The following is a 53,554-nucleotide window of genomic DNA, read 5'->3' as shown; positions in this document are numbered from 1 at the left end:
TTATTGTTCCTGATATGGCAATCAAGACAATCGCGGACCCGCTAACTGGAACAATGTTGCGATATTTTGATGCAAATGATGAAGTGTACCAGGCATTTCAGTTAGGTGATAACACAAATCAGATACAAGACATTTCAGTTGAGTTGCGAGTAGAAGAACATGCAGCTGCTATTAATGCATTATTAAACTACCTGTCCTCCCAAGTCGGGCTTTCAGCAGGAACATTTAGCTTTGATGGACAAGGAGTTAAGACTGCTACTGAAGTTGTCAGTGAAAACTCTAAGACATTCAGAACTAAGCAGTCGCACGAAACTGTTATAGAAGATGGTATTCGTGATTTAGTAGATATCATTATCGAAATCGCCGCTCTATATGATGAATTCGAGAGTACAGATAAATATGAGGTTACTGTTACCTTCGACGATTCTATAGCAGAAGATCAGACAGCAGAAATCAATAAGCAAGTTACGCTTGTTATGAATGGTTTAACAACTAAGAAGTTAGCCATTATGAAGATTCATGGTGTTTCTGAAGAAGAAGCAGAGAGAATCGTAGAAGAAATACAAAACGAAAATAAAATGGTTATGCCTGAAGGAGTGGATTTCTTCGGTATGAACAATAAAAAACAGAATAATAGTCCAGGAGATGAAGGGTAATGGCACTCCCTCCTGAGAAATTGCAGCAACTTTCCATGTTTGTAGTAGATATCTACAACGCTATTGAAGAAGAGTTGCTTTTAAACATGGCCAGAATGCTCAAGTATGATAGGGAATTGCTACTTACTGCTGAGAACTTCGAACAATACCAACATTGGCGCATAGTTCAGTTAAATAAGTTAGGTAAGTTGAATCAACAACAAATGAATACAATCTCCCGTCATAGCGGTAAAACGGCTGAAGAAGTACGGAAGATGCTAGAAGGCGCTGGATTTACGGCAGCGGAACAACATGAACCGTTATATCAGGAAGCAGTACAAGCAGGGAGTTTAGCTGCTGCTCCTGCAATTCATACGAGTGCCGCACTAATTGGCATTCTTGACTCTTATGAGCAACAGGCACTAGATACACTTAATCTTGTAAATACAACAATGTTGAAGCAGTCGCAACAGGTTTATCTGGATGTTTTAAACAAGACAGTAGGTAAACTACTGGGCGGTGTCATAACGCCACAACAAGCGCTTAGACAGACTGTTTCTGAGTGGGCGCAACGTGGAATCCCTGCTTTGATTGATAAGGCTGGTAAACGTTGGAGTACTGAAGCGTACGTGAACATGATTACTCGTTCTGTAAGTCAGAATGTAGCGAATGAAATGCAAATGACCCGCATGGATGAGTATGATGTGGATTTAATCGAAACAAGCTCACATCTTGGGGCAAGACCACGCTGTGCTCCGTATCAAGGGCGTATCTACTCTAAAAGCGGAAAGAGCAAGCGATACCCTCCGTTCTCCAGTACATCGTATGGTGAAGCGGCAGGATTACTCGGTAAATATTAATGCCGAGTCTAAACATTGTGAACCTCATTACCCAAGGGTGTTTTAATACATATAGGTATCAATTGTCGTCATGAAATGGTATAATATGTATTAAAGCTAACGGTGAAACCCTAACGTTAAGTCGAGGGCAATACCGTGCCAAGATTAATTTTGGGGGTAATAAGATGATAGGCATATATAAGATAACAAACAAATCCAACGGGAAGTTTTATATTGGGCAATCAACAAACATTAAACAAAGATTCAAAAATCATAAAGAGGCGATCAATAGAAAGCCTGATGACAAAAGAGGACATGGTCCTTTATATGATGATATGAGAGAGTTTGGTTTAGACTGCTTTTCTTTTGAGGTATTAGAACTGTGCGATGTAGAAGCGTTGGACGAGAAAGAGGAGTATTATATAAATCTTTACGATGCTGTAAATCAAGGATATAACAGAAGTAAAACAGCTATCGCTACAAATGATGAAGATGTTATGAAAAAAATTATTACTCCTGCTTTCATCGATAAACAAAGGAAACGTTTCAGCGAAATGAACAACAAAAATTGGAAAGACCCTGAATACAGGGAGAAAATGTCGAAAAAGTCTAGCGAATTACAGAAAAAGCGATTAGAAAATCCAGAGTATTTAGCGGAAAAAAGCGCAGTTTTAAAGAAAGCTACTGACAAAATGAAAAAACGTGTTGCCCAATACACGTTAGACGGTGAATTAGTAGCGATACATGAGGGATTACGTGTTGCTGAACGTGCGACAGGTATCCGAAGTATTGATAAGCATTTAAAACATCCCGATAAACGAAAACAAGCAGGTGGATTTGTTTGGAAGTATGTCGACCAAAATTAATAAGGTGTAGAGACTAGGTGAAAACCGTAGGGCAGAAGATGGGTTTCTGTTCGAAGCGCAATGTACACATTATGTGTAAAGATATAGTCCGATCCTTGTGGAAACACAAGAGTTAATCGATTAATTGCCGGCATGTAATCTATCCGTACATTCAAGGGAAATCAACGAAGCGTTATGAACCGTATGACACTGATGAGAACTCTAAAGCATATAAGGAAAGTCAACAGCAAAGAAGCCTAGAACGGCAAATCAGGAAAGCGAAGAAAGAAGTGAAGGTTATGGAAGCGTTAGACGATGCAGAGGGCGTGAAGGAAGCGAAGAATAAGGTGTCGCAACGCCAATCTAATATGAAAGAGTTCATCAATCAAACGAAGCGTAAGCGCCAATATAACCGAGAACAAATTGTATAGGAGGAAAAAAATAGTGAAAAACACGATTACTCAAGATGATATTAATGACATCTTAGAAAGAACGAATTGGGCAGTGGAAGGGTTTCATGGTAAATGCACAGTAGTGGTCGCTAAATTACCGAACGGATTCATTCTAACTGAATCAAGTGCATGTGTAGATCCTGCTAATTATGATGTGAATATTGGCATTCAATGTTGCAAAGAGCGAATCGTTAATAAGATTTGGGAACTAGAAGGATATCGTTTGCAATGTGAACTTACAGAGAAAGGGGCTCTTTAATATGTTAAAACCATATAGATTACGATTAAACGAAATGCAATTCTTCTCTGAAGGGGGAGATAATCCACCAGTTGCACCGGAAGGAGGTGAGCCGAATGTAGCGACACCAGAACCTACGCCGCCAGCGAATCCAGAACCGCCTGTTACCTTTACACAGGAGCAGATGGACGCTGCTAAAAAGGATAATGAAGCAGCTCTATTTAAGAAGCTTGGTGTAGAAAATGCAGACCAGCTTAAAAATGCGTTAAAAGGATGGAAAGAACATCAAGATTCTCTCAAAACAGAACAAGAAAAAACAAATGAAAAGTTAACGACCTTTGAGACTCAGTTAAAAGAAAAAGATGAGTCTCTTTTTAATTTGCAAGCAGAAAATGCTGCGATTAAATCAGGAATTACAGAAGAAAAAAACTTAAATGCAGTTATTACTCTGGCAAAAACAAAGGTTAGTGATGATATAGACATTACTAAAGCTATCGAAATGGTAGTTGAAGAGTTTCCTCATTTTAAAGATGTAGTGGAAGAACCACAAGGAACACCAAAGCCTACATTTACAACTGGTCAGCATCAAAAGAAAACACTGACTGAAGCAGAACAGTGGAATACAGCATTTGGAATTAAACAGCAATAAGTTTTAACGAGTCATCTTTATAGATGGCTATTTGTTTTGCAAAAAATCATTTAAAACAAGGAGAGATTTATTAATGGCTAACTTAAATTACGCTACACAGTATCAAAAAGTACTTGTTCAAAAATTCGCGCAAGGTTTATCTTTCGGAGCGCTATACAACACTCCTAATAACGCGATTGTAAAATGGACTGGAGCAAAAACAATCCAAATCCCACGTATTAAAGTAGGTGGCTACACTGACGTTAACCGTGATGTTGTTGGTAACACTACTCGTCGTGTCGATAACTCATTCGAACCAAAAACTTTAGGTCATGACCGCGAATTCCGTACTTTAGTTGATCCGGTTGATGTTGACGAAACGAACATGGCTTTAACGATTGCTAACATTACACGCGTCTTCAACGACGAAGAAGCAACACCGGAGCATGACAAGTATATGGCTTCTAAATTATATGCCGAATTCACTGGAGCGGGCAAAACAGCTGATGTAACCGTCCTTGACCCTACAAGTTTCCTTGGTGTATTCGACCAGATGATGTTAGAAATGGATGAAGCAGAAGTTCCACAAACTGGACGTATTCTTTATATTACGCCAGCAGTTAAAAAGATTGTTAAAGCTGCTAAAGATTTACAACGTCAACTTGATGTTTCTGGAACGGGAGAAAAAGCAATTAATCGTGGCGTGTACTCTTTAGATGATGTTGAAATCGTGACTGTTCCATCTACACGCATGAAAACTGCTTATAACTTTACAAATGGAGCTGTACCTGATGCAACTGCAAAACAAATCAATATGATCTTAATTCATCCGCTTTCTATGGTATCTCCACAACAATATGAATTTGTAAGCTTAGATCAACCAAGCGCGACAACAGGTGGAAAATACCTTTACTACGAGCGCAAGTACTGGGATGTATTTATCTTAGGTGCTAAAGTAGACGGCGTTAAATTCAATATCACTTCTGCATAAGAGGGGCTTTTAAAGCCTCTCTTTTTATTAGGAAAGGAATGGTGTTTACATGAGTAACACAGTAAAAGTAAAACGATTGAATAAAGTCCTTAATATCGAAAAAGATTTTTTAGCAACCTATCTTAATGACGGTTACGACCAAATTAATGATGAAGGTAAAATTATCAAACGCGCTACTGGGGGACGTAACATTTCTGTAGCAGAGCACAACAAAGCGCTCGACAAAATCGAAGAACTAGAGGCAGAATTAGCTGATTTAAAAGCACCGAAAAAGTCTGCTGCTAAGTAGGTGATCGTATGGCATATATAGATGCTGATTACTATACGAACATTTACAAAGGAATGCCTGTAGAGGACCCTGATATGTTAAATCGTATGATTGCGAGGGCTTCAGATGTGATTGATCAGATTATCAATTACAAATTAAGTGGTGTTGATTTTGATAAATTAGCACCCTTTATAAAGGAGCAGATAATGAAAGCTACTGCTGCTCAAACAGAGTACATCGCCTTATATGGTGAAACCTCTGCAAATACCATGATTGATACACCTGTTATGCAGGTTGGTAAGTTCCGTTATGGATTATTACGAGGTGGTAAGTCTGAAGGGCCAGGAAAAGATGCTCGAATAGCACAAGGGACAATAGCCTTCCTTCGTCCTACAGGATTATTGAATTCTTCTATTGATATTCTTTGTTAAAAATAAGTATACTGATATATACAGGGGTTTTAAGTATATGGAGGTGTACCTAATTGGTGAAATTAAGCGATTTAACAGGAATGAGATTTGGAAGATTGACTGTTTTAAGACAAACGGAAAGCGATAAAAAAGGAAACGCACGTTGGTTGTGTAAATGTGATTGCGGCCAAGAAAAAATAGTTCTTGGTTATAGTCTTAAATCTAGAACGAGAAGCTGCGGATGTATACAAAAAGAAGTAACAAGCAAACGTGCCAAAAAGCATGGATTATACGATACTCACATTTATAACACCTGGCGGCGGATGAAAGAGCGATGTAAAAATCCTAACAATAAATCTTTTAAAGATTATGGTGGCAGAGGAATCATGATTCATCCTGATTGGGAAGAGTTCTTGTGTTTTTACGATTGGTCTAATGAAAATGGATATAAAGAAGGCTTATCTATCGAAAGAATTAATGTAAATGGTAATTATGAACCATCAAATTGCAAATGGATTCCTCTCGATCAACAACGTGATAATAAACGTGACACTGTATATATAGAGATTAATGGAGAGACAAGGATAATTAAAGAGTGGGCGCAACTTTCCGGTGTTAAAGAATCTACTATACGTTGGAGATACAGTAACGGGATTAGAGGTGGTAATTTGTTGATTAAAGGTAGATTACCATATAGAAAAAAGGAGTGAAGGTGCATGATTAATGTCATTCCTATTCCATTGCATATGCTCATCCATACAGTTGAGTATCATGAGTACATTGGTGAAGACGATACATGGGGAGGTTCCTCTTCTACATTCGCTCCGCCGGTCGTACTGAAAAGGGTGCGGGTGCAACCTAATGAAAAGTTATATAACACTACATCAGGCGATAGTGTAACGTTTCAAGCGATACTCTTTCACGATTCGGTTAACTCTTCTCCTGCTAATCAAGTATTTAAAGAGAAATCTAAGATTTTGTGGGGGGGTAAAGAGATGTTCATTATAGAGGTTGAACCACTTTATACAACAAATCCTAACAAGCCGCACCATACGGAGATATATCTACAATGATTAGTATTAACATACGAGTAGATACCGCTGAAATGGAAGCTAGAGCAGAAGAAGCTATCAATAAAGCTCAATTCGAGTTAGATCAGCAAGTATTGAAGGATAGCAACTTCTATATCCCAAAAGATACTGGTGAATTAGAACGCTCTTCAATACGTTTCAGTAGACCGGGAGAAGGTCATATTGAATGGAACACTCCATACGCTAGACGCTTGTACTACAATCCGCAGTACAACTTTTCAAAGGATGTTAATCCTAATGCTAGGGGACTTTGGTTTGAAGAGGCTAAAGCGCGTCACGTAAGCGATTGGGCTAGATTAGTAGAAAACGAAATACGACGGAATTTATAGGAGGACAAATATGATATGGCTAATCGAATCGGTTAAGAAGCATTTAATTGCTACTTTGCCACAAGGTATCTTATTTGCTCCTATAAAAGCTGATTTGTTGGATATAGGGGTAAATGATGCGCCACGAAAAAGTATTGCTATCCGAATGGTTCCATCAGCACCAGGTGAGCAATATTACGATGGTGAAATTATCAATAAGCAAATTCAAATACTTGCCAAAAGCAGCAACCAATTAGAAGTAAACAATACAATGGAATTTATCACAAGAGAACTAAATAACGTTCATAGGCGCGTTTTTCATGCTCTGGATAATTCATACAAATTGATTAGACTCAATGTGTATGTAGAACCGAATTTCGTTGAGAAGACAACCGCTAATGAATATATAATGACCGCTTTATTTAGTGTTGAATTATGTTATAATTAAAGAAACGCTTTCAAAAGGTGGTTCTTTAATTATGAAGGATTTAACAGGACTTAAGTTCGGAAGGTTAGTTGTTATTGATTTTAGTCATCGTGATGAGCGAAATTATTATTGGAATTGTAAATGCGATTGTGGTAATGAAAGAAAAGTAAGAGCACAAATGTTGAATAGCGGAAGAACTCAATCGTGCGGTTGTCTAAGGACAGAAAGACGGATAGAAAAAATAACTAAGCATAATAATTCAAAAAAAGGTGATAAAACTCCTGAATATATAGCTTGGTCAGAAATTAAAAGAAGATGTTACAATCAAAATTTTAAACAATTTCCGGATTATGGCGGAAGGGGAGTTATTGTCTGTGACAGGTGGAAAGATAGTTTTGAGAATTTCTTAAAAGATATGGGCGAAAAACCTACTCCTGATCATTCAATAGACCGAATAGATGTAAACGGAAATTACGAACCAACAAATTGCAGATGGGCTGATAGAATATCGCAACAAAGAAACAGACGCGTAAGAAAAGAGAGTTTAACTGGTCACAAAGGCGTAAATTTAATAAAACGATCAGGTAAATATAATGTCAGAATAAGTGTCAATAAAGAGTTAATAATTATCGGCAACTTCGACACTTTAGAAGAAGCTATTGAAGCTAGAAAAAAAGCAGAAAGAAAGTATTGGAAGTCCTCATAATGAGGGCTTTTTGTTTTCATAAAAAAATCATTGTTGAATTAGGAGGTTAATATATGTCATTTTTACTGAACTATGGTTATAAATTTGAAATCGACGTAACGCCAGGCGGGCAAACACCTACCAAGGCTGTCATTGCAAAAGGTATCACGTCAGTTGATCCTGATAATAACGAAGAAACAGAAGAGACATATTACTATGATGGTGGCGGTTCTGCAGAACGTGATGTTACAGGCGGTATGCTCGGTTATGGTTTCGAAGGCCATCGTTTCTATGGAGATGCAGCGCAAGATTATATCTTTAGTTTACTGAATAAATTTGGTCCTGCTCGTAAAACGACATTTACAGTAACAGAGCCAAACGGTGATAAGTGGGAAGGTAAAGCGACAATTTCCGAAATTAAAGCGCCAGGTGGAGACGCGAATGCTAAAGGTGAAATTGAATTTACTATCTCATTCGATGGAACGCCAACATTTACAGAAGCACCTGTAACACCTTAATGAAGAGTCGTTAATACGGCTCTTTTTTCTATTAACTTAAAAGGAGATATGGATATGACACAATTTAAATTTGAATTTGAAAAGACTTATAAGGAAGTTGATGTAGCTGGGAAGCTTTATAAAATCGAGTTTAATGACGATGCAATCGCTAAGTATCAAAAAGAATTGAAAACATTTGATAAAGATTCTAAGGAATTAGCAGCATTAATTACAGATTACGAGAAAGCTACTGACGAAGAAATCGATGCGGTAATGAACAAACAAAAAGAAATGACTAAGCATGTTGTTGAAACTTTCTTAGGTGAAGGCACATTTGAGGAACTGTATGAAAAAGCAGGTAAATCAGTAACGAACCTTATGGGACTTGTGAATTATCTATCTGATCTTTATGTAGAAGAAGCTAAAGGGAAAACGGAGCAAGCGCAAGCTAAGTACTTAAAAAACGTTAAAAAGTAAGGTGAACATTAGTGTTTAAACTTACTGATAGAAATAGAGACATATATGAATGGTCAGGTGTTTCGATTGAACTCAACTTGTCATTTGATAATATTTTGAAGCTTACTGAACTGTTTGATGATCAAGACATCCCAAAGCAGATTAAACCTGTAATAGCTTTGAACATGCTTATTGTCGATAACATGTTACTCACTCATTTAGATGAGAATCAAAAGGAACAATTATTTTTGAATGTATTTAAAGATAAGTTAGGAATCGACTTTTCATCTACTGATAAAAAGAACGAAACATTAAAAGTTAATAATGGTAATGAAAAGAGTTTGCCGGATATACCAGTATTCAACTTCACCATTGATGCAGAGCGAATCTATGCTTCTTTCTTATTCGATTATGGAATTAATCTTTTCGAGCAACAAGGAAAGATGCAGTGGGATGAATTTAAAGCGTTGTTTGATAATTTATCTGAGAAGTCGCCTATGAAAACTGCTATTCATTATAGGACTTGCGAGATCCCTAAGAAAGATAAGAATAACGCAGAAGAAAGAAAACGCATCAAAAAAATGAAAGAACTATACGAATTACCTGAAGCTAAAGCGATTAGAGAAGAGATGGAGTTAGCGGCCTTTCAGAAACGCATGGAAGCACAAAAGAAGCAGGTTGAAAGGCAGGTGAGGTAGATGGCTGATGGACGGGTTGAGATAGACGCGCGGATTAATAACAATAACGTTAGACGAGATGTGCAAAATATCAACCGAGAGTTAAACCGAATCGGCGAAGGTATGCCCAACGTAGCTAGGGATATTGCCGATGAGACAACTGCTCGTTTCGATAGTATGGGAAGACGTATACGTTATGCGTATCGAGGTACTTCTGATGAGGCAAGAAGGATGTATAGAGAGATGGCCAGTGCTCATCGTCAACAATCTATAGCTATGCGCGGGTTAAAAGACGATATGATTGGTGTTGAGTATCAATACTTTCAACTTGCTCGTTCTTCTCAAACATATACAGGAACAACTGCTCAATTTATGAACCAAGTAAGACAATTAGGAGCAGAGCAAAAACGAGTTGCTGATGCGATGATAAATGCCAATAGACTGCAAATGATATCGATGCTACAAACTGCAGGAATGATGGCGAACATGACCACACAAGCTCAAAGGATTAGTCAAAACTATCAACGTATGGCTAATCCTCTTTACAATGTCAATAGGGCAGGGCTTGCGGTTGCTGGTACATTAAACCGCATTGCTAATAATGGTAACGCTGCAGCTTTATCATTACGTTTATTGGGTCCTACAGCTAGCATGAAAGAACTTCTAGATATGCAAATGATGATAAATCAAGGTCTTATGCGATTCCAGATGGTAGCGCTAGGAGCAGCAGTTACCTCTTATTTCCTCTACGGCGCGCTACACAAGGCTAATATGGAAATGAATCCGAAATATGCCGAAGCGTATAACAACATGATAGAGAAACTAACAAAAGCTTTAAAACCAATGCGTGATGCGTTTGCTGCCGTCATGATCCCGATATATAATTTCGTCTCAGCAATGGCTGATTTGATTATTAAATTCAATGAAGCGCATCCGGTTCTAGCTCGATTTATACAAGGGATGATAATGTTAGTTCCACTACTGACTCTGATTTTATCACCACTCGCCATCGGTATCGGGTTATGGGCTGGGATGCAAGCAGCTTGGTCAGCAATTTGGATGTTAATTGGCCCGTTAGTAACAGGTCTAGCCGCAATGAGTGGAACTGTTTGGTTAGTTGCAGCAGCATTAGCTGGTGTATCTGTAGGATTTTCATATGCATATAAACATGTAGAACCATTTCGAAAAGCAATTGATAATTTAGGGAAAACTATAAAAGGTTTTTGGAATTTGGTATTCGGTAACCCGTTAAAAGGACAAGAATTGCTAAAAGCAGTTGGTATTTCAGATGACGTTATACAGGCTGTTAACAAAAATGTAGACAGACTTAAATTTTACCTTAACGGGACTAAAATGTTGATTCAAGCGTTCTCTAAAGAGTTAATGAAAAGAGGGAGTGCTGATAAGGATCTGCTAAGAGCGGCAGGATTATCCGACTCAGCTATTAATGCATTTACAACTGCAGGAGCTAAAATTGGGCATGCTTTAAATTCGATTCGCATGCTAATCGGCGCGTTCACTAAGGAATTATTCAAAGATGGTGGAGCTAAAATCAATTTACTACAAGCTGCAGGTATTTCGGATTCCTCTATTAATATGGTACTGGCTTTTGCGGATAAGATTAGAAATGCTTTTGCTACATTAAGACAGGCGATAGTTAGTGCATTCCAGGGTGATTTTACTCAGCTAACTCAAATATTCGTTAATTTAATCCCGACGATTATTGGAATTATTGTTGGTGGGGTTCCCGGTCTTGTAATAGCAGTTTCAAGATGGTTTATTGCGATGTCTGATGGATTAGCAGGTGGAAGTGCAGGGTTTATATCTAAATTTCAAACGATTTTACAAACTGCGGTTACTCAGATTGTTTCGTTTTTAACAACGCAACTACCTCAGTTTGTTCAAAAGGGTGTTGAAATTCTAACAAGTATTATAAATGGGGTAGTTCAGTCGTTACCGCAACTTGTAACAGCTATAACTACTATCATACAGACACTAGTTAATGGTTTTGCAGTATTACTACCGACGATCCTACAAATTGGCATACAAATCATTCAAGCTCTAATTACTGGGATAGTTCAAATCCTACCTGCTTTAGTGACTTCTGCTGCGCAAATCATTACAACATTAGTAAATGGGATTATTCTTGTACTGCCTACAATAATCCAAACAGGCATTCAGATTTTACAAACTCTTATTCAATCAATAGTTACATTGCTACCTACATTAATAGAGTTGGGTATGAATTTACTAATGACACTGGTAACTGCAATTATTCAAAACTTACCTTTAATCATAGACGCAGGTATGCAAATTATAACGACATTAATGAATGCGATTGTTACGTTACTCCCTCAGATCATTGAAGCGGGAATACAAATATTAATTTCGTTACTGAATGGAATAATGCAAGCTTTACCACAGTTAATAGATGCAGCATTGCAAATCATAACTCAATTCCTTGAAGTGTTAACACAAAACTTACCACAAATCATAGCGATGGGTATGGATATGCTTGTTAAATTAGTTGAGGGTGTAATACAAATGCTTCCTCAAATCGTAGATGCGTGTATACAGATAATCACCAAATTCACGGAAATAATCGTACAAAATCTACCGCAGATTATTGATGCAGGGGTTAAGATTTTAACCGCTTTAATCGATGGTATCATTAAAATTCTTCCGCAATTAGTGGATGCAGCAATTAAATTAATGACCGAATTGTTAAAAGTTCTAATCGATCATTTACCTCAGTTACTTGAGGCGGGTGTACAATTAATCGGCGCTTTAATCGATGGTATTTTGAGTTTGCTTGGCGAAGTGTTCAGTTCAGGAGTGGAAATCGGTGGTGAATTATTAGATTCATTAGGTGATGTAGATTTATTCGAAATCGGTGTAAATATCGTTGAAGGTTTAATAGATGGTATTGGTTCGATGATTGGTTCTGCTGTATCCGCAGCGAAAGATCTCGGTAGTAGTATTTCCGGAGCCGTAAAAGGAATTCTGGACATTCACTCTCCATCCCGTGTAATGAAGGATTTAGGTATTTATACAGGGCAAGGACTTGTAAAAGGTATTCAATCTATGGGGAGTTCGGTATATGGCGCTGCTGGAAAAATGGCTAATACTGTTATGAGTGCATTCGATTCACTTTCTGAAGGAATTGACGTAGGAAGTGTTTCAATCGGAACAGCTACCACAAGTAATAATTCGCTTTTAGGTCAAATAGATAATTTGGCTAGTTTAATCATGCCTAGTATTCGTTCTTCAAATGCTGCGGTTACTTCGAATTCAGGTTCAAACAATAGCGCTGCTCCTTTAAGTGGAGGTAACACGTATAATTTTGAAAGAATGCTTGAAGGTGCTACGTTTATCGTTCGTGAAGAAGCAGATATCAAGAAGCTAGCAGTAGAACTAGGAAAATACGTGAAAGCATCAAGCAGAAGGGTGGGAGAATTGTGAGTTTAACAATAGACGGAAAACATATTAGCGAACTCAATTTACAACTTTTAAGAAATCACCAGAACCCGGCTGCTCCCTCTACCCGTGATAGCATCATGGCTATACCAGGGATGCATGGAGCTTATGATTTTGGCGCTTCATTAGGGGTAAGAGAATTCCGCTTACCTGTCCACTTAAAGGTGAAAAATGAATACGAAACATTATCTTCAGCCATCAGAAAAGTGATGGCTGTTTTTGTTGATCCGTACGGTAAACCGAAGACAGTAAAGTTGATATTTGATTATGAACCGGATAAATACTACATGGTTCGGTATAGCGGTAATATACCGATTAATCGACTCTTTAGTATGGGTAAGTTTGAATTACCTTTAACAGCTTACGATCCACACGCTTACTCAGTTTTAGAGAGTACTAATGACATAAGATGGCAAGATATGATTCCTTGGATGTCTGATATCCCTATGAGTTATAAAAAGGCATCTTATACAGTTAATAACGCTCAAACTTTGACTTTAGATAATTATGGTCTTCAAATTGTACGCCCTGTTATAGAGATTAGTGGTAGTGCTAATGATTTAACGTTCACCTTAAATGGTGAACGTTTTTCTTTGGGGTCTTTTACAAATTCAACATTTTTACTTGATGCAGAGCGATACGCAGTATTGAAAGATGGACAGAATTTCTTATTTCAATTACAAGGAAACTTAGAAAAATTAGAGTTAATGCCAGGCGCTAATGCAATACCAATAGGCGGGTCAAACCTAAATATCAACATTGCATTCAAATACCGCGCTAAATATATATAAGGTGGTGACATTATGGCTGATGCGCCTAAGTTAATAGGTACAGAAATGCTTGGTGAGAGTTATTACAAGATTAATATGGGGATTGATAACGCAAATGAAGCATTAAAGAAATCATTTAAGGCCGAATCAATTAGTAACGTTGCAACAAATACAGCCACTAATGCTGTTAATAAAGCAGATAATGTACAAAAACAATTAGATACACTTGTTGTAAATGGGGACTCTTCTGTTGAGGCTGCACAAGCTAGGGTAGACGTTCTCGGAATTTCTTCTAACAACCTTAAAGAACGACTAGATAAAGCGCAAGTTGATTTTTTTAAAAGTGCTACTCAATTAAAATCTTTGAGAGGGTTAAAAAAATTCTTTGATAAATTAAACGCAGGTCTTCCGGCTACACTCGTTTTCTTAGGGGATAGCACGACAGAGAAAAATAGTTATGCAACCGTAAATCATGTTGATCGATTAACTACCATGTTAAAAGAAAGATATGGCGATTTAGTTACCGTTATCAATAAAGGGGTTGGCGGTAATACAGCTTTAGATATGTGGGAACGTGTTTATAAAGATGTAGCGAGTAATAAGCCAGATGCAATTGTTATATGTTCTGGAATTAACGATTCATCCAAAAGTGTACCACTCTCAGATTCAATGAATGCATACAGAAATATAATAGGTGGTTTGTTCGCAACTTGTGGTGAAGATACAGATATTCTCTGCCGAACGATGAACATGCAACGTAATATAAATCATGAGTTACATCCAACATTTATCGCATTTAATAACGAATTAAAAAAACTATGTGATGAGTTTGGTGTTGTGTTCGCCGATTATTTCTCTTATCAAAAGTCGCTTAATATGACCCAAGAAGAAGCGATGAACTATTATTATGATGCGATTCACCCTAACGATGCAGGTCACGAATTAATCTATAACTTTTTAAAAGAATTTTTTGTTCCAGGCTCTTTAAACTACAATCGAATCACCACTTTAAAAGGATTAAATGTTAATCATACAAATGTTGTTACTGATTTTAATTATGGTGATACAAGTGTAGATGCGAATGCAATTAACTTTCCTGGTGGAAGGTATTTAAATAATCGTGCAGGAGTAGGGAAGAAAATTACAGTCAAGTTTTACGGTACCGGAATTTCATTCCATCACACTGTAGCAAATAGTCATGGGATAATTCAAATAAAGATAGACGGAACAGTAATCGAATCAAGTTATGACTTGTATTCTACAAAAGTGTTATGGAATAACGTATACACAAAAAATGGGTTAACGATAGGAGATCACGTGTTAGAAATTGAAGTGCTTCCACAAAAAAATCCTAGCTCCACAAATTACAATGTTTATATTGGAGCGTTTAGAATACTAGGGTCCGCAAGTATTGATATGAAGATTGGTCAACACATGCTCATGTTTGGTTCCAACGTTACAACAACACGCAATAATTCAGGTTTCACTATGCGAGATAAACAAACTGGATTTACAATACAGGGCGGCTTTGCATCTTGTGATAAAGGCGGATATGTCCCTCTAATTGTTCCTTTTGTGAGTGGTTATCATGTCACTCTTACTCAAAGTGGTGGGGGTGGTATATCAAATCCAGCTTACGAACCAATATATTTCATGTCATCCGCAGACTATCAATCAGATAAATTCAAGCCGAATTGGTCTTCTGCGGATGCTAAAAAAGGATTAAATTGGATGGCATTCGGAATAACTAATTAGTGCGCTTTTTTATTTGAATTGAGGTGATACAATGTTAAAACTATACAACAAACAAATGCAGTTAAAAGCTTATTTAGAAAATGCTTTTAAAATTAGTTATGAGCAGCAGTTCAATTCAATATGGACAGCTGCTTTTTCATTACCTTTAGATGATCCGAAAAATGATGAAATCATTGCACTGGATTTCTTAGAAATCTTTGACCAGGATAAACGAATAGGAATGTTTCGTATTATTCCTAAACAGACTGTGAAAAACGAAAACAATCGAACAATCACATATAAATGCGAGCACGTCCTAGCTACTCTGCTAAGTGACGTGCTTTTTCGTTATCATCAATTATCAAATTACACAACGAAAGAAGTACTTGAATATCTATTGAGTCAGCAAGAAATTAAACATTGGAGACTAGGTAAGTGTGACTTTGTTAGATACTTTCATTACAGTTGGGAGCACGAAAATACAATATTAGGTCCAATCTTTAGTGTTCCAAAACCATTTGATGAACAACATGCATGGACATGGGATGATTCAATAGAAAACTATCCCTGGACATTAAATTTAGAAAGAGCAAGTACTGAGATTACTGGTGAACTTCGTCATCGCAAAAATTTAAAAGGGATTACAAGGGTAGATGATCCATTAGGTATTATTACTCGTATTTATCCTATGGGTTATGGTGAAGGGGTTAACCAATTAGACATTACTAAAGTTAATCCAACAGGGAAGCCGTATATAGAAGCGCCCGCACATATTATCGAAAAATATGGCATCGAAAAAGAAATTTGGGTTGATAGACGTTTTGAAAATCCAGAGGTTTTATTTAATTCAGCACAAGCCGATTTAAACAAAAAATGCAGACCAAAGGTTACATATTCTGTGGATGCTATCGATTATGAATTAATAGATCCATACAAACTAGAGAAATATGAGTCTGGCAAATTGGTGCGTATTCATGATGAGGAATTAGGAATTGTGGATGTTCGTTTAATGAAGAAAGGTAAGTCTAATACTACAGGAAATCCACTTGATATGAGCTTAGAAATTGGAGACCCTATTGAAGATTTAGGTACAACACAAGCTGATTTAGAGCGTAGGCAAAAGATTAATGAGACGTATTCACAAGGTGCAACTAACATCGATTCGCACGATTATAACGATAATTGCGACCCTGAGAACCCAGCTGTAATTAAATTCTTTCTACCAGAAGACTTGGTGAATATAAATTCTCTAATACTGACATATGAAACAGAAGAATTCAGGTCATATGGTAAGGCAACAAAAGGCGGTGGAGCTACAGTACAATCGACTGGCGGAGGCGGAGCTATTATAGCATCGACCGGAGCAGGTGGCGGAACCGTGCAATCGACCGGTGGAGGCGGAGGTACAGTACAATCGACCGGTGGAGGCGGAGCTCAAGTTAGTACAAGTACTTCTGGAGGTGGGGTATCGAAATCCACTGAGAGCGGTGGCGGTTCAACCCAGACAAGTGGTGCAGGCGGAGGGATATCAACAACTTCTGATCATAAAACTTTTCTTGAGCTTTCTATAATGTCAGGAGTACCAGAGAACAGTATAGGTAGTGAAAATTGGGGAAATCATCTGCATGAAATTAAAATACCAGGTGATTATTTTACACATAATCATGCGATAAATTTACCAAATCACTATCATTCTGTACTGATTCAACCGCACAGTCATAATTTTTCTGTGCCATCTCACAGCCACCAAATAACATTAAATGATCACGTGCATCAGATAATCCTAAATGATCACACTCATCAAATAGTACTAAATGATCATGTACACCAGATAGAGATTAAAGATCATATACATGAAATTCAATTGCCCGACCATGTACACGATATTGCGCATGGTATTTATAAGCTATCAGAAAAACCAAGTAAAGTATCAATTAAAGTTGATGGAAATATAGTACCGGTTAATTCGATATCAGCTGAAAATATTAATCTTATTCCTTATCTTTCTAAAGATGGCGGAGGGAAAATAGAACGTAACAAGTGGCACGTTATCACTATCACACCCGATAAATTAGGAAGAGTAAATGCTAACATTATTTCACGTCTTTTTATTCAGAGCCGTGTAGGAGGGACTTTTTAAAATGAAAAATTTAAGAGAGTGGTTAATTAAGAGATTGGTTGGAAATAAACCAATTATCATGAATGTTACTCTGGTTGTGGACGAACCAATTAAAGGCTCAAGTACAGCAGGAATGTATGATAAGTGCAGCATTAGTTACAGTGAAAAATTACAAAAGGAGATGGGTTTACATGAAAACAATTGAGGTATATACAAATGCAACTGAAAAATTGGTAGTGCAAACAGATGATTATAATCCAGTATTACTTAATCAGCAATTGAACAATGGAGAGGTTACTACTGTTTTAATTGGTGATAACATTTTTGCTCGTTTTGATATTAAAAGGGTGGTTGTCCCTATAGATTCCACGGATAATTCTTCAAAGAAAGTAAAGGTACTATTAAAAAATGGACAATCAGTTGAAATTCCTGTAGAAAAAGATTTTGATATTAAATTCTTAAATACACAATTAAACAGTTCTGCTGTAACCACAGTAATAATTGGTTTGAATATTTATCAAAAATTTGAGGTTTCGCAGGTTTCTCTAATTAAAGAAGAAGTTACAGAACCAGAGCAACCAACAGTTCCAGTTGAACCGCCAACAACTGAAGAACCACCAGGAGGAAATGGTGAACAAACGGAAACTACAGATCCAGTTACACCGCCAATAGATGAATCGGAGGAAAAAATTGATTAAACATCTTTTAATAGGTTAATATTTGTATATAGATTTATTTTAGGAGGAAAATATGAATAAGTTTAGTGCAATATTAATTACAGTTGTGTTTCTAGCAACAATTATAGTGAGTAAAATTTATTATGACGGTAAAGTCAAAGCTGATGTTCAAGCAGCGAAAAGTAGTATTCAAGTTGAAGAGAAAGAGAAAAAAGATGAAATAAAAGAAAAAATCAATGCATCTAAAAAAGAAATTTCAGAGCGAATATCTCCTGAAATAAGAACCGAACTAAATTTGATACCGTTTAAAACAAAGTCTATAGAAAAACTAGATAAAGGAGAAAAAGCAACTATAGTCTTCCTGGGTGATTCGACAACAGAACAGAATTCCCAAACAAACGGGAAGCCTGGTCACGTATCGATCATAAATGACTTTTTGAAAAACACTTATGGTTCGGATGTAGTTAATGTTGTTAATGCAGGAGTTGGTGGTAATACAATTATTGATATGTCTGCACGAATTGATAAGATTATTAGTATCAATCCGGATTTAGTTGTTATAAATTCCGGATTAAATGACGTAGGTAGAAAAATATCTAGTGAAGAATTCGAAACAAAATACAAGTGGACAATCGAACAGATACAACAGAAAACTAATGCTCAAATATTATTAAGAACTTCTAATAAAGTAATGGAGTCTGATTCAGTTAATAAACGATTAGAAAACGATATAAATCCAATTGTGAAAAAATTATCCGTTGAAAATAAGACAGGATTTGTAGATTTGTATAGTTATTATAGTTATCACATAACAAATTTGGGTGTTGCATTTAATAGTATTAACAACGATAATTTTCATCCGAACGAAAAAGGACAACAAATAATTGCTGATTTATTACTGTATACATTACTCGGCGATAAATAAGAGAGTAATTTTTAAAACAAAATATGACTTATATAAAAAAAGAAGCGTGCTTATAGCATGCTTTTTATTTTGAATAAAGGAGTGGGAAAATGGCTGAATTAAAACACGATGATATGAAAGAACTACTTGTTGGATTGACCAGAGTAGAAACAAAGCTTGATACACTCGGTAATGTCAAAGAAGTAGCAATTGAAGCGCAACAGTCAGCAAAAAGCGCTCATATGCGTGTGGATAGATTAGATAAATTAGTTTTTTGGTTAGGTACGACAGTTGTTGGAGCAGTTATTGTTGGGTCCATTACAGCGTTATTCAAGTTCGCAGGAAAGTAGGGATAATGATGAAAGAAAAACTAAAAAATCGTGGCTTATGGGTAGCTCTATTTGCTTTGTTAGGGATGGTATTAATGGATACTATCCCTCATTTTAATCTGGGACGATATCAGGAATATGTAGATGTAATCTTGTTCATTTTAGCTGCTGCGGGTGTTATTTCAAATCCTGCTGCGGGTAAATGGTTTGCTGATAATCAAAACGAAGGAGATGATAAATAATGGGTTACACTGTAGATATTTCAAAATGGAACGGTAATATTAATTGGCTTGTAGCAAAACAACACATTGATTTTATTATTGCTCGTGTACAAGATGGCTCAAATTATGTGGATCCTTTATACAAAGGTTACGTACAAGCTATGAAACAACATAGTATCCCTTTTGGTAACTATGCTTTCTGCCGATTTGTATCGATTAATGATGCAAAGAAAGAAGCACAGGACTTCTGGAATCGCGGTGACAAGAGCGCAACAGTTTGGGTGGCAGATGTAGAAGTAAAAACAATGGAGGACATGAGAGCTGGTACACAAGCGTTTATTGATGAACTACGCCGATTAGGTGCTCAAAAAGTCGGTTTGTATGTTGGCCATCATATGTATGCTCCATTCGGAATGGCAAATGTAAAGAGTGACTTTGTATGGATCCCTCGCTATGGAGGAAAGAAACCAGCTTATCCATGCGATATCTGGCAATATACTGAAACAGGAAATGTACCTGGTATTGGTAAGTGCGATTTGAATGAGTTAATTGGAAGCAAACCTTTATCTTGGTTTACAGAAATGAATCAACCGGAACAAAACGTTTCTAATGGTGGATATCAATATGTTAAATCTGGTGGATTTGGCGTCTCATTGGTTCCTGAAGTATTAAATGCTATGGCTGAGCGTGGAACTAAAGGACAAGTTATTTCCGATCCATTAACTGGTACAGCATATTTGCAAACAGAAGTGTTACCAAATGCTGAATTAGATAAAATTACTTGGTGGATGGACACTAGACCTGAAGGTAAATGGTTCTACGAGTATTTTAAAAAGTAAACAATGAAAGCCGTCCTATTGGGCGGCTTATTTTACATATCCCAAAAATCATCCGCTTTAATCTCCGGATCAAACTTTCTCAACACCTTTAATATTTTCTGCATTGTTTTTCTTGTGGGCGATCTATCTGGCTTATTCGCTAAATCTCCTACAGTATTTCTCCCTAATCCAGATTTCCTGACTAGCCATTCCTGTTCAATTCTATGTTTATCTAAAAACCTTCCTAGTGGCGTTCTCTTGGAACGAAACCTCCACATTATTCTCACTCCCTATGAAAATTGTTATCTACAGTACTTTCCGAAATGCACAAAAAATAAACCCCTAAAAATAGGGGCCTAAAAATGGTGCATGGTCGGCAATTTTTTACGAAAAACGTCTTTTCAATAAAGAGAGCTTCTTTCCTGGTTCTTCTGCATAGTACTTCATGTAATCGCACATTAGAATGTTAATCAGTTTGTCAGCTGTATATCCGTGCATAGGGAAGGTGTGAGCCATATCCGAGAAAAACACTTCAATCCTTCTCAATGTTCTTCTGTCAATCTTTACATCAATCGTTCCATATCGTTCATCATTTTCATTAAATTCTAATTCATAATCAGTGTAGTGTTTCTTACTCTCTAAAATTTGATACAGCTGCTCCATACTATTTTTGGACCTTATGTGTTCCAGAAAGTCCTCAACAAGTATTTCGGCTAGATCACTAGCGTTACACTCATAATCTTCCTCTTCCATATCTTCAATAATGATATTCATTCGGAATAAGTAAATTTTGAGCATCTTCACCTCAAATCGATATTTCTCTTTTAATGTCCATTCAATTTTAGTTCGTTCCCACCAATTATTAGCGCTCATAAGTTGTATTTCTTTTGTCATCACATCGTATTTACTATACATGCTGTCACCTCTCACATAGTACGTAATGCAAAGCATAAAATACGTGTCGCTGCAGCTCTTTGCGAAACTCCCCATTCAATTGCTAATTGGACAAGCTTAGAATGTGTTTCCTGCTCCAATTTCGCATGGATGTACTTTTTAGTGTCTTTATATTCGTATGCATGTATTTCGCTTATTTGAACCACTCCTACGAATCAAGAGATTCCTACGAACACTAAAGTATCCTTCAGTTATCTTAGTAGGCTACCCCCGTAGTTCCTACGGTTAGAAGTCTTATTGCTTCATTTTTTAAATTTTGTCCTGCGTTAATATCTCTGTCATGATGCGTGCCGCAAGAAGGGCATTCCCATTCACGAAGGTTTAGATTCTTAACGTCTTTATTTTTGTAACCACAACATGAACAAAGTTGGGAACTAGCGAAAGTTTTTGATACAACGATGACTTGTTTTCCATACCATTTTGCTTTGTACTCAAGCATTGTTCTAAATTTTGACCAAGATACTTCGCTAATTGCTTTGGATAATTTGTGATTTTTCAACATATTCGACACTTGCAAATCTTCAATACCGATAATATCGTGGTTTTTGATGATTTCAGTAGATATTTTTTGCAAGTAGTCTGTTCTCGCATTAATTATTTTTTCATGTATTACCGCTACTTTACGTTTTTGTTTTTGATAGTTTTTTGCTTCATCAAGTTTACATTTTCTTTTTAAAGCCAATTGCTGTCTTCTAGAAAGAATACGTTGAGCATCAACTAACTTCTTTTCTAAAGTACGAAACCATTTAGGATTTGAGAATATTTTCCCTGTACTCAAAATAGCAAAATCTTTTAATCCAACATCAATACCAACAGAAGAACCTGTTTTTTCTATTGGTTGTATTTCTAATTCAACAAGAATAGAAGCGAAGTATTTTCCGCTTTTATTCCGTCTGATTGTAGCGCTAAGAATACGCCCATCAATCTCTCTTGAATTGGAAAATCTAACCCAACCAAGTTTCGGAATAAACATTTGATTTTCTTTTAATTTTATTTTCCCAACCGTTTTATATGATTGAACAGGATTGCGTTTTGATTTGAAACGCGGTAAGTTATTTTTCCTTTTAAAAAAGCATTTGTATGCATCATCTAAGAATTTCAACGATTGTTGCAAAGATGTAGCGTCTACTTCTTTTAACCAGATGAGTTCATTCTTAAGCTGAGTTAATCGTTTCGCGCACTCATTGTATCCAAGATGTTTTTTCTCTGAGGTATAGACTTCTTCTCGTTTCGCCAGGAAGTGGTTGAATATAAATCGTGAACAACCTAGCGTTTTAGAAATTAATATTTCTTGGTTTTTGTTTGGATAGATACGAAATTTATATGCTTTATTAACTAACATTGTTTTCACCTCCTTAAATATATTATACATTCAACTACATTCAATTGCAAGTTGTCAAAATGCAGTTTATAATATACTTAGAGGTGATAACTATGAGCGAAAATCGTGGATTAAAAACACGCAAGGCATTATCTAATGCAGTTCGAATGGATTTATACGAACAACTAAAGAAATTATCAGATGAAACAAAAATTCCGATGAGCAAATTGTTAGATGAAGCACTTGAAGATTTAATTTCTAAACGAAAGCCTACTAATAAATAGTGGGCTTTTATATATTTCACATTGTTTTTAAAGCGAAACAGAGTATCCTTGCACCAGCACATCGCTGCGATACTCCCCAATCTATAGCGAGATGGACAAGTTTTTTATGAACTTCTTGATCTAGCTTTGCATGTATATATCTTTTGGTATCAATATAGTCATAACTGTGTATTTCTGCAATATAAGATAGGTTTAGATGTTCTGTGATTAATTTAGACATGTATTGTGTAGTGGTTATTCCTTGTTGAAATGCTGAGGATCTTATTAGTTGTCTTTGCATTTCATTTACGGGGATTTTTACATCTTTCTTTTTATCAGAACGAGTTTTACGAGGTTGTTGGTTTGTTATAGTAGTAGATTTTCTGGAAGGTTCAAACATAGGGTTAACATTGCTCATGAAGCTCCCCTCTTTCGAAAATTCACCTCTTCCCTCTCTTTTATCTCAGGGACACTTTTCCGTAATTCCAATATTCCATGAAAAATCGTTGAGAGAGAGGAAGGAGGGTTATTTTCTTTAAATAATTGTTTACCACTTACCCAAACTATCTAGTAAATCCATAGCATTATCTACAGCTTCTTCAGAAGGCTTCTCATCTTCTCCTGCATCGTTCTGTATGCCATGAGTATTTATATTGATTAGTAACTTTTTAACTAATTGAAGTGGATCTTCTTCACCAGCAACTTCAGCAAGTACCTGGTACATTTCTAATCGCTTTTTAATTTGCTTATTTACGTAACCTTTTTGTCCTTTACCTTGTTCCTCTAAACGAGTTACAAAGTTATAAAGAACCTTATCATTGTTCGGGTTAAGCTCAATTTGAAGCTTTTTCTTTTGTAAGTTTGTCAAAGACATCACATCCTAAATAGTAGTATCCTAATAGGTTAGCTTCTTGACCATTTTCTAGAACCGCAAATGTAGGGAATTGCTCTTTTTTCTTTTCAATACGCTTTTTATGAAGCGCGGCCATTCCACCAGTCCACACAATTTTATCGTATACAGCTAAGTTGAATTTTTGAGAAACTTCACGTAATGATGAATCGAAATGACGTTGTAATTCTTCATCTACTTTCTCAGCTACATCTTTATGAGTGTATAAGTCGTATAGAGAGCCATTGTACTTATAGCCATTTTCAAGGATATAGTGCATGTTAGAAACGCTTAAATCAGGTGTTTCGCCAATGTTATCGCGTACGATTTGCTCAATAGCCATGAATGCTTTCTCGCAACCTAATTCAGTTCCTAAACGGTCGATAACAGCATTACCAGACATATCAGTAACATCGAATGTACCGAATCCACCATCAATGATAAGGATACGATCTTCTTTATTAATAATTTCTTTTTTAACCAGGTAATATTGTGTTCCTACTGGTTGTGGGATTACTAAACACTCTTTTACTTTAACTGTGATTAATTCACCGTTTACTTTTACTGCTGTTTCTTCCATAGCGACCTTACGGATTGATTCGCGTTGATTACCGAAGTGAGATACTGGAAGACCGGTAACAAGTAACGGAATAGTAATGTTCTTCTTAAAGTCTTTTGCAATGAATCCGAATAGCTGTTTCTTAAATGTTGGATCCTCATAACGTTTTGCTTTGTTCTCGCCAAGCGCGCGAATTAATGGAAGTTTTGATTTTCTAGCTTCTTCTCCTATGTAGTAAGGGAAGTCGGTGTTCGTTAATTCAATTTTTGTGAAACTAGCTTCGTTGTAGTAGTCATCAACAGGCGCTAACACCGATAATTCTGTAATAACATCAGCCTCTAGTGATTTGTTTTTCTTTGAAGCGCGCTTTGTAAAACCATTTCCTAAGTCAATCGCATACGGATTTCCTAATAGCATATATATTCCCCTTTCAAAACCAATGGTTAATCATTGATATTTTTGATTCTAACAGATACTTACGTTTAAATTCAATGAAATATACCAAAAACGCTAATTTTATTATTGGTTAATCATTGATTATTGGTTTGCAAGGTTATAGGGCATCGCAAAGACTTCGCAATATTAATAAAAATGCATGTTGCGAGGTAGGGAAGACATAGGCTTGTCCTCCCTAAGATTCGTTAATCCTCCCTAAAAGTTTTATCAGCAACAAAAAAAGAAGACAAGCTTCGCGCTTATCTTCCTTCTCCTTGTATCTCTATGAATCTTGTATTACAATTGTTGTAGAAATCAATCGAATAAATGAGAAAGAGCCCTAAATCCTCCGCGACCAAACTTTGGATTTAAGACTCTCTGATAAGTTACACAAGGTGTATACCCTGTTGTTAATTAATTTATGTCTCTATGATATCAAATTTAAACAATAAGGTAAATACTTTTATACTCTTGTGTGACTTCCTTTTATTCTCTAAGGAGGTCTATTTGTGTTAGCTATAAGGAAACACCAGGAATCGTTCATTGATGAGTGGCATGAATGCTACTTGTCAGAACATAAAAAGAGTGGGTATATAGCCGTTTTAGATTTAAGCGGTAGCGAGAAGAAACAATTATGGATAGGCACGAACGACATTAAAACTCTTTCAAATATGTCTAATCCTTCGAATAAGGATTTTTATCTGTCTTTGAATAGCTTTGTATTTGGAAGCAGGAAAGCGACAGATTTAAAACAAATACGGAATATCGGCGTAGATTTAGATTTTTACAAGTTAGATATTTCAAAAGAATACGTGATTCAAAACTTACAAGATTTCATTGCAGAAGGGACGCTTCCTTGTCCTAATTTAGTTATGTATGGTCGAGGAATGCAACTGATTTACACTGTACAAGGTGGCGCAGCTCCACAAATGGCATTTTTATCTCAATACATAACAAACCACTTCATAAAAATGTTGATGCCATTAGGTGCAGACGGATCATGTAGCGATCTTTCAAGGGTCCTGCGCATGCCATATACAACGCATAGCAAAACTGGAAAGCAAATAGAACTTGAAATTTGGACAAGACGCGAACACGATCTACAAGAGTTATATGATTATGTACCACCTTTAGAAAAGAAGAGACAACCGAAACGAACTGCTACACGTAAAAAAGGGTCAATTTCAACACTACCTTCTCAAAAAGGGGTAATGAACCTTTATAGTTTAAATACAAAAAGGAAATCTGATTTAGAGAAGATTGTGGCGCTCAGAAATGGCGAAATAGAGCATAGACACGACATGACATACATTTACGCCTTCACGACAGCTTTGATCGTTAAAAACCAAATAGCGACGTTAGAAATGACGTTTCAGATAAATGATAAATTTAAAGAACCGCAAACGAAAAAAGAAGTAGAAAGAACAGTGAAAGATGCGTATAGAGATGCTATAAAGTTTTTCGATGCGTTTGCGGAAAATGGGTTTACGATGCGAGGATTAGCGTCAAATTTAATTAAACCAATGAAAACAGAGACGATTTTTAGAAAATTAGACATAAAATTAACAAAAGAAGAACTTGAATTGATGGATACATTAATTGATTCAGAGGAAAGTAAACACAGGGACAAGCTAAGAAAGCGAAAAACCCGTGGTTCTGTTAGCTTAGAAGAACATAAAGAAAAAACTGCAAGACAAACTGATAATCAGCTAGCTAAATTAAAAGAATTGATCGCAGAAAATCCAAAGCCAAAATGGAAGTCCGTAGCAGCAGAAATGGGCATTTCGGAAAGGCATTTACGTCGTCTAAGAAAAGAAATATAAAAGCGGACATCCCTGTCCCTTTAAAGCAAAGTTATATGCACCCTAGTACTGTGTTATTCCTAAACCTCCTATTTAGGGGGTTTTTATTATGGTGGAGATGTTATACTAGTCCTTATTTCCGAATTTGGTTTTATTAATCAGATATAGTACGTGAAATTATTATTATAGAGGTCTACTGAAGATTAAGGGTTTCTGTTATAATCAATCGTGCACAAGTGCAAAATCACATGGAACTCACCTACGGAAATAGGTGGGCTTTTTTATATTGGTGAGCTTGTACAAGTATGATAGAATAAGAACAACTGTATATTGTAGGGTGGGAGGTTACGACTGTCCTTTTCTCATTTGATGAGGGAAGGAGGTGTAGCCAATGGATCTATTTCTTCAAATAGTATTAGAGGTAATTAAGACGATTGTACGAGAACTTGTGGTTTTCGTAGTTAAGAAGATTACTTCTAAAAACAAAAAGAAGAAGACCACCCGTCAGCCTCGCAAGCGTGGGAAGTCTTCTAAATCTAAAAAGTAGTATTTAGTCGCAACTACTCACCTTGCGGTAGCAGTTACTTGAAGAGATGTTGACGCATCTCTTCTTTTATTATATACGTACAGAAACATTGAAATACCTTTAAGGAAATTATAACAAATGTAAAAACAAATGAAAAGCCCATTGAATATTCGTAACAGTGGGTTTTGGGTTGGGTACTACTATCTCATTGCACAAAAGGGACTTTGCATAAAAATAATATCATATTTTTAAAGTTGTTATATTGAGAAAAAAGAAAAGACACCCTAAGGTGCCTTCCTCCGACTTGATAACCACTTTAATTTTAATAATATGAGTGTTGGATTCTCATCCAATATCATTATATCACATTATAGAATGTTAGAAGATTGAGAAAAAATAAAAGCACTCTTTCGAGTGCCTTCAACTATTCTACTTTTAACTTAATCTCTTTACCCATCATACCGCCACGAGCTTTTAAAACTAAGCCTTGTGCGTCAGCAGGAACATCAAAAATGATTTTTCCTGTTTGAGTTAGTCCAGGGTTAAGTTGTTTTAAGAAGAAATCAGATTTACCGCCGTTACCTACATCAAAAGCCGTTTGAGCTTGTGTAGAATATTTAAATTCACGATCTTGATTATCAACTAATTTGAAGCTGTTAGCATCGACAGTGATAGCGTCTTTTTGGTTGTTAGTGATAGAGATTTCCACTACTTTAAACACACCTTGCGCTTTTTCGCTTAAGTATTGGCCACCTACTGAATCTGTTGATTCAACAGAACCTACAGCGATTTTAACTTTAGAAGATTCGCCTTCTTTAGAAAGTTCCTTTTTAGGTTCTTCTTTTTTAGGCTCAGTTTTAGCTTCTTCCTTCTTAGGTTCGTCTTTCTTTGTTTCCTGTTTTGCTTCTTGTTTTGGTTCGGTAGAAGCTGTTTTAGTTTCTTCTTTATCCTTAGTACTATTACCATAAGCTCCAAGTACTACGATAACAACGATAACCCAGAACCACCATTTTTTGTAGAACGGTTTTTTCATTATTGTTTCCTCCAGTTATGTAAAATGTAAGATTTCCGAACTTATCATAGCAAACAATTAATTCGAATATTGTCATATTTTGTCGAACGCAAATAAAAAAGAGAACCGAGTGGCTCTCTTGGTAGGATTGGTAAAATTATGTAAAATTTTACCTCTAGCAAATGGAAATGATTTCTTTTATCATGAAATCAAATCACAATATATCCTTGTTGTTTTGCAACATTTTCACGTACAATGAAACTTGTTTTGCAAAACGACCTTGCTGACGTCCATCGAGCTCCTCATAAGCTCTTTGGATATCATTGAATAGTAAACCTAGTAACGCATCTTCTTTCCTATTCTCGAAGTTAAGAAGAGCATCTGTGGAGGTGTTAAAAAACGACGCAAGTACCTTTAAACTTTCAAGATCAGGTTCATGACGATCAGTTTCCCAATTTTTGATTTGTCCGCGTGATAAACCCGTTCTTTCAGATAATTGTTCTTGCGTTAAATCGAAAGACTTTCTTAATTGTTTAATGTTTTGTCCGACTGTAGTTTTCATAGTTTGAGTATAATAATCGCCTTATCACTATACCACAATTGGTCGATAATCTGACTTTTTTAAGTGACTTAGGTATTTTTAAGGACTTGATAAATATGTATAGAACAAATGTTTGTTTAGTGGTAAAATATGCATGTGGATACTTCAAACGTCTAAATGCAAAATTGCATATTTTATTTTTAGATGATTTAAGAAACGTTGATTTAAAGCGATTTCTCAACTTTCTCAACAATTGTCTGATAACTGCACGACTGAATATTGGGAAATTTGTGGTATTATGAAAACAAATAAAATAAACGGACGTGAAAAAAGACCCACGGTGTAAGTAGTGTTGGAGCACTCTTACACTGCCCCCTAAGCCAGCTAGGGAACATTGTCGCGGATCTTGTACATACATATTATAACACACCTTAGATTGAAAGTGGCGCGTTTTCCTTTATATGTAACAAATTGGGGTTTACGTGTCTTTTGTCCACAAGGAGGACAAGCACTGTGCAAGAGGTATTAAATAAGATTTCAAATCAAATCAGTTTTCACAGAATGAGCACTCGTAAAATAGGAAAACAGATCAACACAACACATGTTACCATTTCTAATTTCCTTAATGGGAAGTCTCAAATGAGGTCTAATACTTTTGGTGAATTATTAAAAGAAGTTTTCCCCAACGATGTAACTACAAGAAGAATGTGTTGCGAAAGATATTTTTCTCAGACAGATAAACCAATCAATAAGAGGTTAGCGATGGATTATCTCGCTGTGCATGGTGAACAGGAATTATTAAAACAATTGATCGACATTGAAAAAGTATCTCATGATAAAGATAATCGTGAATGGGCTTATGTTTATGAACTAATTTACTTACGTAATAAGGGCGAATTGTCAGGGAAGAAATTACAAAAACGACTACATCAGGCAAAGAAGGAAATAAAGTTATCTACAACCGAAATGCAAATTTTATTTGAAATCTTATCGTTATTTGCAACAGCTGATAGAAGGAATTTCAAATTGCTGAATGATACTGCTGCTATCTTATTGGAAGAGGTGGATTCAATTTCAGATCCTTATTTAAAACTCTCCTTTGAATACAAAATTAAAGAATGTATGATTCAAGGACTGTTAATGTCAGGTGAAGTGGAAAAAGCAAGAACTACATGTCATGAAATTATAAACAGGGAAGAGTTACGACGACGGTTTCCGATGATCGTAGCTACTGCATATGGAACTTTAGGAGAATCGTACACTTTTGAAAGTTTTGAAACAGCAACGTATTATATTAACCAAGCAATTGAACTATTAGAGAAGAAACTTAACGCTCGTATGAGTTTACGTAACGATATGATGGTAAACACGATTGAATTTTTGAAAATAATGTGGAAAGTTGGATTAAATAATGTTCATCCGATCCATATAGCTGAGAAAGCTTATTTAGAAATTCAATTAGGGGATAATGAAAAAGCTATCCGGATGTTAGAACGTCTCAAAGAGGAAAATGGAGAGCTATCTGCATTTCAATTATATTATCTAGCTTTAGCAAAAAATGATAAAAAATTATTTGTGGAGTCTTTAAATAAGTTCGAGCAATTAGGTAATATTTTTTACTCCCAATTACCGAAGAAAAACCTAGGGATAATATAGTAAATATGGTATAATATACTTAGCAAATTAAGGAGGTATTTTATGTGTAAAATCCTTAAAGTAGTACCAGCTTTACTATTAGTTGGAGCGATTTTACTGAATCCACCAGTAAAGGAAGCACCTAAACAAGAAGCTTCAACAGCTCCGGTACTATATAAGATGGTTGATCCTGGAACTGGTTCCGGTTGATATAAAACAAATTTGATGAATAAATAATTTAATATATTATATATGAATGACATCGTCAAAATGGCGATGTCATTCGCTGTTTCTGGAGATTGGTAAGTGTTTGCCGAAATCGAAAAACACTTACCAATTGTGAAAAATTCACAAACTATAAAGAGGATGCAGGGGGAATTTGAAATGACAAAAGAGCAATTATTAAAACAGGCAGCAATTGAGTGGTTATTAAAAAGCGGTAACGATGATGTAGAGGAATTACTACAGTCAGCTGTATCAAGTACATACAAAGAAGAATAAAGAAAAAGAAAAAAGACTAACCGATTGGTAGTCTTTTTGTTATTTACCACTATTTTTTTGCTTTTTGGTATTGAACAAACATTTCTAAGTGCTCTAATGCTTTATCTTGTTCCGAATCCTCTAGTTCCGCGATTAACTTTTCAAGTCTCTTGGCCATTTCTGTTGCTTTCTCGTCATCTTCTTTTGTTAAACGTGAATCTTCAGCGCGTCCTAATAGGTAATCTGTAGTTACTTTATGATAATCAGCTATTTTCTGTATTAGTTGTAAGTCTGGTTCGTTACGATCGTTTTCGAAGTGAGAATATCTAGCTCTAGATATTTCAATACCTTTAGCAACCTCTTCTTGAGTCCTGCTGCCTCTCAACTCTTTTAACTTTTCTCCAAATGTCATTTTAATAAATCCCCTCTCGCACCGTGTCAATTATTAATAGTATATCCTCATTATAGATACAAAATGTATCGTTTTAAAGAGTTTTATTAAAAAAGATATAAAATGTATCAAAAGGGGTTGACGATACATAATGTATCAACTATACTACAGTTAACGATACAAAACGTATCAAACGGTAGGTGATGAAATGAGGAAACGACTTATAAATGAACGTGCATCAAGGAATTTAACACAAGAAGAATTGGCTTTAGCTCTAAATTTATCAACAATATTCATTCGTAAGGTAGAAAAGGGTGAAAGGAACCCTAGCGTCAAGACAATGAAGGCATATCAAAGTTTTTTCGGTGTCAGGGCAACAGAATTGTTCCCAGACATTTTTAATGACTTTGATGATACAAAATGTATCAAAGATACGAAACTTATCGGATAGGGAGGAAAGAAAATGAACCAATTACAAGTTTTCAATAATGAAGAGTTTGGACAAGTTCGAACGGTAGTAAAAGGTGAAGATGTTTGGTTTGTAGCTAAAGATGTGTGTGATGTATTAGAAATCGTAAATGCAACTAGATCATTAAGTCGCTTAGATGAAGATGAGCTTCACAGTATGAAGGTCGCTGATTCACTTGGAAGACCGCAAGATACAAATATCATCAACGAAAGCGGTCTTTACTCATTGATCATGACAAGTCGCAAACCACAAGCGAAAGCATTCAAAAAGTGGGTAACAAGCGAAGTACTTCCTTCTATTAGAAAGCATGGAGCATACATGACAGATCAAGTCCTGGAACAAGCGGTAACAAATCCAGACTTTGCAATCGGTCTTCTCACTAAATTAAAAGAAGAGAAAGAAAAGCTTGCAGCAGCACAACAACAAATCGTACAGCAACAACCATTGGTAGTCTTCGCAGAAGCGTGTATGCAGTCAGAGCAAACACTGAAAGTTAGTGAAGTTGCAAAGTTAGCGACAAAACAAGGAATAAAAATTGGTCAACGTCAGTTATTCGCAAAACTTAGAGAATGGGAGTTAATGTTCAAGCGTTCTACTGAGCCGACTCAGCCAGCTGTTGAAAAAGGATACTTTGAAATCGCACAAGGTGTTAAACAGAAACCAAATGGTGAAGCATTCACATGGACAACAACATACGTAACACCAAAAGGACAAGCCTACATCATAGACCGACTGAAGAAAGAACAAAATCAGGAGGCGGTTTAAATGATGGAGGAAAGTACATTAGCACTGGCAATCGTATCAGCGACAATATGTATATTTGTATACCTGGCGCACCGAATAGATGTCTGGGACAAGAAAACAGGATGGTCAAGAGATGACAAATAAACAGCAGCGTGATGAATACGAACAAAAGAAACTAGCATGGATCATAAAGGATTTACGAGCTAGAGGGATACATAACAGCGCAGATAAGGTTGAGGAAATGCATAAAGAGTTTATCACTCTAGCTAAATAGGACAAGCCTTCGCTTGTCGGAATATTCAGGAATCTAACGGTATCCCCCACCTAGTAAATGGGTTCCTGGATATTCCGATGCGTGAAAGCATCAAAACAAAATAAAAAGAGCCGACTACGCCTAATAATCGACTCTTTTGAAGAAATGACTCAATATCCTACCTCTATTATAACACGGTCATTTCTTCTAAGTAAATAACTACTAAGTGGAGGAATGTGAAAATGAAAGATGGCGTAATTCTGATGTATTGCAAGGATGGAGTGCTATATCCAGTAGCACTAACGAGTGAGCAAAATGAAATGCTTCAATTTTCATCGATGATGTTTCAACCATTAAAAGTTGTTTTTGATAAACCACAAGGACAAGCTATCAACTTAATGGAGGGACATAAAAATGATTGAAATTAAAGATAAACAAGTAGAACGTGCAATCGAAACTTTAAAACAAATGTCTGAAAAGGAACAAGACATCGTGAAGAAGTTAGATCTCGACTATGTAATTACGGTTTTAACAAATAAACCATATGGCGGAATGCCGTTCTAGGAGGATATAAAAATGAAATTATATGAACTTACTTTTAATTATAGAGAGTTACAAATGATGATTGAGGATGGTGTAGATCCATCGGCATTAGCAGATACATTACAAGCGATTGAGGAAAGTATCCAGGATAAAGTACAAAACACAGCGTTAGTAATTCGTAACCTTGAAGCTGATGTAGATGCTATCAAAGCAGAAGAAAAACGCCTGGCAGAGCGTAGAAAGGCAATAGAAAACAATTGTAAGAGTTTAAAAGATTACTTGTATCAACAAATGACAGCAACTGATTTAAAACGTATCAAAGGAACAATTGTAACAGTAGGTATTCAAAAGAACCCAGCAAGCTTAGATATCGCAGAAGATGCAGTAGTTCCTCCGGAATACATGATTCCGCAACCAGCAAAAGTTGATAAAAAGTCATTACTTGCAGCGGTTAAGGATGGAATGCAGTGGGATGGAATTACATTACGTCAGAGTGAAGGCGTGAGAATCCGATGAATAAGAGCGAAACGATTACTGAACTAGCAAAAGCATTAGTGAAGTTCAATTCAGAAGTTAACAAAATCGCTAAAGATGCAGACAATCCTTTCTTTAAAAACAATTACGCAACGCTAGACACGATTATAGATGAAATTAGACCAATCCTTTCTAAACACGGATTAAGCATTATGCAAATCCCAAGCGGTGACGGTCAAAACGTAACGTTAAAAACACTTCTCCTACATGAGAGTGGTGAATGGCTAGAATCAGATGAACTAACAATGAAGCCAGTGAAAAATGATCCGCAAGCAGTAGGGAGTTGCATCACATACGCAAGACGATATTCGTTAGCTGCATTCCTCAGCTTGAACACAGGTGAAGATGATGATGGTAACGGCGCTACTTATGGGAAGGACAAGCCTAAACCTAGAGGTAACAGTGGACAAGCTCCAAGTAAGCCACAAGGTAACAGTGGTAATGGTAAAGCATCTGAGAAACAAATGAAGATGATACATGCTAAGATAGCGCACATTTCAGTTCTAGCGAAAGCTGACAAACAAACGATTGAGGATACATTGAAAGGCAACATCGGAACTGACAACTTAAGCGAGATTAGCTCGCAGGTAGCATCGAAAGCAATTGAAGTACTAATGGGCTGGGAAAAACAGTATAGCCAAGCAGGATAAGGAGTGAAATTGTATGTCACGTAAACGTAAAGACATTTCGAACCAGAAATTCGGATTTCTAACAGCAATTGAATACAAAGGAAATAGTTTTTGGGAGTGTGTCTGCGAATGTGGCAACAAAAAATCATTCCTAAAACACCATTTAGAAAAAGGAATCGTTCAAAGTTGCGGATGCCAAAAATCGAGACTTCTTAGCGAAGCGAGATCTAAAGGAAAAAAATACAACAAACGACTTAATAAAATATTTGATGGTATGAAACAACGTTGCTCTAACCCTAATACTGATGCTTATAAACATTACGGCGGAAGAGGAATCAGAGTCTGTGATGAATGGCTAGAAAGTTACGATAACTTTTATTGGTGGGCCATGAAAAACGGTTATAAAGATGATTTATCAATAGACCGCATAGATGTTGATGGGGATTACTCGCCAAGCAATTGTAGATGGATTCCTCAATCACTTCAACAAAGAAACAAACGAAACACTATACAGGTAGATATTGATGGTGAAATGTTAACACTCCCCGAAATAGTGGAACGCTATTCCCTAAATAAAGGGACTGTTTTTACCAGATATTATCGGGGGTATAGAGGAAAGGCTTTGATAAGCAAACCGGGCGCATTAAGACATAACCAAAAAGGAGGGCTAAAAGATGTTCATTAATGAAGATAACAAATCTCATGTACTTTTGCCCTCTTGGGTGTGGAAGGGCGTAAGAAATGAAAAGGAAGCAAAAGCAAAGGCGATTGAGTACATTACTCCCGATCGCTACCCAGGATATAAAATAATCAAAATTCAAGGCGACATAGCGGTATGCGAAAGGGACGTGATGTGATGAGTTTTCAATGGAATAAACATAACCGAGATACAAGTAAACCAATTCCGGTTAGAGGTTACAACCTTACTAAATTACTTAAACGAGTTAGAGAATTGGAAGAAGACGGATATGAACACGTAAAGCCATATCAAAAGATTTATAAGCAAAGAAAAAGTTTTGATTATGATATGAGCCGTAACTTTGGAAACGGTGGATATAAATTTAACGGGTACACAGATACAGTTGAGTATTTGTTTGTGATGAAGAAGGTGAACTAAATGGCAGATGTTAAATGGATAAAACTTTCTACTAGCATGTTTGAAGATGAAAAGATTCGATTGATTGAAAGCTTACCAGATGCAGACACACTACTAATCATTTGGATTAAATTGTTGTCTCAAGCGGGCAGAACAAATGCCAATGGTTACATTTTCTTAAGCGAAAACATTCCTTTCACAGAAGAAATGCTTTCAACACTTTTCAATAGACCGATAGCAACAGTAAGGCTTGCTCTACAAACGTTTAAACAATTCGGAATGATTGATATCACTGATGATCAGTACATTTGCATCTCAAATTGGGAAAAGCATCAAAATGTTGATGGACTAGAGAAAATACGTGAACAAAATCGATTACGTAAGCAAAAACAAAGAGAAAAACTTAGATTAGAGACGTCACGTGACAGTCACGGGACAATCACGCAGAGTCACGCAACAGATATAGAAGAAGATAAAGAATTAGATATAGATAAAGATAAAAAGAAAGATAAAAAGAAGAAAGAAAAACCTTCTCGTCACAAGTTTGAAACTTGCGACACCAACGGGGCTAAGTATTTGTTTGAAAAAATTAAAGGTAACAACCCTAAACAAAAAGAGCCTAACTTCGATAATTGGGCAAATGAGTTTAGATTAATGCGAGAACGCGATAACAGAGAACCGCAAGAGATTAAAGATGTTATTGATTGGTGCCAAGCAGATCCATTTTGGCAAGGGAATATCTTATCTCCTAAAAAGCTACGTGAGAAGTTTGATCAACTTACTATTCAGATGAAATCTAAAAAAGGAGCGAAGAACAATGCAGAGAGCAGCGGCAGCAATACCAACCGATATAGCCAAAAAGGTGAATATGACTATGGATTCTGATGTGTGCGATACGCACGGTATGAATAAGATGAAGTTCGGTGGACAAGTTGTTTGCCCTCGATGCTTCCTTGAAAACGAAAGTAAGAAGCTTCAGCAACAGGAGCAAGCGAAATACGATGCAGATAAAGCGAACGAGAAGAAATTCATGTTCCATCAACAAAGTATGATTGCGGATAGCAACATTAAGAAAGCTAACTTTGATAATTATCAACCTACTAGCGAGGAAGGAGCGAAGAACCTTGAACTCGCAAAGGTCATTGCAACGGATTACCTTAACGGAAAGATTTTCAACACGATTATGGCCGGGAATTGTGGAGCTGGGAAAACGCATCTTGCTTACGCTATAGCGGATCAACTTGCAGGAGCAGGGAAGTCAGTTATCTTCGTTACAGTTGGCGAATTGCTACGGAAGATTAAAAGTACATTCAGTAAAGATTCAACATTAACCGAAGATGCAATTATAAGAAGTTTAGTAAGAGCAGAAGTATTAATAGTCGATGATTTAGGAGCTGAGTTAGGCGCGTTAGATGCAAATACAAAAGCGACAAACTTCATTAATAGGGTACTATTCGATGTTTTCGATGGTAGGCAAGGTAAATCTACTATCTTCACGACAAACCTTACAGGAGAACGTTTAGAGGGCGCATATGATGAACGAATTGTATCGCGTATCTTCAACAACTTTAAAGCGCTTGTTTTCAAAGATACAAAGGATTACAGAAGAAAGGCATTACCATTTTAAAAGGGGGAATTAAGATGTGTGCATGTAATGGAACGGGAGTAATTCAGAACGACATTGGAATGGGAATGTATCAATTTGGACCATGCGTTTGCGAAGCGGCGAACCAGACACCTGAAGAAGTAGATAAAAAGCGTCATGCCGTTATGGCGGAGTTAAAAGCGATTCATCAATTACAACTGGAGGGGAAATGGGATGCCAAGACTTGGAACGGATTTGGAAAAGGAGAATTACACAATAGCAGCGCAGCAAAGGAAGTACATGAAGAACTCGCGTCGTAACATGTATATCGCTTTAGAAGAACTGGATCTGGTATTTGATGAAAGTGAAGTAATTCGATTACAAGAAATGTGGAAAGAGAATAAAAATATTATCGAAATTGCAAAAGAACTGGGAAGACACCAGTTAGAAATCGCAGCACTAATAATGGATCAAGCGGATAAGAACGAGATACAATCCCGTCCAATGGGGTTAGGGGCATGAAGCAACTAACGCTTGAGGATGTGGTAGGAAGTTTTGACTATACAGCTAAGAGCACGGCCGAACAATTCCTAGCAAAGCCTAGCGTCATAACGTCATACGAGGTTCATTTCTACGATCAAGACGAAAAGCAAAAGATGGATTGCTTTGATACTAATACTGAAAGCAAGGCATGGAATGCAGCGTTAGAAGAACACGGGAAGGGTATTCAGAAGATTGAGATAAAACGTTCAAATCGTACAAGGGCTGAATTTTTAGCACTAGATTAGGAGGGAGAACATGGCTTTAGATCGTTGGCTTACTGATGAGGAACGAGCAATGGCAAAAGCTAATGGAATAGGTACAAAAACATTATATTATCGCCTATATATATCTGATAAATGGGAACTAGAGGAAGCCTTAACCGCGCCACCCAGAACGGTTAGGCATGAATACGAAGGTGAAAATCATAAATGGCTTAAATTAGCAAAGGCCAACGGAATAAAAGTGGAGCTTTTTCATCAAAGGAGAAAACTCGGTTGGGATCATCATAAAGCGGCGACAAAACCAGTAAGAAAAAAGAAGGTGACGGGTAAATGAAATACAAACCTGTACCAACATGGGAAGACTATGAAATAGCCAAAAGGAACGGAATTAGAAAAAACAATGTAGATGTTCGTGTTAACTCTCTTGATTGGGATATAAAAAGAGCGATAACACAACCATTAGGTAAATTTGATAAATATTATGTGGAGTTAGCCAAAAAGAATGGAATTGCATATCACACATATCTTAAAAGACTTTCGCTTGGATGGAGTGAAATAAAAGCGGCAACAAAACCACCACGTAGGTATAAGAAGAAACAAACTAGCTAGCTAGGGAGGCAACATGAGCGAGAAAGACAGGTTAATAGAAAAATTGATTCAGAGGAATATATTTAAGCTACCGGATGGGCGCGACTTATTTGAAGGGAGTTGCGAGGAACTGGCGGGGCTACTAAAAGGAGATGGGGAGAATGAGAGAAGCGATTGAAGAGTATATCGAACAGTTACAGTTATCAGCAGTAGAGAACAGAAAAGAAGCGGATAAAGCTTATGATAACGAGGATTTAGGACTTGCTGGGTATTACAAAGGGCAATGGATTGCAAATGAAGGAACGGCAATAGCATTAGCAACTATCTTATCTAAATACAAGGAGGAAGAACAATGAAATATACAGAGCATGGAACTTTTGAAGTAACTCAATTATTAATGGAAGCAAAGGAGACTGAAGAGAATGGTAACTAAGATCATCGTTTACACGAAAAACAATTGTCCTAACTGTATGCACGTGAAATTCGGATTAAAGGCAGCGCAAGTTGAATTTGAAGAGAGAAACATAGAGGAAAAAGAAGAATACAGAAAAGAGTTTGATACTTACGGATATACCGCAGCGCCAGTAACGGTATTCCCAAGCGGGAATGTACTTGCGGGATTCGAAAGGAAAGAGTTTGAAGATGAATTAGGATTCTAGGAGGGATTGCGTGAAGAAAGAAACAATCGTACAAGTCAAAAGCGAGATTATATCTAATCAAGAAGAAATAAATAAGTACGAATATCATCTAGTAATGATGGATGTTGAAAGAGAAAAGACAAAGAAAAAGATAGAAGAATTAAAATGGCGTAGAGAAACATTATTAAATTGCCTATAAGGAGCGGAATTGAATGAATTTACGAGTGAAAATAAAGCGTTTGAAAGATGTGGAACTACCTAAATATGCTAAACCTGGTGATGCTGGTTTTGATCTAGTAGCAGCAGAGGACACGGTTATATGGCCAGGAGAAACAAAGGTTGTGCCAACTGGATTAGCTTTTGAAATTCCGCCAGGATATGAATTACAGGTGCGTCCACGAAGTGGTATGACACGCAATACAAAGTTAAGAGTTGCCCTTGGTACGGTGGATAGTGGATACCGTGGAGAAATTGGGGTATTAGTTGATAATACTGAGAGACAAATAAGTTTGAATATGAAAGCTCATGTAATTGAGAAGGGAACTCGCATAGCTCAAGGTGTCATAGCGCCAGTAGTAACAGCTCATTTCGTTGAAGCGGACAAGCTTTCAGATAGTGATCGTGGTACAGGCGGATTTGGAAGTACAGGCGTAAAGTAAGACAAAATTTGAATTTTGTACAAAAGGAGAAGTGAAAATATGAGTGGCGGAAGTTTTAACTATTTATGTTTTAAAGACGCGAATGAATTGTTTGAGTATGGAAAAATAGAAGATCTTGAAGCTATGGCAAGTCGTTTAATTGAGTTAGGTTATGAAGATGCAGCGAAAGAAGTACTCAATATGAAATACACTATTCAACAGTCGTTAATAAGGGTAGATGTAATGCAAGAAAGATTAAAAGGCGTGATGAAGGCAGTTGAATGGTATGACAGTTCAGATAGTGGTATTGAAGCAATTGATCAAGCAATAAAGAAATATAGAGGAGAAATTGAATAAGAGTGTCATTTTAATAGAAAAGGAGTTTAGAAGAATGGAGACATATACAGGATTTAAAGCGATTGAGCGTATGAAAACAAACTGGATTACACCTAACTCTAATAATGGCAGTGCCTATAAATATAATGAAGGGGAAATTTGGATGATGTGCGGAGGTCTTGCGGGACCTTGCAATATAACAATTAATTCTTTCTTTGACGATGAATTTGTAGATTATGAAGAGCCATTACAAATGGAAGACTGGGTTACTTCCTTAAAACACACATTCAAAATAAAAGGTAAATATACGAAAGACGGATTAGATTTTGCAATCACTGATTTTTATTCATCTGGTTGTTATCAACACTATCCATTTGAATGCTTAAGAAAAGCTACACCTGAAGAGATTGAAAAAGAAAAACGTCGCAGGATGTTTGAAAATGCAGGGCGTGAACTGAATGAATTCAAAGTAGGTGATTGTGTAAAAGATGATAATGATTCTTACATGAAAGTAGAAGATGTTATCAGCGATCTGAAAATTGTGCTTTGTTCTTATTATGATTCTAATGCATGTGCCATTGTGAGGGGAAGATTCAAATCCGTCGAGTTAATACCAGTATTCTTTGTTGAAAATATTGTGCAAGTAGAAGATTAAAACCAAACAAAAGCGTTATTTGAATAGAAAATGGCAGGTAATTGACTAAGTTACCTGCCGCGATCCAAAACAGTCCGGAGGAACAAGCTCCGTTTTAAAAGAGTGTAGTCATGGGAAGTTGACTTGTAGATAGTATGTGTAATGTGGAAAAGAATATTCGTAAAGGGGAATGAAAAATGAATACGGTTACTATTAAATTCGGTCAAGGTACAGAAGCTTGGAAGGATATGCAAGAAGTAGTTAAAGCCCTACATGATAAAGGATATATTGCTCAGCCTTACGAGGATATTGGAACGGTAAAACTAACTAAGAAAATCAATGACGAATTAGTGGATAAGAAACAGCAATTTAATTGTGATATTTGCTTTTTAAATAAGGATATTGAAGAAAAGTCTATATATCAATTTGATGAAGGTGGCGACATTGTAGCATGTGTAGATTGTGAGAAAAAAGCATTTGAACAGTCAAAAAACAAAACAAAATAGTTATTTGGCAGAAAAGGAGAATGAGATATGAATGAAATTAAATATCGGATATATGGTAAAGAAAATCGAATCATGTACAGCTGGGAAGAAATTTTGAACTTTGATAGCTTAAAAGACACTTTGAAGAATGGCGGGAAAGAAGATCAATATTATTCTCCATTGTTACCATACACGGGAATAAAGGATAAAAACGGCAAAGAAATTTATGTAGGTGACATTTTAAAAGGACCTACACTGTATGAAACACCAGAAAACACCGCGACCACTTATAGTCATTGGAAAGTAACGTATGGCAATTGTTCGTTTTATTTAGGGGATAGCCCAATTGACGAGGACATTGATTGGGTTTCAGAAGAATGTGAAGTCGTAGGAAATGTTTATGAGAATCCAGAGCTACTGATGAAAGTTTTTAAAATGAATGATTACGATTGGGTAGCTGCAAAGAACGAAGAGGAAGCGAAAAACTTTTATGAGGAATTCATAGATCGGGAGGAAATTGAAGAATATTTTGTTGGGGAAGTTAGTTTGAAAGACAAAATGCATATCAGCATTGATGAATTACCTGACGAAGAACAACGAGTAGCCACAATCGAACCAGTAATTCATAGAGGTGGAGAAACGTGTGTTTTAAGGTCATTCGAATGGGTAATAAAGCGGGATAATATTACAAATCCATGTATCATTGCTTCGACAGAATACTAAACAAAATTCTTATTTTAAAAATAGAGAGCTCTTGCCAAAGAACTCTCTTACCAAAACTTATATTGAATGAATACACACCATAATGTATGCATGTTGTTTAGGTATGTGTAGTTGTACAATAAAATCTTTATTTAAATAAAAAGAGCGCTAATCGAGAGCGCTCCTTATACCTCATTATAACGACAGTGACGAACTCACATTATTTAGAAAGGCACTATTATTGTATGTCAAAGTATGAGAGTAGTGAATGGATTTAGACAAAATCGGTATTTGAATAGAAAAAGAGATAGGGTTCACAACCCCATCTCTTCCAACAGAGATAAGTGCAGTTTTGCTTCTTCGCAATTTGGATTAATACAGTAATGAATAAACGAATGTTCATCGTGTTGTATGAGAGGTTGATCACAAGATACACATGTATATAGTGAGAGCATTTTATATACCTCCTTACAAATTATGGATTAATTTTAACATAGTTTTAGCTGGTTGAGGAGTAAGAAAAAATCGTTATTTAAATAAAAGAAACCCCGTTTGTCCGCGGGGTTCCTAAGGGTAATTGTCAAGTAATGACGTACTCAACTAAATAACCATATCATGAATTTTTTTGTAAAAACACTGGTAAATGTGTCCAAAAAAATGAGGGCATCATTTTCAACAAAAACGCTATTTTATTAGAAAGCGAGGTGGTGATATGAGTCTTACTTTTATAGACTTATTCGCAGGTGTGGGGATGATGAGAATCGGATTAGAACAAGCAGGGCATACCTGTATTGGTTTCTGCGAATGGAACAAACCTGCAAGAAAAACATATGAAGCAATGCATAACACTAGTAAGGAGTGGACGGAACATGATATCAGAAACGCAAAAGGAACTACTATTCCGAGGGCTGATATTTGGACAGCAGGGTTTCCTTGTACCGATATTTCCAAAAATGGAAAACAAAAAGGACTTGCAGGAGAACGATCAGGACTATTTACAGAAGTTATCCGGCTCATCAAAGAAGTACCTGAACATAAGAAACCTGCCTACCTGCTCTTTGAAAACGTTGATAACACATTATCAGTCAATAAAGGATGGGACTTTGCCCGTATTCTCGCTGAAATGGATGGAGTCGGGTATGATGCAGAATGGGATGTTATCACCTCAACAGAGGTTGGAATCCCTCAAAGAAGGAAAAGAATATTCATTGCAGGATATCTTAGAGGATCAGGTGTCCGACGAATATTTAGTTGATACAGAAAAGAACAGCTGTATTTTAGAAGTAACAAAAGAATATGTGAAAGTAAGGCAAGCCACTAAACAAGGATATGATATTGGCGTTGTTGGTGACGCTATTAATATAGCAGTACCAACATCTAAGACACGCAGAGGTCGCATAGGACGCGGTGTGGCACAAACATTACTTAGATCTAGGGAACAAACTACTTTACGTAACGGGAAGTTATATTGGCTCACAGAAAGAGAATCATGGAGATTACAGGGCATACCGGATGAGTACTTTGATCGAGCAAAAGAAGTAACATCACCGAATCAATTATATGCACAGGCTGGAAACGGGTTAACAGTCAATATAGCAAGGTTTATTGGTGAACGAATGGGTTATATAGAAGATTAGTATAAAAATTTCATTTTGTAGAAAAGAGGAATGGATATGAAAAGATATCGTGTTGAATTCACTGAAACGAAGTCGTATGAAGCGTATGTTGAAGCATCTGATGCAGATAAGGCGATTGATAAAGTTCGTAATGGTCTTGTGGAGGAAGAAGAACTGATTGAAAAAGATGTAATTATTGATGGGATGTACTTGCAGAAAAAGAGCAGCTAGCAAAAGCTAACTGCTCGGTTCTCCAAGGGGAACAAGGAGAAAGTAACTTAATGGGTTGTCTACAGTATTGACGGAATTTTGGGTTTTATTCAGGAGGTAGAAGAAATGAGTAGTCATTGTACGTGCCATATTAATCCGGAAGAATGCACCTTTTGTAGATGGAAAGAGATGAGAGTCGGAACATTTGGTTGTGGGGCTGCAATTAAGTTTCCTGATGGAAGAATGATAAAGCTTCACACGTTAGATATAGAACAAGCTCATGAATTAGCTGACGCATTAAGTGATTTAGTATTTGGATTTGAAATGGAGGTAGAGGGAAATGAGGAACATTAAATACAAAGTTTTGACAACAAGCTTCGATGGTAATACAGGATTGTTTCCAGTTATAGCATTACACTTTCACGATGATGAGAGAATAATGATTACTTACGATGATCCTGGTTATGGAGTAAATAAAGAATTGTTAGATGAAGGTTCTCTTATCCCATCTACAGGGTTAAAGGACAAGTACGGTAAGGATATCTATCTTGGTGATAAAGTTCGTTGGACCAAGCTACAGTATACAGATTGTAGTAGGACGGAAGTGGAAGGTACTGAAATAACTGAAGGTATAGTTGATTGGATGGATACGACATTAGTGCTAAAAAAGGATGGACATGCATTCTTTTTATGGCCAACTGCTATTGATGAACCAAATGAACTTGAAATCATAGGTAATATTTATGATTTAGAACAAATTCAAACAAAATAATCCTTTTAATAGAAAGTGAGAATAGAAGAAATGACAATTAGTAATAAATTCTGGACACGCCTGTTTACAATTTTAGTGGCGCTTAACTTAGCGACAGCTATTGTATCTGCTTTCTTGCAAAAATGGTGGCTTGCATCAGCAGGTCTTGGTGGATCGTGTTTAATGGCTGGAATAGGCTTAGTAATACTGAACGGTAAAGCTACAAAATGGGCAGCTGTATTCTTTACTGTAGCAGCTTTAGAAAACGGTTTAGAAGTAGCTAGATTGTTTTGGATGAATCAATACTCGGATTCAATTTGGAGTATAGCAAGGATTATACTGTGTGTTTACTGGATGAGAAAATATTACGTTGAGGAGGAATAAAGATGGGACTAGGAAACAGAGGTATGGCATTTGAAATGCTTATCAATCTAGCGAATGAAATGTATCAAAGAGGAGGCGTGGCGCTTATAAACAAGCGTCCGACTCCTGTAAAGGTGCTGAAGAGTAAGAATGGTCGTGTGTTGAATGGATTCTATGAAGCTAAAAGTACAGTAGACTATGACGGCGTGTATAAAGGACGAGCTATCGCATTTGAAGCAAAGTCTACAGAGAATCCCGGACGATTTGATTTAAAGAACATTGCACAGCACCAATTGGATTACCTGGAGAAAGCGGAGAAGATGGGAGCAATATGTTTCTTCCTAATTGAGTTTAGTAAGGACAAGTCAATATTCGTTGTACCACTATCGGTCATTCAATCTTATGTAAGGATGTCTCATCAACCGAAGGGCAAGAAGTCTATACCAAGAGCAGACTTTGATATTTACGGGTACTTAGTAGAACAGACAGAACGAGCGTCAGTTGATTACTTACAATACGTAGATGAAGCAGTAGATCCAGTTATATTTGATGGAATGATTCAATTTGATCAGGACCATCAAAGGGTAGAAAATAACATTGAAGCGGCAAAAGAGAAGATGGCCAACAAGAAACGTAAATTATTAAAGGCTTAATGGAGGGGAAGAGATGGGAAGAGGATTTAATTTAGTAAATGAAGTGGCGCAAGGTGTTTGGTTAGGAAAGAGAGTTTCGTTTGAATTAGATGGCGAAGTATTCTATGGAAAAATCAACTTGTTTACAAAAGATGGAGTAGAGATTAAATGGGAAGGTCCATGTCCGAGTGATGGGAAATTAGGTGGTATAGCAGTTTATGCTAACGTAGGAGTTACATTATCGCTATTAACAATATTAGAAGATTAATGGATAACGGAACCATGCAGAGTGGATGGTGGGGGCTACTTTGAAAAGACCCTACAATTATTTTGTAGAGTCTTGATATTTCTTTAAAAGATCTTCAATAGCTTCATCTAATAACTTGGATTTAGGTATGCGTGTTTCTTGAGCTAGTTTTTCAAAACGTTCATGTAGATCTTTATCAATAGCATTTGAAATTGTTTTGCGATTTTTTAGTCCTCGGTTATTCATAAATTATCACCTCATAATAAATTATACATAAAACAAAACTACTTGCAACTACATGTAGTTAAATGTATAATTGAATTATGGAGGTGAGTAACAAATGATTCTTTCAAAAAAAGTACGTTTAAAACCAACAGAGGAGCAGGAAAAACAACTTTGGAAATCCTCTGGTGTTGCAAGATGGGCATATAATTGGGCGCTAGAAAAGCAAGAAGAATCATATAAAGATGGAGGTAAATTCATTTCTCATGGTGTGCTTCGTAAAGAACTAACAACAATGAAGAAAACGAATGAATACAGTTGGTTGTATGATGTGTCGAACAATATTACTAAACAAGCCATAAAGGATTTATGTGAAGCTTACAAAAGATTTTTCACAGGCAAATCAAATAAGCCGAAATTTAAGATCCGTAAACATTCTAAACCTACATTTTATAACGATAATGAACGATTAAAAGTAAAAGAAAACAGTGTCATTATTGAAAAAGTCGGTTGGGTTAAAACTGTTGAAAAAATACCAAACTCAGATAAGTATACAAATCCTCGTATTAGTTTTGATGGGAAGTATTGGTTCATTTCAGTAGGAATCGAAACAAAGACAGAAAAACAACAATTAACAAATGAAAGTATAGGCATTGATATAGGTATTAAAGAATTAGCAACATGCTCGGACGGGCAAATATTTAAAAATATCAATAAGACATCTATTGTTAAGAAAATCGAAAAGAGACTTCGCATGTTACAACGGAAAGTTTCTCGGAAATACGAAATGAATAAGATTGGAACAAAGTTTGTCAAAACCAACAATATTATAAAAATCGAAAAGAAAATAAAGTTGTTATACAGGAAATTAACGAATATACGTGATAATCACATTCACCAAACAACAAATGCAATTGCGATAACCAAGCCTTGCAGGATTGTTATGGAAAAGTTGAATGTGAAAGGCATGATGAAGAATAGACACCTTTCGAAGTCTATAGCAAAACAGAGATTCCATGATTTTAAAGAAAAAATGAAGTATAAATGCGAAAAATATGGGATTGAATTTGTAGAAGCTGATATGTGGTATCCTTCATCAAAAATATGTTCATGTTGCGGAAATATCAAAAAGGATTTAAAACTATCTGATCGAGTCTACAAATGTGATTGTGGAAACGTAATTGATAGGGACTTAAATGCCGCAATAAACTTATCACGATATAAATTAGCAGAATAACACTATGAAAGTTACTGTTAATATGTAGGATTCGTTGTATCCGAATTTACGCCTGTGGAGTGTTATATCAAACGAAAGTAGCTTCGGCAAAATCGGACACGTAGAAGCAGGAAGCAAACAAACTTTATAGATTTTTATAGGGTTTTGGCAACGAGCTACTTTACTAAGCATCGTTGTTTAAATGTATAAAAGTTTATAGATTTTGGCAACGGGCTGTATTGTAGTCATCAATGCCTAAATATATAAAATTTATAATGCTGGCAACGAGCTACTCGCTATGCATGTTCCCTTATTCAACAAAGAGATGGAGCGTGGGATAAATGATTGAACAATTGCAAAGTACAATTAATGCTGTAAATGAATTAAAAAGCAAAGATAGATTATATATGAATCAAAAGACATTCGATAAAGTGAGCGGATCAATAGAAGGAGTAAACGAATTGAAATCTCTAGGGTTAATTATCATTACAAATTACATCCCTGATAATCAAGTTGTTAATTTCCACGACAAACAATTAAAAGTAAAGTAGTAAAATTTCACGTACCTTACGTGATGTTAAAAAGACAAATTCAGAAATAGGGGGATTACAGATGGAGCAATTAGCATTCTTTCCAGAGATCACGAATGAGGAGTACAAGGAGATACAGAGGGAAGTGGCAAAGGCGTTATTCAACTATAGAGCTTTAAAGGTTCGTATGATTAATCAGGAAGAGTGTGCAGCAGAGAATATCAGTAGTCCTTTCGTTGAAGTACGTAATACAAAGAAAATAAAGGATATAAAGTACATTCAAATGAAAAGAGCGTTAGAACATGCACTAGATCCGGAGCAGAGAGAAATTATTGAGAGGAAATATCTTAAAAATGGATTGATGAGCGATAAAGCGGTGAAGGCACAAATGATGATGGAGAATAACTGGTTCTATATACAAAAGAAGCATGCGATTATGGCACTTGCTGAGGCGTTACTTATTATTTAAAAACACGGATAAAATGCGGATAAATTAACGATAAAGGAGCGGATAAGTAGATGCGTGATTCAAATTATCATTATCTTACAAGCTTATTAACGAGCTTTGGACAGCCCTTTGACAACCGCATATCGAAGAGGATTAGTACACCTATCAGTGAAACGTTCTTATGCGAGAATGTCACGGTAACGTATACCGCATAGTAGGGCGGGCAAGGCGGTAAGAACCCGCGTTAAGACGAAAAGACCAATTAAAACAAATGAAGACATATTCCAGTGTGGCGAGTGTGAGATAACTCGCATTCGTCATGCTGTTTCTATTGTGTTTAGTGATCAGCTCAGAGACCGCCATGTCCTCTGGGTTGATGGTGAACATAGTACCTCTTATTCTCTGTTAATGTTGTTCTTGAAAATGGAAATGGGGTGATGGTCCATGATTGGATGATTACGCGTTTCTAAATATTAATAAGAATACAGAGCTGCTTCATCAATTTGAACCGGGAATTAATTTAACGAATTACTCACATCTTTCGTTAGGCAAAGAGTTCCGCTCTTTGTTTGAACTAATATAGTGGAGCCTCCTCTCCATCCCTTTGAAAATATGTTAGTTCAAACAAGGCGTCGGAAGAAACATATACGTCTTGGATATAATATTTCCGGCTATATAAATGTTTTGGTCAGCTAAGGCTTTGCGACAGCTGATGTATTGACCGACTCTTCGGAACATAAACAAGAGAGTCCCTAGCTCTCTTTGAACCGATGACAGCTCTTACGCATGGAGCACCTACTGAACGTCGTCGGTTGAAAGAGGTTATAGACCTCATGCTTTGGGACTTGCTCCCCGGCGCAACTGAGCGCAGATCATACAGGAATGGATTGACTCGAGGAACGATTCATTCCGACTCTACGGAGTATAAACGAGAAGGCCTTTCCCTTCTCCAAGCAACCGAACACGATAACCAGGATAGCTAAAGAGCTAAAAACTGAGTCGCATTGTATGTATCGGTTGTTTTGAGAAGGTTGAGAGTAATCTTGACCTTGAAATGATTGCGAAATTCCCCTTTCGTGAATGATTTCTCCCATCCCCTTTAATATTTTTATAAGCCGTAAAAGAGCTGTCACTTCGGTGATGGCTTTTTTGTTTTTTGTAAACTAGGGATTATCAATTATGTTAGTTCCTAGTTTAGAGAGAATAAAATTCTTTACTATATAGAAATTACACATTAAACGTAAAACAGAACAAAATGGACATTTGGTTAGGAGGATGAATGATTACATGAAAGAAGCAGTAGATAAGTTAACTGGATACTTAAATAAATTAGTCGAAGAAAAGAAAGTTGTTATTGAAAAAGATGATGTGAATTCTGTTATAGAAAGTGTAGAAGCATTTTTGTCCGCTAATGGATACGATTATAGTTATAGCGAAAACATGACAGATCAGGTGTTAATTATTGTTTTCTAAACTAATCAAGGAGGATGAATGATGAAGAATGAAATTAAAGTAGAAGTAACTGAGGATTTTAGTATATATGACCACACAGGTAAGGTATTACTTCAGGAATTCCATGAAGGTGAGCAATATGATATTAAGTTAAATGATGATACATGGGAATTTATTTGTGGTGAAACAGTAGCTGCTGAGTATGACCAATTTGGAAAACTAACTGTACATGAGTGTTTTAAAGTAATTCAATGATTAAACCGATAGCAATTATCGTAGGCGCTGCCGTTATCTGGGTGGCGTCTTGTTTGTTGTTAAGGAAAGATAAGGGGTGAGGGTAATGTGGGGTCCAACTACTTTTAAAGATGTACTAGAGTTGTATTGGGAATATAAGTGGTATGTATTAAAAAGAGCATGCGTCCCTTGTTTAATTGGATTAGGGACAGGATGGCTTATATGGGGATAAAGGGCTTCATAAAAGAGATGTTCTGTGCTCATCATTGGGTTTACATTGAACCACCTCCTTTCTCGAGAAGAAAGTGTAAAAAGTGCGAGAGAGAAGAGTACTGGAGTGGACACGTTTATACAAAATCACTTAAAGAATGGTGAGGTGATGAAATGCATTGGTTAGATTTCTTGATTGGTTGTTGTGCGGGAGCATTACTCGGAATTGTATTCTGCTCTTGGTTAGAAAAGAGAAGTGAACGGGAAAGAAATCGTGAAATTGAATTATCATTGCGAAAAGAAATGGAACAATTGAAAGCTATGAAAGGCGAGGGATGAGGAAGTGGATTGGATAGACTTCTTTGGGATTCTAATATGGCTAATCATCCTTCGCATGTATTATCGATATGTTACAAAACAAACGAACACAACGAACGAAAATAGAGGAGGAGGAAAATGGACTTAGAGTTATTTAAAGAGGAAGTTAATAAGAGGATGAGAGAAAAACATTCGAGAATGCCACTTGATACAGACGGATGGATAACTGTTATGTATGAATGTATTTCAGTTTATAACGAGAACTACGAAAAGGAAATATGTAAGTCTGTTGCAAAAGAGATGAGAACCTCACAAAAGTATAGGTAGTTAACTTGGTGAAGTTTATGCAGGAAATAACGGTGATTAGGTGCTGAAAACCCGCTAAACTACGTTGTGTATAAAATCATGCATAAAGAACTGGTATTATATGTTACAGGAAGTTAGTGTTATCAACGATTTCCCATAATATCGGTTTTTGAGAACTGCCGATAACAATAATTATGTAAACTAAATAGAAAACTAGATGAATATATTATTAATTTCCCTGTATAAATCGAATTTGACTATAAATAAATGAAAATAAGATTCTTTTGAGGTGATTTCGTGCTGATCTATACAGTTATGATGTGGGACCATACTGATACGGATATTATGTTAGCTACCGCAGACAGAAAAGAAGCATTAAAAGAATTTGATTCATGTGTAGCATTCTCGCTTCAAGTTTGGGAAAAAGGCGAAGTACTAATTGAGATAATAAATAGTGAAGGCGAATATTTCGCTGATGGTGGATTAGAAAGATATCCAGAAAAAGGACAACGGTTATTTAATGAGATAGTTGAACAATTACAGTAGCGAATCCGCTGCTTTTTATTTTATAAAGAAAAAAGCCCTAAACGGGGCTAGATACTTTTCTTCATGCCACATTTACGGCATTCTCTTAAATAGATGAAATCTTTAACGGAACTTTTGAATGCGGTATTTCCACAATTATCACAGCGACCACTGATTTTATCAGGATGTTCTGTGTAAGAGTATATCTTACTTAGATCATACTTTTGTTCATGTTCTTTATTTTCCATTAGTCTCACCTACATATCAATCTGAATTAATACAGCTTTATCATAATAACATGAAGCGTTCATATAATGGATGTTTTTATTTAGCAAAGAGAACCTGCAAACCTGCAGATTCTCCTGATAATGATTTATGGAGCAAGACCCGAAAATATAATACATCGAGTTTTAGAGAATTTCAAGAATAAATTAGGGATTACCGCGAGGTGGTGAATATGGCTAGGCAACGAAGCCCAGATCGTGATAAAGCGTTTGAAATATACAAAGAAAGTAAAGGTGAGAAGCCGCTTGTCGAGATTGCTGAAGAGTTAGGTATAAAAAATCCTTCGCAAATTAGAAAGTGGAAATCTCAGGACAAATGGGATGAAAAAATAAATGGTAACGTAACTATTGCAAAAAGGAGCGTTACTAATGTTAAAAATCCCAAAACGAAAGCTAAATTAAAAGAGATATTAGATGATGAAGAGCTATCCGAAAAGGAGCGGCTCTTTTGTTTGTATTACGTGAAATACTTCAATGGTACACAAGCTGCGTTAAAAGCTGGATACTCCAAAGACGGTGCTCATGTACAAGCGAGTCGATTACTAAGACGTGAACGAGTTTCTTCATATATAAAAGAGCTTAAGGGTGAGTTAGTTGAAAATGTATTTGTAGAAGCGCTGGATGTGCTAAAAGAGTACATTAAGATTGCTTTTGCGGATATTACTAACTATGTGACCTTTGGACAAAGAGAGGTTGAATTCCAAGATGATGAAGGAAATCAATTCACTAGAATGATGAACTTCGTTGATTTACAAGAGGCAGATTTGGTAGATGGCTCTATTATTACCGAAGTTAAACAAGGAAAAGACGGTGTATCAGTTAAGCTTGCTGATAAGATGAAGGCGCTGGATAAGTTATCTCAGTACTTCGACTTAGTACCAGATACATTTAAGCATCAAATTGAAGCGGAAAGATATCGAATGCAACAAGAAATGCAGAAGGTACAGATTGAGAAAGTTAAAGCAGATACTGAATTCGCTAAGATACGTACTGCTAAACTCAAAGGTCAACAAAAAGATACTTCACTACTCGATGCATTAATAGAAGGGCGTAAACAATATGAGCAAAACAGCGATTAAGTTTTCTCCTAAACAGTTAGAAGTAATCTATCGACCATACAATTACACTTTCGATGTACTGGAAGGCACTCCGCGTTCAGGTAAAACAACAGCAGGGCACTTTCGCTATGCTGACTATTTGACGTGGGCACGAGATACAAACCATTTGATTGTTGCTTATAACCAAGAGCAAGCGCACCGGCTGTTTATCGATGGCGATGGTACTGGATTGCAAAATATATTTGGTAACTTAGCTGACATTAAACATGATGAGCGTGGTTCGCACTTAGAAATACACACACCGAATGGAATAAAACGTGTCTATTATAAGGGAGCGGGAAAGAGTAACAGTGTCGGCGCTATAACGGGTATGTCGCTTGGAAGTGTAGTGTTTTGTGAGATTAACTTACTCAACATGGGCATGATTCAAGAATGTTTCCGTCGTACTTTTGCAGCACAGGACCGTTACCACTTAGCGGATTTAAACCCGCCTGCTCCTAACCATCCAGTTATTTCAGAAGTGTTTGATGTGCAAAACACACGTTGGACGCATTGGACTCCTGATGATAATCCAATTCTTACTGAGAAGAGGAAGCAGGAAATACACGAGATCCTTTCTAAGAATCCTTACTTACTAGAACGAGATTGGTTCGGTAGAAGGGTTATGCCACAGGGTGTTATCTATTCAATGTTTGATATGAAAAAGAACATACTCCCTGCTATTCGTGGCCAAAGATACGAAATGTATTTTACTGCTGATGGTGGTCAATCCGATGCGACTTCATGTAGCTGCAATATTGTTGTGAGGTATGAAGACAAATTCAGACTGCTGCGAGTAGCTAATTACTATCATAGCGGTAAGGACACGGGGCAAGTTAAAGCGATGTCCACTTATGCAAAAGAAATTAAGAAATTTATGGAGTGGTGCGTTAAGAAGTTTGAAATGCACTATACAGAAGTATTCGTGGACCCTGCGTGTAAATCTTTAAG

Annotated in this window: 84 protein-coding genes and 4 pseudogenes (1 of these 88 cut by a window edge); 76 read left to right on the top strand and 12 right to left on the bottom strand. The window is 36.4% G+C overall.

Annotation, left to right across the window (positions count from 1 at the left end):
* The 27 genes and pseudogenes from BLT20_RS27175 to BLT20_RS27045 form a co-directional block, all read left to right on the top strand.
* Window positions 1–656, top strand: partial view of a phage portal protein gene (locus BLT20_RS27175; protein ID WP_000467729.1) — the end only. 847 nt of this gene lie to the left of the window's left edge; 656 of the gene's 1,503 nt are visible here — the last part of the coding sequence; its start codon lies off the left edge, out of view; the stop codon is at window positions 654–656.
* Window positions 656–1,486, top strand: a pseudogene (locus BLT20_RS27170) (phage minor capsid protein); the annotation flags it as partial. The gene BLT20_RS27175 and the pseudogene BLT20_RS27170, both read left to right, overlap by 1 nt.
* Window positions 1,487–1,659: 173 nt before the next feature.
* The gene (locus tag BLT20_RS27165) at window positions 1,660–2,340 is read left to right on the top strand and encodes a GIY-YIG nuclease family protein (RefSeq protein WP_061685230.1); all 681 of its coding nucleotides are present in this window, start codon (window positions 1,660–1,662) and stop codon (window positions 2,338–2,340) included.
* A gap of 119 nt (window positions 2,341–2,459) precedes the next feature.
* Window positions 2,460–2,750 (top strand): annotated as a pseudogene (locus tag BLT20_RS27160) (phage minor capsid protein); the annotation flags it as partial.
* Between the two features lie 13 nt (window positions 2,751–2,763).
* Window positions 2,764–3,030: a Gp49 family protein gene (locus BLT20_RS27155; protein ID WP_061685229.1), complete on the top strand. Its 267-nt coding sequence runs from the start codon at window positions 2,764–2,766 to the stop codon at window positions 3,028–3,030.
* Between the two features lies 1 nt (window position 3,031).
* A complete protein-coding gene (locus tag BLT20_RS27150) occupies window positions 3,032–3,658 on the top strand; it encodes a hypothetical protein (RefSeq protein ID WP_061685228.1) in 627 nt (208 codons plus the stop codon).
* A 73-nt stretch (window positions 3,659–3,731) separates the two neighbouring features.
* Window positions 3,732–4,628, top strand: a complete 897-nt coding sequence (locus BLT20_RS27145) for a hypothetical protein (protein ID WP_061685227.1) — start codon at window positions 3,732–3,734, stop codon at window positions 4,626–4,628.
* Window positions 4,629–4,677: 49 nt separating this feature from the next.
* Window positions 4,678–4,917 carry a hypothetical protein gene (locus tag BLT20_RS27140; protein ID WP_061685226.1) on the top strand — a complete coding sequence of 80 codons (240 nt, stop codon included), beginning with the start codon at window positions 4,678–4,680 and terminating at the stop codon, window positions 4,915–4,917.
* Between the two features lie 8 nt (window positions 4,918–4,925).
* The gene (locus tag BLT20_RS27135; protein ID WP_061685225.1) at window positions 4,926–5,327 is read left to right on the top strand and encodes a head-tail connector protein; all 402 of its coding nucleotides are present in this window, start codon (window positions 4,926–4,928) and stop codon (window positions 5,325–5,327) included.
* 53 nt (window positions 5,328–5,380) lie between these two features.
* Window positions 5,381–6,016, top strand: a complete 636-nt coding sequence (locus tag BLT20_RS27130) for a hypothetical protein (protein WP_061685224.1) — start codon at window positions 5,381–5,383, stop codon at window positions 6,014–6,016.
* Between the two features lie 6 nt (window positions 6,017–6,022).
* Window positions 6,023–6,379 (top strand): putative minor capsid protein, encoded by a 357-nt coding sequence (locus BLT20_RS27125; RefSeq protein ID WP_061685223.1) that lies wholly within the window; start codon window positions 6,023–6,025, stop codon window positions 6,377–6,379.
* Window positions 6,376–6,726: a minor capsid protein gene (locus BLT20_RS27120; protein ID WP_061685222.1), complete on the top strand. Its 351-nt coding sequence runs from the start codon at window positions 6,376–6,378 to the stop codon at window positions 6,724–6,726. The genes BLT20_RS27125 and BLT20_RS27120 overlap by 4 nt, the downstream gene beginning before the upstream one ends.
* Before the next feature lie 10 nt (window positions 6,727–6,736).
* Entirely contained in the window at window positions 6,737–7,153 is a 417-nt protein-coding gene (locus tag BLT20_RS27115; RefSeq protein ID WP_061685221.1) for a phage tail terminator protein, read from the top strand.
* Entirely contained in the window at window positions 7,131–7,838 is a 708-nt protein-coding gene (locus BLT20_RS27110; RefSeq protein WP_218132995.1) for a hypothetical protein, read from the top strand. The genes BLT20_RS27115 and BLT20_RS27110 overlap by 23 nt, the downstream gene beginning before the upstream one ends.
* A 53-nt stretch (window positions 7,839–7,891) precedes the next feature.
* The gene (locus BLT20_RS27105) at window positions 7,892–8,335 is read left to right on the top strand and encodes a phage tail tube protein (protein ID WP_061685219.1); all 444 of its coding nucleotides are present in this window, start codon (window positions 7,892–7,894) and stop codon (window positions 8,333–8,335) included.
* Window positions 8,336–8,389: 54 nt separating this feature from the next.
* Window positions 8,390–8,791 (top strand): hypothetical protein, encoded by a 402-nt coding sequence (locus BLT20_RS27100; RefSeq protein ID WP_061685218.1) that lies wholly within the window; start codon window positions 8,390–8,392, stop codon window positions 8,789–8,791.
* Between the two features lie 11 nt (window positions 8,792–8,802).
* Window positions 8,803–9,468, top strand: a complete 666-nt coding sequence (locus BLT20_RS27095; RefSeq protein ID WP_061685217.1) for a Gp15 family bacteriophage protein — start codon at window positions 8,803–8,805, stop codon at window positions 9,466–9,468.
* Window positions 9,469–12,909 carry a hypothetical protein gene (locus tag BLT20_RS27090; RefSeq protein WP_061685216.1) on the top strand — a complete coding sequence of 1,147 codons (3,441 nt, stop codon included), beginning with the start codon at window positions 9,469–9,471 and terminating at the stop codon, window positions 12,907–12,909.
* Window positions 12,906–13,715, top strand: coding sequence for a distal tail protein Dit (locus BLT20_RS27085; protein ID WP_073340115.1), 810 nt, complete (start codon window positions 12,906–12,908; stop codon window positions 13,713–13,715). Before BLT20_RS27090 ends, BLT20_RS27085 begins: the two co-directional genes overlap by 4 nt.
* Window positions 13,716–13,727: 12 nt before the next feature.
* Entirely contained in the window at window positions 13,728–15,449 is a 1,722-nt protein-coding gene (locus BLT20_RS27080) for an SGNH/GDSL hydrolase family protein (RefSeq protein ID WP_073340120.1), read from the top strand.
* A gap of 31 nt (window positions 15,450–15,480) precedes the next feature.
* Window positions 15,481–17,568 carry a phage tail spike protein gene (locus tag BLT20_RS27075; protein WP_000916428.1) on the top strand — a complete coding sequence of 696 codons (2,088 nt, stop codon included), beginning with the start codon at window positions 15,481–15,483 and terminating at the stop codon, window positions 17,566–17,568.
* Window position 17,569: 1 nt separating this feature from the next.
* Complete coding sequence (locus tag BLT20_RS27070) at window positions 17,570–17,752, top strand: hypothetical protein (protein ID WP_000793590.1); 183 nt, start codon at window positions 17,570–17,572, stop codon at window positions 17,750–17,752.
* Entirely contained in the window at window positions 17,739–18,245 is a 507-nt protein-coding gene (locus BLT20_RS27065; RefSeq protein WP_000848407.1) for a hypothetical protein, read from the top strand. Before BLT20_RS27070 ends, BLT20_RS27065 begins: the two co-directional genes overlap by 14 nt.
* A 52-nt stretch (window positions 18,246–18,297) precedes the next feature.
* Entirely contained in the window at window positions 18,298–19,149 is an 852-nt protein-coding gene (locus BLT20_RS27060; protein WP_001032146.1) for an SGNH/GDSL hydrolase family protein, read from the top strand.
* An 89-nt stretch (window positions 19,150–19,238) separates the two neighbouring features.
* Entirely contained in the window at window positions 19,239–19,478 is a 240-nt protein-coding gene (locus BLT20_RS27055) for a hemolysin XhlA family protein (protein WP_000818883.1), read from the top strand.
* Between the two features lie 8 nt (window positions 19,479–19,486).
* Window positions 19,487–19,699, top strand: coding sequence for a hypothetical protein (locus BLT20_RS27050; RefSeq protein ID WP_033684692.1), 213 nt, complete (start codon window positions 19,487–19,489; stop codon window positions 19,697–19,699).
* Window positions 19,699–20,517, top strand: a complete 819-nt coding sequence (locus BLT20_RS27045; RefSeq protein ID WP_000542508.1) for a GH25 family lysozyme — start codon at window positions 19,699–19,701, stop codon at window positions 20,515–20,517. The genes BLT20_RS27050 and BLT20_RS27045 overlap by 1 nt, the downstream gene beginning before the upstream one ends.
* A gap of 32 nt (window positions 20,518–20,549) precedes the next feature.
* On the opposite strand, the gene BLT20_RS27040 is transcribed toward BLT20_RS27045, so the two are convergent.
* The 4 genes from BLT20_RS27040 to tnpB form a co-directional block, all read right to left on the bottom strand.
* The gene (locus tag BLT20_RS27040; RefSeq protein WP_000267986.1) at window positions 20,550–20,774 is read right to left on the bottom strand and encodes a hypothetical protein; all 225 of its coding nucleotides are present in this window, start codon (window positions 20,772–20,774) and stop codon (window positions 20,550–20,552) included.
* 106 nt (window positions 20,775–20,880) lie between these two features.
* Window positions 20,881–21,411 carry a hypothetical protein gene (locus tag BLT20_RS27035; protein ID WP_000287078.1) on the bottom strand — a complete coding sequence of 177 codons (531 nt, stop codon included), beginning with the start codon at window positions 21,409–21,411 and terminating at the stop codon, window positions 20,881–20,883.
* A gap of 11 nt (window positions 21,412–21,422) precedes the next feature.
* On the bottom strand, window positions 21,423–21,596 hold the full coding sequence (locus tag BLT20_RS30835; protein WP_176955186.1) for a hypothetical protein: 174 nt from the start codon (window positions 21,594–21,596) through the stop codon (window positions 21,423–21,425).
* 50 nt (window positions 21,597–21,646) lie between these two features.
* Entirely contained in the window at window positions 21,647–22,792 is a 1,146-nt protein-coding gene (tnpB, locus tag BLT20_RS27030; RefSeq protein ID WP_000960813.1) for an IS200/IS605 family element RNA-guided endonuclease TnpB, read from the bottom strand.
* A 92-nt stretch (window positions 22,793–22,884) separates the two neighbouring features.
* Between tnpB and BLT20_RS27025 the strand changes: the two genes are divergently transcribed.
* Window positions 22,885–23,055 (top strand): ribbon-helix-helix domain-containing protein, encoded by a 171-nt coding sequence (locus BLT20_RS27025; protein WP_001293882.1) that lies wholly within the window; start codon window positions 22,885–22,887, stop codon window positions 23,053–23,055.
* A gap of 16 nt (window positions 23,056–23,071) precedes the next feature.
* On the opposite strand, the gene BLT20_RS27020 is transcribed toward BLT20_RS27025, so the two are convergent.
* The 3 genes from BLT20_RS27020 to BLT20_RS27010 form a co-directional block, all read right to left on the bottom strand.
* A complete protein-coding gene (locus tag BLT20_RS27020; RefSeq protein WP_000073205.1) occupies window positions 23,072–23,452 on the bottom strand; it encodes a hypothetical protein in 381 nt (126 codons plus the stop codon).
* Between the two features lie 129 nt (window positions 23,453–23,581).
* The gene (locus BLT20_RS27015) at window positions 23,582–23,908 is read right to left on the bottom strand and encodes a hypothetical protein (protein WP_033684611.1); all 327 of its coding nucleotides are present in this window, start codon (window positions 23,906–23,908) and stop codon (window positions 23,582–23,584) included.
* Window positions 23,868–24,899, bottom strand: coding sequence for a ParM/StbA family protein (locus tag BLT20_RS27010; protein WP_000924194.1), 1,032 nt, complete (start codon window positions 24,897–24,899; stop codon window positions 23,868–23,870). Before BLT20_RS27010 ends, BLT20_RS27015 begins: the two co-directional genes overlap by 41 nt.
* 527 nt (window positions 24,900–25,426) lie before the next feature.
* Between BLT20_RS27010 and BLT20_RS27005 the strand changes: the two genes are divergently transcribed.
* The gene (locus BLT20_RS27005) at window positions 25,427–26,740 is read left to right on the top strand and encodes a hypothetical protein (RefSeq protein ID WP_000879769.1); all 1,314 of its coding nucleotides are present in this window, start codon (window positions 25,427–25,429) and stop codon (window positions 26,738–26,740) included.
* Window positions 26,741–27,669: 929 nt separating this feature from the next.
* On the opposite strand, the gene BLT20_RS26990 is transcribed toward BLT20_RS27005, so the two are convergent.
* Window positions 27,670–28,278 (bottom strand): DUF4352 domain-containing protein, encoded by a 609-nt coding sequence (locus BLT20_RS26990; RefSeq protein WP_000742860.1) that lies wholly within the window; start codon window positions 28,276–28,278, stop codon window positions 27,670–27,672.
* Window positions 28,279–28,471: 193 nt separating this feature from the next.
* Window positions 28,472–28,819 (bottom strand): helix-turn-helix transcriptional regulator, encoded by a 348-nt coding sequence (locus BLT20_RS26985; RefSeq protein WP_000859165.1) that lies wholly within the window; start codon window positions 28,817–28,819, stop codon window positions 28,472–28,474.
* Window positions 28,820–29,311: 492 nt separating this feature from the next.
* Here BLT20_RS26985 and BLT20_RS26980 point away from each other — a divergent pair, with 492 nt between their 5' ends.
* Entirely contained in the window at window positions 29,312–30,454 is a 1,143-nt protein-coding gene (locus BLT20_RS26980) for an AimR family lysis-lysogeny pheromone receptor (protein ID WP_033684610.1), read from the top strand.
* A 42-nt stretch (window positions 30,455–30,496) separates the two neighbouring features.
* On the top strand, window positions 30,497–30,643 hold the full coding sequence (locus BLT20_RS30675) for a hypothetical protein (RefSeq protein ID WP_000335115.1): 147 nt from the start codon (window positions 30,497–30,499) through the stop codon (window positions 30,641–30,643).
* Window positions 30,644–30,983: 340 nt separating this feature from the next.
* Here BLT20_RS30675 and BLT20_RS26970 read toward each other — a convergent pair whose 3' ends face one another.
* The gene (locus BLT20_RS26970) at window positions 30,984–31,325 is read right to left on the bottom strand and encodes a helix-turn-helix domain-containing protein (RefSeq protein ID WP_000142631.1); all 342 of its coding nucleotides are present in this window, start codon (window positions 31,323–31,325) and stop codon (window positions 30,984–30,986) included.
* 187 nt (window positions 31,326–31,512) lie between these two features.
* Between BLT20_RS26970 and BLT20_RS26965 the strand changes: the two genes are divergently transcribed.
* From BLT20_RS26965 to BLT20_RS26820, 34 genes and pseudogenes are all read left to right on the top strand, one after another.
* Complete coding sequence (locus tag BLT20_RS26965) at window positions 31,513–31,755, top strand: helix-turn-helix transcriptional regulator (RefSeq protein WP_001231651.1); 243 nt, start codon at window positions 31,513–31,515, stop codon at window positions 31,753–31,755.
* Between the two features lie 12 nt (window positions 31,756–31,767).
* Window positions 31,768–32,538 (top strand): phage antirepressor Ant, encoded by a 771-nt coding sequence (locus tag BLT20_RS26960; protein WP_001072782.1) that lies wholly within the window; start codon window positions 31,768–31,770, stop codon window positions 32,536–32,538.
* A 79-nt stretch (window positions 32,539–32,617) separates the two neighbouring features.
* Window positions 32,618–32,791: a hypothetical protein gene (locus tag BLT20_RS30670; protein ID WP_002026743.1), complete on the top strand. Its 174-nt coding sequence runs from the start codon at window positions 32,618–32,620 to the stop codon at window positions 32,789–32,791.
* A 221-nt stretch (window positions 32,792–33,012) separates the two neighbouring features.
* Window positions 33,013–33,192, top strand: coding sequence for a hypothetical protein (locus BLT20_RS26955; RefSeq protein ID WP_073340130.1), 180 nt, complete (start codon window positions 33,013–33,015; stop codon window positions 33,190–33,192).
* Entirely contained in the window at window positions 33,185–33,334 is a 150-nt protein-coding gene (locus BLT20_RS30665) for a hypothetical protein (protein ID WP_176944011.1), read from the top strand. The genes BLT20_RS26955 and BLT20_RS30665 overlap by 8 nt, the downstream gene beginning before the upstream one ends.
* 12 nt (window positions 33,335–33,346) lie before the next feature.
* On the top strand, window positions 33,347–33,829 hold the full coding sequence (locus BLT20_RS26950; RefSeq protein WP_073340135.1) for a siphovirus Gp157 family protein: 483 nt from the start codon (window positions 33,347–33,349) through the stop codon (window positions 33,827–33,829).
* The gene (locus BLT20_RS26945; RefSeq protein WP_073340139.1) at window positions 33,826–34,497 is read left to right on the top strand and encodes an ERF family protein; all 672 of its coding nucleotides are present in this window, start codon (window positions 33,826–33,828) and stop codon (window positions 34,495–34,497) included. Before BLT20_RS26950 ends, BLT20_RS26945 begins: the two co-directional genes overlap by 4 nt.
* 13 nt (window positions 34,498–34,510) lie before the next feature.
* Window positions 34,511–35,161 (top strand): hypothetical protein, encoded by a 651-nt coding sequence (locus BLT20_RS26940; RefSeq protein WP_073340142.1) that lies wholly within the window; start codon window positions 34,511–34,513, stop codon window positions 35,159–35,161.
* Entirely contained in the window at window positions 35,151–35,333 is a 183-nt protein-coding gene (locus tag BLT20_RS26935) for a hypothetical protein (protein ID WP_073340146.1), read from the top strand. The genes BLT20_RS26940 and BLT20_RS26935 overlap by 11 nt, the downstream gene beginning before the upstream one ends.
* Window positions 35,333–35,593 carry a hypothetical protein gene (locus BLT20_RS26930; RefSeq protein WP_000009981.1) on the top strand — a complete coding sequence of 87 codons (261 nt, stop codon included), beginning with the start codon at window positions 35,333–35,335 and terminating at the stop codon, window positions 35,591–35,593. The genes BLT20_RS26935 and BLT20_RS26930 overlap by 1 nt, the downstream gene beginning before the upstream one ends.
* Window positions 35,594–36,457: a phage replisome organizer N-terminal domain-containing protein gene (locus tag BLT20_RS26925; protein WP_073340151.1), complete on the top strand. Its 864-nt coding sequence runs from the start codon at window positions 35,594–35,596 to the stop codon at window positions 36,455–36,457.
* Window positions 36,441–37,199, top strand: coding sequence for an ATP-binding protein (locus BLT20_RS26920; protein ID WP_083605821.1), 759 nt, complete (start codon window positions 36,441–36,443; stop codon window positions 37,197–37,199). Before BLT20_RS26925 ends, BLT20_RS26920 begins: the two co-directional genes overlap by 17 nt.
* 14 nt (window positions 37,200–37,213) lie before the next feature.
* Complete coding sequence (locus tag BLT20_RS26915) at window positions 37,214–37,477, top strand: hypothetical protein (protein ID WP_073340158.1); 264 nt, start codon at window positions 37,214–37,216, stop codon at window positions 37,475–37,477.
* Complete coding sequence (locus tag BLT20_RS26910; RefSeq protein ID WP_073340162.1) at window positions 37,392–37,679, top strand: helix-turn-helix domain containing protein; 288 nt, start codon at window positions 37,392–37,394, stop codon at window positions 37,677–37,679. Before BLT20_RS26915 ends, BLT20_RS26910 begins: the two co-directional genes overlap by 86 nt.
* Window positions 37,676–37,945, top strand: a complete 270-nt coding sequence (locus tag BLT20_RS26905) for a hypothetical protein (protein ID WP_073340165.1) — start codon at window positions 37,676–37,678, stop codon at window positions 37,943–37,945. Before BLT20_RS26910 ends, BLT20_RS26905 begins: the two co-directional genes overlap by 4 nt.
* 10 nt (window positions 37,946–37,955) lie before the next feature.
* On the top strand, window positions 37,956–38,255 hold the full coding sequence (locus tag BLT20_RS26900; RefSeq protein ID WP_073340169.1) for a hypothetical protein: 300 nt from the start codon (window positions 37,956–37,958) through the stop codon (window positions 38,253–38,255).
* Window positions 38,252–38,530 (top strand): hypothetical protein, encoded by a 279-nt coding sequence (locus BLT20_RS26895; protein ID WP_073340172.1) that lies wholly within the window; start codon window positions 38,252–38,254, stop codon window positions 38,528–38,530. The genes BLT20_RS26900 and BLT20_RS26895 overlap by 4 nt, the downstream gene beginning before the upstream one ends.
* Window positions 38,531–38,543: 13 nt before the next feature.
* Complete coding sequence (locus BLT20_RS26890) at window positions 38,544–38,687, top strand: Fur-regulated basic protein FbpA (RefSeq protein WP_073340175.1); 144 nt, start codon at window positions 38,544–38,546, stop codon at window positions 38,685–38,687.
* A complete protein-coding gene (locus BLT20_RS26885; protein ID WP_141769999.1) occupies window positions 38,671–38,865 on the top strand; it encodes a hypothetical protein in 195 nt (64 codons plus the stop codon). Before BLT20_RS26890 ends, BLT20_RS26885 begins: the two co-directional genes overlap by 17 nt.
* Window positions 38,866–38,931: 66 nt before the next feature.
* Window positions 38,932–39,168, top strand: coding sequence for a glutaredoxin domain-containing protein (locus tag BLT20_RS26880; protein WP_073340182.1), 237 nt, complete (start codon window positions 38,932–38,934; stop codon window positions 39,166–39,168).
* Between the two features lie 10 nt (window positions 39,169–39,178).
* Window positions 39,179–39,346: a hypothetical protein gene (locus tag BLT20_RS30660; protein ID WP_176944010.1), complete on the top strand. Its 168-nt coding sequence runs from the start codon at window positions 39,179–39,181 to the stop codon at window positions 39,344–39,346.
* Between the two features lie 13 nt (window positions 39,347–39,359).
* The gene (gene dut, locus BLT20_RS26875) at window positions 39,360–39,806 is read left to right on the top strand and encodes a dUTP diphosphatase (protein WP_073340186.1); all 447 of its coding nucleotides are present in this window, start codon (window positions 39,360–39,362) and stop codon (window positions 39,804–39,806) included.
* Window positions 39,807–39,845: 39 nt separating this feature from the next.
* On the top strand, window positions 39,846–40,142 hold the full coding sequence (locus tag BLT20_RS26870) for a hypothetical protein (RefSeq protein WP_073340191.1): 297 nt from the start codon (window positions 39,846–39,848) through the stop codon (window positions 40,140–40,142).
* A 34-nt stretch (window positions 40,143–40,176) separates the two neighbouring features.
* A complete protein-coding gene (locus BLT20_RS30655) occupies window positions 40,177–40,776 on the top strand; it encodes a hypothetical protein (RefSeq protein WP_073340196.1) in 600 nt (199 codons plus the stop codon).
* Between the two features lie 176 nt (window positions 40,777–40,952).
* Entirely contained in the window at window positions 40,953–41,261 is a 309-nt protein-coding gene (locus tag BLT20_RS26860; protein WP_001099200.1) for a DUF8088 domain-containing protein, read from the top strand.
* Window positions 41,262–41,288: 27 nt separating this feature from the next.
* Window positions 41,289–41,600 (top strand): annotated as a pseudogene (locus tag BLT20_RS31200) (YopX family protein); the annotation flags it as partial.
* 57 nt (window positions 41,601–41,657) lie between these two features.
* Complete coding sequence (locus BLT20_RS31195; protein WP_033679841.1) at window positions 41,658–41,963, top strand: hypothetical protein; 306 nt, start codon at window positions 41,658–41,660, stop codon at window positions 41,961–41,963.
* 691 nt (window positions 41,964–42,654) lie between these two features.
* Window positions 42,655–43,579, top strand: a pseudogene (locus tag BLT20_RS31190) (DNA cytosine methyltransferase).
* Window positions 43,580–43,615: 36 nt separating this feature from the next.
* Entirely contained in the window at window positions 43,616–43,789 is a 174-nt protein-coding gene (locus BLT20_RS30650) for a hypothetical protein (protein WP_172852281.1), read from the top strand.
* Between the two features lie 105 nt (window positions 43,790–43,894).
* Window positions 43,895–44,122, top strand: a complete 228-nt coding sequence (locus BLT20_RS26840) for a hypothetical protein (RefSeq protein WP_073340208.1) — start codon at window positions 43,895–43,897, stop codon at window positions 44,120–44,122.
* Between the two features lie 10 nt (window positions 44,123–44,132).
* Complete coding sequence (locus BLT20_RS26835; RefSeq protein WP_176955187.1) at window positions 44,133–44,540, top strand: YopX family protein; 408 nt, start codon at window positions 44,133–44,135, stop codon at window positions 44,538–44,540.
* 30 nt (window positions 44,541–44,570) lie between these two features.
* The gene (locus BLT20_RS26830) at window positions 44,571–44,903 is read left to right on the top strand and encodes a permease (protein ID WP_073340215.1); all 333 of its coding nucleotides are present in this window, start codon (window positions 44,571–44,573) and stop codon (window positions 44,901–44,903) included.
* Between the two features lie 2 nt (window positions 44,904–44,905).
* On the top strand, window positions 44,906–45,535 hold the full coding sequence (locus BLT20_RS26825; RefSeq protein ID WP_073340220.1) for a Holliday junction resolvase RecU: 630 nt from the start codon (window positions 44,906–44,908) through the stop codon (window positions 45,533–45,535).
* A gap of 13 nt (window positions 45,536–45,548) precedes the next feature.
* Window positions 45,549–45,782, top strand: coding sequence for a hypothetical protein (locus BLT20_RS26820; RefSeq protein ID WP_025921805.1), 234 nt, complete (start codon window positions 45,549–45,551; stop codon window positions 45,780–45,782).
* Between the two features lie 57 nt (window positions 45,783–45,839).
* Here the strand turns inward: BLT20_RS26820 and BLT20_RS26815 are convergent, their stop codons facing one another.
* A complete protein-coding gene (locus BLT20_RS26815; protein ID WP_073340224.1) occupies window positions 45,840–46,007 on the bottom strand; it encodes a ribbon-helix-helix domain-containing protein in 168 nt (55 codons plus the stop codon).
* Window positions 46,008–46,101: 94 nt separating this feature from the next.
* Here BLT20_RS26815 and BLT20_RS26810 point away from each other — a divergent pair, with 94 nt between their 5' ends.
* The 9 genes from BLT20_RS26810 (at window position 46,102) to BLT20_RS26780 (ending at window position 51,243) form a co-directional block, all read left to right on the top strand.
* Window positions 46,102–47,220, top strand: coding sequence for an RNA-guided endonuclease InsQ/TnpB family protein (locus BLT20_RS26810; RefSeq protein ID WP_073340227.1), 1,119 nt, complete (start codon window positions 46,102–46,104; stop codon window positions 47,218–47,220).
* A 320-nt stretch (window positions 47,221–47,540) separates the two neighbouring features.
* A complete protein-coding gene (locus BLT20_RS26805) occupies window positions 47,541–47,750 on the top strand; it encodes a hypothetical protein (RefSeq protein WP_073340231.1) in 210 nt (69 codons plus the stop codon).
* Between the two features lie 61 nt (window positions 47,751–47,811).
* Complete coding sequence (locus BLT20_RS26800) at window positions 47,812–48,198, top strand: ArpU family phage packaging/lysis transcriptional regulator (RefSeq protein WP_073340235.1); 387 nt, start codon at window positions 47,812–47,814, stop codon at window positions 48,196–48,198.
* Between the two features lie 1,266 nt (window positions 48,199–49,464).
* Complete coding sequence (locus BLT20_RS26795; RefSeq protein ID WP_073340238.1) at window positions 49,465–49,650, top strand: hypothetical protein; 186 nt, start codon at window positions 49,465–49,467, stop codon at window positions 49,648–49,650.
* 21 nt (window positions 49,651–49,671) lie between these two features.
* The gene (locus tag BLT20_RS26790) at window positions 49,672–49,884 is read left to right on the top strand and encodes a hypothetical protein (protein ID WP_073340242.1); all 213 of its coding nucleotides are present in this window, start codon (window positions 49,672–49,674) and stop codon (window positions 49,882–49,884) included.
* A gap of 85 nt (window positions 49,885–49,969) precedes the next feature.
* Complete coding sequence (locus BLT20_RS31185; RefSeq protein ID WP_256332042.1) at window positions 49,970–50,095, top strand: hypothetical protein; 126 nt, start codon at window positions 49,970–49,972, stop codon at window positions 50,093–50,095.
* 152 nt (window positions 50,096–50,247) lie between these two features.
* Window positions 50,248–50,412, top strand: a complete 165-nt coding sequence (locus BLT20_RS30645) for a hypothetical protein (RefSeq protein ID WP_176944008.1) — start codon at window positions 50,248–50,250, stop codon at window positions 50,410–50,412.
* A gap of 117 nt (window positions 50,413–50,529) precedes the next feature.
* Window positions 50,530–50,718 (top strand): hypothetical protein, encoded by a 189-nt coding sequence (locus tag BLT20_RS26785; RefSeq protein ID WP_061685235.1) that lies wholly within the window; start codon window positions 50,530–50,532, stop codon window positions 50,716–50,718.
* 276 nt (window positions 50,719–50,994) lie between these two features.
* Window positions 50,995–51,243, top strand: coding sequence for a metallophosphoesterase family protein (locus BLT20_RS26780; RefSeq protein WP_073340246.1), 249 nt, complete (start codon window positions 50,995–50,997; stop codon window positions 51,241–51,243).
* A gap of 47 nt (window positions 51,244–51,290) precedes the next feature.
* Here BLT20_RS26780 and BLT20_RS31180 read toward each other — a convergent pair whose 3' ends face one another.
* Complete coding sequence (locus BLT20_RS31180; protein ID WP_025921811.1) at window positions 51,291–51,470, bottom strand: DUF8096 family protein; 180 nt, start codon at window positions 51,468–51,470, stop codon at window positions 51,291–51,293.
* Window positions 51,471–51,679: 209 nt separating this feature from the next.
* Here BLT20_RS31180 and BLT20_RS26770 point away from each other — a divergent pair, with 209 nt between their 5' ends.
* Window positions 51,680–52,585: a terminase small subunit gene (locus BLT20_RS26770; RefSeq protein WP_073340251.1), complete on the top strand. Its 906-nt coding sequence runs from the start codon at window positions 51,680–51,682 to the stop codon at window positions 52,583–52,585.
* On the top strand, window positions 52,566–53,554 hold a 989-nt coding region (locus BLT20_RS26765; RefSeq protein WP_090869599.1), incomplete at its 3' end, for a PBSX family phage terminase large subunit. The genes BLT20_RS26770 and BLT20_RS26765, both read left to right, overlap by 20 nt.

The sequence above is a fragment of the Bacillus sp. cl96 genome, assembly GCF_900100505.1.
In the GTDB taxonomy this organism is placed as follows: domain Bacteria; phylum Bacillota; class Bacilli; order Bacillales; family Bacillaceae_G; genus Bacillus_A; species Bacillus_A cereus.
This window is presented reverse-complemented; position numbering and strand designations above follow the sequence as displayed.

Bases quoted from the DNA above. Each gene is read 5' to 3' on its own strand.
- BLT20_RS30670 (WP_002026743.1), top strand. From the start codon at position 32,618: ATGTCTGGGACAAGAAAACAGGATGGTCAAGAGATGACAAATAAACAG.
- BLT20_RS30650 (WP_172852281.1), top strand. From the start codon at position 43,616: ATGAAAAGATATCGTGTTGAATTCACTGAAACGAAGTCGTATGAAGCG.
- BLT20_RS26945 (WP_073340139.1), top strand. From the start codon at position 33,826: ATGAATAAGAGCGAAACGATTACTGAACTAGCAAAAGCATTAGTGAAG.
- BLT20_RS27040 (WP_000267986.1), bottom strand. From the start codon at position 20,774: ATGTGGAGGTTTCGTTCCAAGAGAACGCCACTAGGAAGGTTTTTAGAT.
- BLT20_RS27075 (WP_000916428.1), top strand. From the start codon at position 15,481: ATGTTAAAACTATACAACAAACAAATGCAGTTAAAAGCTTATTTAGAA.
- BLT20_RS26770 (WP_073340251.1), top strand. From the start codon at position 51,680: ATGGCTAGGCAACGAAGCCCAGATCGTGATAAAGCGTTTGAAATATAC.
- BLT20_RS27035 (WP_000287078.1), bottom strand. From the start codon at position 21,411: ATGTATAGTAAATACGATGTGATGACAAAAGAAATACAACTTATGAGC.
- BLT20_RS27145 (WP_061685227.1), top strand. From the start codon at position 3,732: ATGGCTAACTTAAATTACGCTACACAGTATCAAAAAGTACTTGTTCAA.
- BLT20_RS27015 (WP_033684611.1), bottom strand. From the start codon at position 23,908: ATGTCTTTGACAAACTTACAAAAGAAAAAGCTTCAAATTGAGCTTAAC.
- BLT20_RS27150 (WP_061685228.1), top strand. From the start codon at position 3,032: ATGTTAAAACCATATAGATTACGATTAAACGAAATGCAATTCTTCTCT.
- BLT20_RS27115 (WP_061685221.1), top strand. From the start codon at position 6,737: ATGATATGGCTAATCGAATCGGTTAAGAAGCATTTAATTGCTACTTTG.
- BLT20_RS26910 (WP_073340162.1), top strand. From the start codon at position 37,392: ATGCCAAGACTTGGAACGGATTTGGAAAAGGAGAATTACACAATAGCA.
- BLT20_RS27060 (WP_001032146.1), top strand. From the start codon at position 18,298: ATGAATAAGTTTAGTGCAATATTAATTACAGTTGTGTTTCTAGCAACA.
- BLT20_RS27135 (WP_061685225.1), top strand. From the start codon at position 4,926: ATGGCATATATAGATGCTGATTACTATACGAACATTTACAAAGGAATG.
- BLT20_RS27070 (WP_000793590.1), top strand. From the start codon at position 17,570: ATGAAAAATTTAAGAGAGTGGTTAATTAAGAGATTGGTTGGAAATAAA.
- BLT20_RS26965 (WP_001231651.1), top strand. From the start codon at position 31,513: ATGAGGAAACGACTTATAAATGAACGTGCATCAAGGAATTTAACACAA.
- BLT20_RS27020 (WP_000073205.1), bottom strand. From the start codon at position 23,452: ATGAGCAATGTTAACCCTATGTTTGAACCTTCCAGAAAATCTACTACT.
- BLT20_RS26970 (WP_000142631.1), bottom strand. From the start codon at position 31,325: ATGACATTTGGAGAAAAGTTAAAAGAGTTGAGAGGCAGCAGGACTCAA.
- BLT20_RS26890 (WP_073340175.1), top strand. From the start codon at position 38,544: ATGAGCGAGAAAGACAGGTTAATAGAAAAATTGATTCAGAGGAATATA.
- BLT20_RS27065 (WP_000848407.1), top strand. From the start codon at position 17,739: ATGAAAACAATTGAGGTATATACAAATGCAACTGAAAAATTGGTAGTG.
- BLT20_RS26925 (WP_073340151.1), top strand. From the start codon at position 35,594: ATGGCAGATGTTAAATGGATAAAACTTTCTACTAGCATGTTTGAAGAT.
- BLT20_RS26795 (WP_073340238.1), top strand. From the start codon at position 49,465: ATGAAAGAAGCAGTAGATAAGTTAACTGGATACTTAAATAAATTAGTC.
- BLT20_RS26810 (WP_073340227.1), top strand. From the start codon at position 46,102: ATGATTCTTTCAAAAAAAGTACGTTTAAAACCAACAGAGGAGCAGGAA.
- BLT20_RS26870 (WP_073340191.1), top strand. From the start codon at position 39,846: ATGAGTGGCGGAAGTTTTAACTATTTATGTTTTAAAGACGCGAATGAA.
- BLT20_RS26830 (WP_073340215.1), top strand. From the start codon at position 44,571: ATGACAATTAGTAATAAATTCTGGACACGCCTGTTTACAATTTTAGTG.
- BLT20_RS26815 (WP_073340224.1), bottom strand. From the start codon at position 46,007: ATGAATAACCGAGGACTAAAAAATCGCAAAACAATTTCAAATGCTATT.
- BLT20_RS26900 (WP_073340169.1), top strand. From the start codon at position 37,956: ATGGCTTTAGATCGTTGGCTTACTGATGAGGAACGAGCAATGGCAAAA.
- BLT20_RS26790 (WP_073340242.1), top strand. From the start codon at position 49,672: ATGAAGAATGAAATTAAAGTAGAAGTAACTGAGGATTTTAGTATATAT.
- BLT20_RS26785 (WP_061685235.1), top strand. From the start codon at position 50,530: ATGGACTTAGAGTTATTTAAAGAGGAAGTTAATAAGAGGATGAGAGAA.
- BLT20_RS26805 (WP_073340231.1), top strand. From the start codon at position 47,541: ATGATTGAACAATTGCAAAGTACAATTAATGCTGTAAATGAATTAAAA.
- BLT20_RS26825 (WP_073340220.1), top strand. From the start codon at position 44,906: ATGGGACTAGGAAACAGAGGTATGGCATTTGAAATGCTTATCAATCTA.
- BLT20_RS27045 (WP_000542508.1), top strand. From the start codon at position 19,699: ATGGGTTACACTGTAGATATTTCAAAATGGAACGGTAATATTAATTGG.
- BLT20_RS27055 (WP_000818883.1), top strand. From the start codon at position 19,239: ATGGCTGAATTAAAACACGATGATATGAAAGAACTACTTGTTGGATTG.
- BLT20_RS27165 (WP_061685230.1), top strand. From the start codon at position 1,660: ATGATAGGCATATATAAGATAACAAACAAATCCAACGGGAAGTTTTAT.
- BLT20_RS26840 (WP_073340208.1), top strand. From the start codon at position 43,895: ATGAGTAGTCATTGTACGTGCCATATTAATCCGGAAGAATGCACCTTT.
- BLT20_RS26915 (WP_073340158.1), top strand. From the start codon at position 37,214: ATGTGTGCATGTAATGGAACGGGAGTAATTCAGAACGACATTGGAATG.
- BLT20_RS26885 (WP_141769999.1), top strand. From the start codon at position 38,671: ATGAGAGAAGCGATTGAAGAGTATATCGAACAGTTACAGTTATCAGCA.
- BLT20_RS31180 (WP_025921811.1), bottom strand. From the start codon at position 51,470: ATGGAAAATAAAGAACATGAACAAAAGTATGATCTAAGTAAGATATAC.
- BLT20_RS26820 (WP_025921805.1), top strand. From the start codon at position 45,549: ATGGGAAGAGGATTTAATTTAGTAAATGAAGTGGCGCAAGGTGTTTGG.
- BLT20_RS26920 (WP_083605821.1), top strand. From the start codon at position 36,441: ATGACTATGGATTCTGATGTGTGCGATACGCACGGTATGAATAAGATG.
- BLT20_RS26905 (WP_073340165.1), top strand. From the start codon at position 37,676: ATGAAGCAACTAACGCTTGAGGATGTGGTAGGAAGTTTTGACTATACA.
- BLT20_RS26985 (WP_000859165.1), bottom strand. From the start codon at position 28,819: ATGAAAACTACAGTCGGACAAAACATTAAACAATTAAGAAAGTCTTTC.
- tnpB (WP_000960813.1), bottom strand. From the start codon at position 22,792: ATGTTAGTTAATAAAGCATATAAATTTCGTATCTATCCAAACAAAAAC.
- BLT20_RS26935 (WP_073340146.1), top strand. From the start codon at position 35,151: ATGTTCATTAATGAAGATAACAAATCTCATGTACTTTTGCCCTCTTGG.
- BLT20_RS26880 (WP_073340182.1), top strand. From the start codon at position 38,932: ATGGTAACTAAGATCATCGTTTACACGAAAAACAATTGTCCTAACTGT.
- BLT20_RS26955 (WP_073340130.1), top strand. From the start codon at position 33,013: ATGAAAGATGGCGTAATTCTGATGTATTGCAAGGATGGAGTGCTATAT.
- BLT20_RS31185 (WP_256332042.1), top strand. From the start codon at position 49,970: ATGTGGGGTCCAACTACTTTTAAAGATGTACTAGAGTTGTATTGGGAA.
- BLT20_RS30655 (WP_073340196.1), top strand. From the start codon at position 40,177: ATGGAGACATATACAGGATTTAAAGCGATTGAGCGTATGAAAACAAAC.
- BLT20_RS27105 (WP_061685219.1), top strand. From the start codon at position 7,892: ATGTCATTTTTACTGAACTATGGTTATAAATTTGAAATCGACGTAACG.
- BLT20_RS26860 (WP_001099200.1), top strand. From the start codon at position 40,953: ATGAATACGGTTACTATTAAATTCGGTCAAGGTACAGAAGCTTGGAAG.
- BLT20_RS27120 (WP_061685222.1), top strand. From the start codon at position 6,376: ATGATTAGTATTAACATACGAGTAGATACCGCTGAAATGGAAGCTAGA.
- BLT20_RS26950 (WP_073340135.1), top strand. From the start codon at position 33,347: ATGAAATTATATGAACTTACTTTTAATTATAGAGAGTTACAAATGATG.
- BLT20_RS26990 (WP_000742860.1), bottom strand. From the start codon at position 28,278: ATGAAAAAACCGTTCTACAAAAAATGGTGGTTCTGGGTTATCGTTGTT.
- BLT20_RS26930 (WP_000009981.1), top strand. From the start codon at position 35,333: ATGAGTTTTCAATGGAATAAACATAACCGAGATACAAGTAAACCAATT.
- BLT20_RS30665 (WP_176944011.1), top strand. From the start codon at position 33,185: ATGATTGAAATTAAAGATAAACAAGTAGAACGTGCAATCGAAACTTTA.
- BLT20_RS26800 (WP_073340235.1), top strand. From the start codon at position 47,812: ATGGAGCAATTAGCATTCTTTCCAGAGATCACGAATGAGGAGTACAAG.
- BLT20_RS30675 (WP_000335115.1), top strand. From the start codon at position 30,497: ATGTGTAAAATCCTTAAAGTAGTACCAGCTTTACTATTAGTTGGAGCG.
- BLT20_RS27100 (WP_061685218.1), top strand. From the start codon at position 8,390: ATGACACAATTTAAATTTGAATTTGAAAAGACTTATAAGGAAGTTGAT.
- BLT20_RS27125 (WP_061685223.1), top strand. From the start codon at position 6,023: ATGATTAATGTCATTCCTATTCCATTGCATATGCTCATCCATACAGTT.
- BLT20_RS26960 (WP_001072782.1), top strand. From the start codon at position 31,768: ATGAACCAATTACAAGTTTTCAATAATGAAGAGTTTGGACAAGTTCGA.
- BLT20_RS27080 (WP_073340120.1), top strand. From the start codon at position 13,728: ATGGCTGATGCGCCTAAGTTAATAGGTACAGAAATGCTTGGTGAGAGT.
- BLT20_RS27140 (WP_061685226.1), top strand. From the start codon at position 4,678: ATGAGTAACACAGTAAAAGTAAAACGATTGAATAAAGTCCTTAATATC.
- dut (WP_073340186.1), top strand. From the start codon at position 39,360: ATGAATTTACGAGTGAAAATAAAGCGTTTGAAAGATGTGGAACTACCT.
- BLT20_RS30645 (WP_176944008.1), top strand. From the start codon at position 50,248: ATGCATTGGTTAGATTTCTTGATTGGTTGTTGTGCGGGAGCATTACTC.
- BLT20_RS26940 (WP_073340142.1), top strand. From the start codon at position 34,511: ATGTCACGTAAACGTAAAGACATTTCGAACCAGAAATTCGGATTTCTA.
- BLT20_RS26895 (WP_073340172.1), top strand. From the start codon at position 38,252: ATGAAATACAAACCTGTACCAACATGGGAAGACTATGAAATAGCCAAA.
- BLT20_RS27025 (WP_001293882.1), top strand. From the start codon at position 22,885: ATGAGCGAAAATCGTGGATTAAAAACACGCAAGGCATTATCTAATGCA.
- BLT20_RS27010 (WP_000924194.1), bottom strand. From the start codon at position 24,899: ATGCTATTAGGAAATCCGTATGCGATTGACTTAGGAAATGGTTTTACA.
- BLT20_RS27050 (WP_033684692.1), top strand. From the start codon at position 19,487: ATGAAAGAAAAACTAAAAAATCGTGGCTTATGGGTAGCTCTATTTGCT.
- BLT20_RS27090 (WP_061685216.1), top strand. From the start codon at position 9,469: ATGGCTGATGGACGGGTTGAGATAGACGCGCGGATTAATAACAATAAC.